The sequence below is a fragment of the Vibrio sp. SCSIO 43137 genome, assembly GCF_028201475.1.
In the GTDB taxonomy this organism is placed as follows: domain Bacteria; phylum Pseudomonadota; class Gammaproteobacteria; order Enterobacterales; family Vibrionaceae; genus Vibrio.
Genome location: NZ_CP116383.1, coordinates 807,401 through 865,071, shown reverse-complemented (window position 1 = coordinate 865,071; position 57,671 = coordinate 807,401). Strand labels below are relative to the sequence as shown.

Genomic DNA, 57,671 nt, shown 5'->3' with positions numbered 1-57,671 from the left:
TCAACAATCGCTACAGATTCCTGTGCGCCGCCTACTGAACGAACATCGATAGTATCTACAGAAACTTCTTTCGCCGCACCCATGCCCAGTTCACCAGCCAGGCTGCCACCAAAGGTTACATCGCCCTGTACGCTGTTGTTTCCGGCAAATACTTGTAGCTTGCCATCCTGGTCTACTGAAGCACTTACTACGTCTTGCTGACCGTTAATGTAAGTTGCCAGCTCTTCGATGTCATCTCCGGCTTTCGCGTTGATAGTGAACTCTTGTGCTTCACCAAACTGGTCTGTCAGGCCGATAGTCAGCTGAGAATCTTGTGCCACTTCCCAGTCTTTACCTTTACCGTTTTCTGCTTTGTAGCTAGAGCCGCCCATCAGAGCATTGTCTGAACGCATGTCTTTTAGCTCAAGCATTACCGCTTCACCGTTGTCCGCACCAATCTGGAAAGATTTTGTTCCGTGGGTACCGTTCAGTAGCTTGTTACCACCAAAAGAAGTGGTTTCTGCGATACGGTTCAGCTCATCGTTCAATGAACCAATCTCTTCCTGAATCGCTACACGCTCTTCTTTTGAGTTTGAGCCGTTTGCTGACTGTAGTGACAAGTCACGCATACGTTGCAGGATGTTAGTGGTCTCTTTCATCGCACCTTCTGCGGTTTGAGCGATTGAGATACCATCGTTAGCATTTCGTACTGCTACATCAAGACCACGACTTTGTACATTCAAACGGTTCGAGATTTGCAGACCCGCTGCGTCGTCTTTTGCACTGTTAATTTTGAAACCTGATGACAGACGTTCCATTGAACCGTTCAGGTCGCTTGCTGCGCTATTCAGATGGCGCTGAGCCGTCATTGCCGCTACGTTAGTATTTACATTAACTGCCATGGTGATTTCTCCAATTGATTTTCCGGTTGTGCGGTTTCCGACGTCTCGGAAAACCAAGTAGTTTTGCTAAGTTACTTTTATTAACGGCTAAACAGAGAAATTCTTTAGAAAAAAATAGGGTAACTTGATAAAAAAACGACTTTGGAAGGTAAAGTGTGAATAACGGTAGAAAATAGAAACTTTCTCAAAAAAAACACTCAAGTTATAGAAGCGATGGCCGATAGTGCTATCTTATCTGCGCTCTGTTAATTTGCCAGCAGAGTCAGGGCAAGGTTCGGCGCCTGTTTTGCCTGAGCCAGCACCGAAGTACTCACCTGTTGTAAAATCTGCTGACGAATCAGTTTGGTGGTTTCTTTGGCAAAGTCTGTATCCTTGATGCGGCTGTTAGAACCGGCCAGATTCTCATGAATATTTTCAAGGTTATTCACCGCATGTCCGAATCGGTTCTGGTAAGCACCCAGCTCTGATCTATGGCTGTCTACAAACTGCAAGGCGCTATCGATGACAGCAACTGCTCTCTGGGAACCACCCGCAGTCGTCAGGTCAAGATTATGAACCGTCTCAAACACAGGCCCCCCCATCTGCAGCTCACTCGCCAGATTGCCTTTAAACTCAATCAGGCCTCCGGCCTTATCACCCGCCATAAAGATCTGTAACTGACCATCTTCGTTTACTGATGCTGAAACTTGATCGGTCTGGCCGTTAATATAAGTGGCCAGCTCCTCTATATCATCACCGGCTTTGGCCTTAATACGGATGCTCTCCTGCTGACCTTTATCATTGGTAAAGTCCATCATCAACATATCCTGACCTTGCTTAACCTGCCAGGTACTGTCGGCTTTACCATTGGCGGTATAGCTGAAACCGCCCATATCAAGAGTATCGGAGCGCATATTTTTCAGTGATACCTGAACCGCTTCTCCTGCTGAGGCACCAATCTGAAAAGTTGCTTTAGCAAAGTTTCCGTTAAGCAGTTTTTTGCCGCCAAAAGAGGTGGTTTCTGCTATGCGGTTCAGCTCATCATCTAAAGCGCTAACCTCTTCCTGAATCGCAACACGTTCCGCTTTACTATTGGATCCGTTTGCAGACTGAAGGGAAAGGTCACGCATGCGCTGAAGGATATTGGTGGTCTCTTTCATGGCGCCTTCAGCTGTCTGCATAATCGAAATACCGTCGTTAGCATTTCGTACAGCAACATCAAGGCCACGCATCTGAGACTCAAGACGATTAGAGATCTGCAAACCAGCAGCATCATCTTTGGCACTGTTAATACGGTTTCCTGAAGACAAACGCTCAAGGGACTGGTTCAACTGATGCGTTGCCAGCCCTAAGTTACGTTGTGCGATCAATGCGGAAACATTGGTATTTACAGTGACAGCCATAAACCTGCTTATTGAATAAATAATACTCTACAAGCTGATATCGACTGCCACCGCTAAAGCTTTAGCAATATTTTATGCCCAAATTAAAGGGTCATTGCCTCAAGCATTTCAGATGAGGGAGCGAAGAAATAAGCCCCTGTAACGGCTTTAGTAAAGCGAAGCAAATGATCTGTCTGACCATCAATCTCACCATACATACTTTTAAGCATGGTATCGATATTGTGCAGGGTATTGCAGTAAGCCAGAAACAGTAAGCCATGTTCACCACTTACCGAGCCGTATGGCAGACTATGGCGGACAATTTTCAGCCCTTTGCCTTCTTCTTTAATATCTACACGACCGACATGAGACTGCTGAGGCACATCATCAAGTTCAATTGAATCGGGCTTGGTACGTCCAATTACTTGTTCCTGCTGCTCAATGGCCAGCTCATTCCAGGCAGGAAGGTTATGGATAAAGCGTTGCGCTAATACATAACTGCCACCAGCGAACTCACCTTCACTAATCACAGCAACCTCTTTGCGCTGCTCTCCCTCCGGGTTCTCTGTGCCGTCGATAAAGTCGGTCATATCACGGGAGTCCAGATAACGGTATCCGTAGGTTTCATCCACGACTTCTACAAACTCTGAAATCTCTGACATGAGTTTACGTAGCAGATAGAAGTGCAGATCATGCCGGTTAGAGTGGCAATGAACTAAAGCATCGACATCTGTCGCAGGAGCGTACGCATCACCTTTACCTAATGGCTGAAACGGAATCAGTTCTGCCGGCATTGGCTGATTGGTCTGACTCCAGAAGCCATGGCTAAAAGCGACAGATAAGCCAAGTTCTGCACCTGATTGCTGCTGGTTAAGTTCCTGAACCAGTTCAGGAAGCGCTTTTAGTTGCTTCAACACCGCTGCATGAGCAGAATTTATTTTTAACTGTACATAAAGAGCAAATGGTCCCGCTTCCGGAACAATTGCGGATTGAACATTAGACATAACTCATTCTCCTTTTTATTGCTCAAGTGTAGCCATTTGCTTATACAGATGCTTGATAAGCATCATTAAAGTGATAACTGTCCGGGGTAAAATCAGTTCAGCAGCGGAGAGCGAAAGCAATCTGCTACCCTGCGGCTGCGATAAAAATAGACAAACATCCAGCCAAGTAATACAAGAGTAACGGCATGAGCAAGGCTAAACTTACCGCCTTCAAGTACTATCTGGTAAACCTCAAGTCCAAGCTGAAGAGAAATCAGGCTCAGGGTTACCCGCCTGCCGTGACGCATTATCTGACAGATACGTTTTCGTTCCGCGTTTCTCAGCCCCATCAGCCAGATAAGAACAATGGCTGGTAGCCCCACAACCAAACCAGTATAAAACAGAGAATGAACTGGATAGATAATCTCTAACAGCCGGCTTCCGTCATTACGGCTGGCACCGGCAACAATAAAGACAATCCATGCCCTTGCCAGAAACAACCACCCCAGCCACAGCCATCTGGGTGCACTCAAAAAACCATGTTTATCGTATTCATATATCGAATAGCGCACTAAAAAAACCTACCCACAACAAGCTATGTTAAGCTACTGCCACTTCATCACCAGAAAGCTATGAAAATGAAAGCAAATAAAAGCCAAGTGTCACAAGAAACACAGACTGAAGCAATGAAAATCGCCAAGGCAACCCAGAAGCCGGGCCAGACAAAAGAACAAACCAAGTTAATCGCTCAGGGCATTGAGAAAGGTATTGCTCAATATAAGAAGCAGCAGAAAGAGAAGAGCCGTCAGGCAGATAAAGCAAAAAAGAGAGCGCAAAAAGAGAAGTTACGCCAGTCAGCAGAAAACGATACAGCCCAGCCGGCGACAGAAGAAAATTCCACGGCAACAAACAAAAACAGCAACAGCGCACTACCGTGGATGTTGCTGATTGTTAGCTGGATTGGTTTTATCGCCTATATTAAGACGCTATAAACTTACTGCTCAACTAGCCTTGAAAGCCAAGAGTGGAAGCAATTTCCTGCTTTCGCTCTATAACCCACTGGCTGTCAAATGGTCCCCAGTCGGAAAGATGATAATAACCGTCGTTATGACGCCGGCCATCCTGCACAAACATTAACTCGATACCGATTCCCGGAAGTGCTTTTAGCACATCCTGAATGGTTCTGCGCGGCCAACCGGTTTCTTCTATAAGCTTAGGAACATTGGGTCTTTCAAGATGTTCGACCAAGAGTGCCAGATACAGACGCCTGGCAAATACAGGGCTTAACTCCATGACACCTCCCATACAACTTTGTGTCGAAACACATTATTTCCTTTTTGCCCTGATTAATTTTGAGATTGATCAATAACATGATAATTTTTCCGTTCAGGTATAAATTTTGTGCTACAACAACAGCTTTTGTCTGAAAGCTTGCATGCTGGTACGATTAATCCCCAAGTAACCCTCTCCATTAAAAGGACTGACAATGAGCATTACCATGTACGGTATTCCCAACTGCGATACCATCAAAAAGGCAAAAAAGTGGCTGGAAGAGAACAATCAACCGTTCGTTTTCCATGACTATCGTAAACAGGGTATCGACTCAGAGCTTATCTCAACCTTCTGCGAGCAACTAGGCTGGGAGCAGGTGCTGAACAAACGTGGTACCACATACCGCCAGTTGACTCAGCAACAGAAAGATAATCTAGACAAAGAGAGTGCAATTGCACTACTGGAAGAGTTCCCGGCAATGATAAAGCGGCCTATTCTTCTGGTTGATGAGCAACTTCATATTGGCTTTAAAGCCGAACAGTATCAGAACATTTTTAATTAAAAGGAACATCAAGGATGAGCGATAGTCCGGTATTGGCTTTAGCAAAAGATCTTATTAGCCGCCAATCGGTAACCCCTGAAGATGCAGGGTGTCAGGAAGTAATGATTGAACGCCTGAAAGCACTGGGATTTGAAATCGAAGTTATGGTTTTCGAAGACACCACGAACTTCTGGGCAAGACGGGGAACCGAAGCGCCTCTGTTTGCCTTTGCCGGTCATACGGATGTTGTTCCGGCAGGCCCTCTGGAGCAGTGGCATACCCCGCCGTTTGAGCCGACAATCATTGATGACCATTTACATGGACGCGGCGCTGCCGATATGAAAGGTTCACTGGCCTGTATGGTGGTGGCAGTGGAACGCTTTATTGCGCAAAACCCGGATCATAAGGGTTCCATCGGTTTCCTTATCACTTCCGATGAGGAAGGCCCTTTTATTAACGGTACTGTAAGAGTTGTAGAGACTCTGATGGCCCGCGATGAAAATATCGATATGTGTATTGTCGGCGAGCCTTCCAGTACTCATTTCACTGGTGATGTCATTAAAAATGGCCGCAGAGGCTCTATTACCGGAGACATTACCTTTAAAGGAACGCAGGGCCATGTGGCCTACCCTCATCTCGCGAGTAACCCAATCCATCTTGCCCTGCCGGCTCTTGCGGAGTTAGCGACGACTAAGTGGGATGACGGCAATGCCTTTTTCCCGCCAACCAGCTTCCAGATCCCTAACTTGCATGCAGGTACCGGTGCATCAAACGTAATCCCGGGTGAGTTTAATGTTCAGTTTAATATGAGATTCAGTACCGAACTGTGTAACGATGAAATTGTCCGCCGTGTTCACTCAACTCTTGACTCTTACGGGCTGGATTATGAACTGAAGTGGACCTTTAATGGCGACCCGTTCCTGACGGATCATGGTGATCTATTAGACGCTGTAGTCGCTTCTGTGGAAGAGATTAATCATAAGAAGCCTGAGCTTCTGACCACTGGCGGCACCTCCGACGGCCGGTTTATTGCCCGTATGAACGGACAGGTTATCGAGCTGGGGCCGGTCAATGCCACTATTCACAAGGTTAATGAGTGTGTCAGTATTCCTGATTTGGAAAAACTGACTGACATGTACCAGAAAACGCTGGAAAAATTGCTGAGTAAATAGAGATGACGCCTGAGCAGCTAACCGGAAAAGCAGATACACACCTTACTGAACTGGAAACCCCTTTCCAGTTATTACAGGTGCATCATAAGGTAAAACAAGACCTGCTAAAGCTGATCCAGGCTGCTCAGACTGCTGGTTTTACACTGGAAGTGGCCAGTGGTTACAGAGACTATTTTCGTCAGAAACGGATCTGGGATAATAAGTTTAATGGTCAGGCTAAATTACTCGATAGTGAGTCTAACCCACTAGATATAAAACAGCTGACTGATAAAGAGAAGCTGTTTGCTATTCTACGCTGGTCTGCACTTCCGGGAGCAAGCAGGCACCATTGGGGAACAGACTTCGATCTGTATGCCAGTAACCTGCTAGCTGAAGACCAGTCTCTGCAACTGGAACCATGGGAGTATCAAACTGGTCATCAGGCTCCTTTCAGTAAATGGCTCTGTCAGAATGCAAAGCAGTTTGGTTTCTTTTTCCCTTATGGTCAGGATCTGGGTGGAGTATCCGTTGAGCCGTGGCATATCAGTCATATTAACGTCAGCAAAAAATGTATGGATCAGTTAAACAAAGCGGCTATACAAAAAGCGATAGAGACAGATCCTATATCAGGGATCGATCTGGTATCTGCAAATCTTGAGACTATCTATACTCAATATATAACCAATATTAATGTGGAGGAATTATGGAGTTTTTAACTAACCCATGGGTGATCTGCATTATTGTTGTCAGTGTGGTGATCGGCAATATTGCAGCGCTTAAATATACTGCCAATATGAAGTTTGGTCAGAATAAACCGGCACAAGATCTCGACAAACTTAATCAACTGGATAAAGAGAGCCACCCAGAAAAAAAGGATGCTGATTAGCATCCTTTTTTTCTACCTGATGGCAACAACTGACTATTCGCTATCTTTCTTGATAATAGCTTCAATCACCGGCACCAGCTTTTGCAGTAACTCTTCAGAAACAGGCTTACCAGAATAAGCTGTAATGTTGATAGAAGTACGGTTACCTAAATCACCTAACAAGATGTCATAGTCCAGACCTTCAATCTCAACGGGCTCAATGCCAATAGATTGCCAGAACTCATCATCAGGCGCACCGTACTTGGTTTTTATCAGACCCTGAGACTGGCTACGCTCTTCGATGTTAAAGCCCATCTGCGGCAGAATTCTGGTCATTCTCTGCCAGAACACCCGGTAAGGGGCTCGGGCTACAATGATCGGCAGGCCGCTTCTGTCTTTACCCATAGAGACTGGAATTTGTTTAACCAGCTTCTCAGCTTTGAGCTGAGCCTCTTCTCTCAGTTTTTGATCATAACTTGAGGTAATCAAGTTGGTCATAAAGATATTGTAGCGCTCTCTGTTGGTACGGCTGACAGGAAGAGCACGTCCGTTCTCACGCCAGTCAATCAGGGAGACTTTAAAGCCATAGCGGTTATTGGCTTCAAACTTCTCAATGGCATAGCGGCTTTCGATTACGTTCTCTTCGTCATCAGATACCCACTTGATCCAGTCAGTACCAATATAGTCAGAACCGTTCTCTACCAGCTTGATGCCTCTATCCTGAATCATCTGCTGAACCGTAGCCCACACCTTATCCTGCTCCTCTTTGCGAAGCAGCCACATAGTGACTTCGCTATCTTTCTCTTCAACACGGGCCCCCGGGATCAGCTCCAGGATCTGCTGAGGGGGACGAATATCAACAGCGTTTCCGATCGGGCCGTTATAAGATCCGGCAGGGATACTATAGTTAGGGTAAGTCACCTCTTTGGCATCCGGCAGCATCTGCCAGCTTTCAAAGGAAGGGGTGTCCAGATAGTCAAAATCATCTCTCGCCTGACGTCTTTCCGCCGGGCTACTTGAGCATGCACTTAAAACAACAACAGCCAGTGAGCTGATCACTAGCTGAGAAGAAAACTTCATCGGTACTCCTAATAAGGTGCGGGTTATTTCACCCGCACCACTAAATACTTTATATAAGGCCAGCCTGAGTTAATGCTTCCGTAACTAACGGTTTAGCATCTTCAGAGAGCTCAACCAGAGGCAGGCGCAGATCACCTTCTGCAATCAAACCCATTTTATGAGCGGCCCATTTTACTGGAATAGGACTGGATTCAACAAACAGGTTTTTATGTAATAGTGTTAAGCGGTTATCAATTTCAGCAGCCTCTTCAAACTTACCTTGTTTAGCCAGTCTGAAAAGATCAGCCATCTCTTTGGCAGCGACATTATTACTCACTGAAATGACACCTGCTCCGCCTAAACGGACAAATTCAAGGCCTGTTGCATCATCACCACTTAGTAAGACGAAATCTTCGCCACAAAGTTCACGATGAATTGCAACTCTTTCTAAATCGCCGGTAGCATCTTTCAGAGCAACGATTTTTTCCAGCTTAGAAAGACGAGCTACGGTTTCCGGCAGCAGATCCACTGCTGTTCTGCCCGGCACGTTATAGAGAATAACCGGGACTTCACTTACTTCGGCAATGGCTTTGTAATGCTGATACAAACCTTCCTGAGTCGGCTTGTTGTAATATGGAGTAACGCTGAGTACACCATCGATACCTGAATCATTCAGAAGACGGCTGAAAGTAACAGCTTCATGAGTTGCATTTGCGCCCGTACCGGCAATCACCCAAAGACGACCCGCGGCATACTCAACCACTTTGTTTACTACCTTAACATGCTCTTCAACGGTTAGCGTTGCTGACTCACCGGTTGTACCAACGGCAACAATACCATCAGTGCCAGACTCTACATGAAACTCCACCAGTTTTTTTAAGCTGTCAAAATCTACTTCGCCATCACTGGTAAATGGTGTTAACAACGCTACAATACTTCCCGAAAACATGTCTTTCTCCCTCGATAAATGCTTTTTGCATAGTAATGCATGAAACTGAGAAAAGACAAGGGATTAAACCAGTGATCTTGATACTAAATCGAGATTAATTGATATCTAACCAGTTTGGTTACATTAACCGTCTCTCAGGCTCTGTGGCGATCTTGTCAGCTCAACTGTGCTAATATCTGAAAATAAACATAAAATGAGTAAGTCGCCATGTCTCAACATCTAGTGATCACCGCAGTCGGATCAGACCGCCCGGGAATCAGCAATCAGGTCATTCATCTGGTCACCTCAGCAGACTGCAATATTGTGGATAGCCGTATTGCCCTGTTTGGCAACGAGTTTACCCTGATAATGCTGATATCAGGCAGTCAGAACGGAATTACCAGAGTTGAAACCACTTTGCCCCTTCTCGCTCAGGAGCATGGACTGATAACCATGATGAAAAGGACTCAGCCTCATACTGAGCCGGATCACAGCTATAGGGTTGAAGTCTTTATTGAATCCGATGATAAGCAGGGTCTGACAGAGCAGTTTACTCAGTTTTTTGCCGACAGAAATATCGGCCTATCTTCTCTTAGCGCTCAAACCATAGATAAAGATAAAATCCAGCGCGATTGCGATCAGTTCCATCTGTCAATGCGGGCAAGTGTTGATGAAGAGTACAATCTGATGCAACTTCAGGAAGAGTTCAACGCCCTCTGCAGCAAGCTCACTGTTCAGGGTTCATTAAACTTTATAAAAGACAGCCACTAAAGGAAAAACAATAATGAATACACTAACGGCCGGAACTCCGGCACCTGACGTTTCACTTTTGGATCAGGACGGTAATCCGGTAAAGATTTCAGACTTTAAAGGCAAAAAAGTCCTTTTCTATTTCTATCCCAAAGCCATGACTCCCGGCTGCACCGTTCAGGCTCAGGGACTAAGAGACATTAAAGCTGAACTTGATGCACACAATGTTGTGGTTCTGGGCGCCAGTATCGATCCGGTTAAGCGTCTGGGTAAGTTTATTGAAAGAGATGAACTCAACTTTACCCTTTTATCTGACGAAGACCACAGTGCGGCGGATCAATTTGGTGTCTGGGGTGAAAAGAAATTTATCCTTGGCTAATTTTTATGACAAAAAACCTTGATTAATTTCTATGATGGACTAGTTTTTAACTAAACTATCAGTATCAAGGAAATGCGCTTTATCAGCTCTAATTTATGATGACTTTCGTCTGCTTGAAATTGAAGTAGACACTCTAGCTAAACTAAAGTTCTCAACACAACTTGACAAAGACTCCGGTGAAACAATGCTGGTCCCACGCCTTGAGTCTTCAAACACTTCAAGCAGCTTAAAAAGAACAAAGATAATAGTAGACCCCAATGGCTCTATTGTTTATCCGCACTCTCTATATCTTGTATCTAAATTACGAGGAGAAGGAAAAGTGAAGGATACAAGCAGTATAGCTAAAGCTTTATTGCTCTTCGCCCGCTTCTTAAGCTCTACTCACACTCACCAACAAGACAAAGACGGAAATGAGATTCCTGCCGAGTTCCTTACTTATAAAACCCTATCGAAATATGAAGAAGAAAGCGCAGTGTGGCGTTTTGCTGAGTTTTTGAAGCAGAACTGCCGACACAGCCAGAGCAACGGAGAGGAAGCATGGTCGTCAAGCACGGTGAAAACATATATAGGTGCAGTTCTAGGTTTTTATAAGTGGATGCAAGAGAATTGCTACCTGAAAAACGATAGAAACAATGTCGTTACCCACTACACCGATGCCAAAGTATTAGACCCTTATCAAGATGCAGATAAGCATGACATGCTTACGCATCTAATATCAAAACAAAAACGACACTACACAACATCGAATGTAATGGGAATGTTTCCACGGTCTGACTCAACTCCCACCTATAAAAAGCTGAAGCCTATGACTACGGAAGACCTCTCGATATATCTACAGCACATTGAGCAACTTCCACGACCACTTTCCTTAATGTTCAAACTTTCTATAGAGACAGGTATTAGAATCCAAGAGGTTACGCACTTTCCTGTTAAACAAGTTGGAGAGGTAGATTTAAGTGAGCTAGACGTTGTTCCCATTTACCTGGTTCATACGAAAGGATCTAAACCTCGCACAATTGAGGTTCCTTTGTATTTATATGAAGAGCTTGAACAATATAAGTACAGTAAAGTTAGAAAAGCTAACGCAGAAAAAAGGGAAACTAATAACTCTTGCAAAGCAAGCCATGAATATTTATTTCTATCAAACAGAGGTAAGCCATACAGTGAAAACACCTTGGAGAAGCATTTTGCTGCAATCCGAAAAGCTATACAAAAGGTTACTCCTTCATGGTACTACCGTATTCATGATTGTCGCTCAACATATGCAACAAATTGGCTTTGGACAGAGTAAAGAATGGCTCGTTATTCCCAAGAAAGAAGAGAAGCAGTACTGAAGAAGTTGTTACCTCCGTACTCCCGGTCAGTGGCAGAAGTGGCGCTCGAAGAAGGAATTCATGAAGCAACCCTGTACAATTGGCGAAAACAACTCAGAGAATCAGGAACCGTTGTGCCAAACAGTAATACTTCTTCCGAGCAGTGGTCAGCTCAAACTAAATTGGCCGTTGTGGCAGAAACTTATTCCATGACAGAGAACGAACTAAGCCAGTACTGTCGTGAGAAAGGACTTTATCCCGAGCAGATTAAAGAGTGGCGCGGTGAGTGTATGCAAGGCTTCATGTCCAGTAAGGAACGAGAAGCCCAAGCGAAGAAACAAGCCAAAGAAGATAAAAGAGAAATCAAAGAGTTAAAGAAAGAACTCCGCCATAAAGAAAAAGCCTTAGCTGAAACTGCCGCCTTGCTGGTGCTGAGAAAAAAGCTGAGAGCCTTTTACGGGGAAGAACCAGAGGACGATTAACCTCGACCTATGAAAGGCAAAGCCTGATCACACTTATACACGAGGCTCGCCAAAGCGGCTGTAGGTTGGAAAACGCATGTCACGAAGTTGAGATAGATCTCCGAACTTACCGCCGCTGGTATCAAGATGGAGAGGTTCAGGAAGATCAACGGCCGATAGCTCCGCGACCAGTGCCAGTTAACAAGCTCACAGAGCTAGAGCGACAAACCATCATCGATGTGAGCAACAACGCAGAGTACGCAAGTCTGCCACCGACTCAGATTGTACCAACGTTACTGGACAAAGGTGACTATATAGCTTCAGAGTCGAGCTTCTATCGCGTACTGAAAGCAGCAGGACAACTTAACCGCAGAGGACGCCAGCGTAGTCGACAAAAGGTATCTAGGCCAACGAGCTACACCGCAACAGCTCCTAATCAGGTTTTTACTTGGGATATTACCTATCTCCCGTCAGGTGTCCGCGGGCAATATTATTATCTGTATGTGATAGAAGACATCTACAGCAGAAAAATCGTAGGTTACGAGGTGCATGAACGTGAATGCGGAGAGCTGGCTTCGCAGTTATTACAACGTACGCTGATGCGTGAACAGTGCTTCAACCAGCCTCTGGTTCTGCACTCAGATAACGGTGGACCGATGAAGTCGTTTACGTTAAAAGCGAAAATGGAAGAGCTGGGGATCACACCTTCTTATAGCCGTCCAAGAGTCAGTGATGATAATCCTTATGTGGAATCGCTGTTCCGTACGCTTAAGTATGTGCCAAGCTGGCCGTCTGGCGGTTTTAATAGTCTTGAAGCAAGCCGTGTGTGGGTAGAGACCTTCGCTAACTGGTACAACACGGAACATAAGCACAGCCGATTAAACTATGTGATAGTGTAACCCTCCCCAAAATACTGGCCGCTAGCAATTAGAGCTTTTCCGTTTACACTGAAAGAAACGGAGAACGCATGATGAAAAGATCGCGCTACACAGAGACACAAATCGTCAAGATATTGAAGGAAGTGGAAGCTGGCCGAAAGGTCAACGAAGTTTGTCGTGAATACGGTATTTCTGATGCCACTTACTATAACTGGAAATCCAAGTACGGCGGTATGGAAGCCTCTGATATCAAACGCCTGAAAGAGCTTGAAGATGAAAACAGAAGGCTTAAACAGATGTTTGCCGACCTTAGTCTGGAGCACCGTATCGTCAAAGATATTTTGGAAAAAAAGCTATAAAGCCAGCGGTCAAACGCGAACTGGTCGAGTATGTTCGCAAGCAGTTTCAGGTCAGTTTAAAAATGGCCTGCCGCGCAGTTGGCATCAGTGATTCCGTGTATCGATACAAGCCTGACCCACACAGAGATGACGAAGTCATAGCGAAGCTTCAGGAAGCCGTAGAACGTTATCCTGCGTATGGCTTCGGCAAGTTGTTTAAAGTTCTCAGACGATGGGGGTATCCATGGAATCACAAGCGAGTTTACCGCATTTACTGCTCACTCAAGCTGAACATGAGACGTAAAGGAAAAAAGCGGCTACCTAAACGAGAACCGGCGCCATTGGTGTGTCCGGAGTGGATAAACAGTTGCTGGTCTATCGACTTCATGAGTGACGCTTTGGCCTGTGGCAGACGATTTCGCACCTTTAATGTTGTGGATGACTTTAATCGTGAAGTACTCGCCATCGAAGTGGATTTAAACCTGCCAGCTCCTAGGGTTGTACGTGTGCTTGAGCGCATCATCGCTTGGCGGGGCGTGCCTGCAAAACTGAGAATGGACAATGGGCCAGAATTTATCTCAACCACGCTAGCTGGCTGGGCTGATGAACACGATATCGAGCTTGAGTTTATACGGCCTGGAAAGCCCACTGAAAACTCCTATATCGAACGTTTTAACCGCACTTATCGAACAGAGATACTGAATATGTACCTGTTCAAAACGCTCAGCGAAGTTCGGGAGCTGACAGAAAACTGGATGAGAGAATACAACGAAGAACGCCCCCATGACTCACTAAATGATCTGACACCATGGGAGTATTTAGCAAGACACGAAAGCAGGAAAAACTCTAACGTGCCGTGCCATTAAAACAGGGAAGGTTACAACCCCATCGGAGCGTCACAACGGTAAAGATATGGAAATCTTGAAGCATCGTGAAAGAGTGTTGATGGAACACCGAAGGCAAAAGCCAGAACGCTGGTCACGGAATATCAGGAACTGTGAACCGATCGGAGAAGTTCATCTGAACCCAGAAAAAGAAGTTGCTTGAAAACTAAGCAAATAGTGACAACTATCTTGAAAAACGCCGAATCATTTGAAGTAGGAGAAACCTTTAGTTTCTCAGGGCATCAACTTCGCCGTTCATTTGCATATTATCTTATTGGTTACGAGCTACTCTCATTCCCGCAGCTAAAACAACAGTTCAGTCATGTATCTATTGCCATGACGCGACATTACGGAAAGAATGCCAGTAAGTTCCAGAAATTAAGGCAGAAAAGGCAAAACCTTTGTCACTCATTAGACAAAGAAAGAACTAATCAAAAAGCACAGATTTTTCTAAGGATTTATGAAAAACTTGCAAATAAAGAGCGAGTAGCAGGAGGGAAAGGGAAAGAGTTTGCAAAGCGCCAACTTACACTAAGTGACAACATATTATTCTCAGACAAAGTGAATAACGACATGCTCACTTTAGATTACTGGAAGCAGCTAATTGCTGCTGGTAAAAGACATATACATGCTGTTGCTCCGGGGGGTTATTGTACCTCAACGGCATGCAGCTTACGTACCCAGGTGAACCTAATTGAATGTGTCGACTGTAAGAATGATTACATAGTCGATGCAGTATTTGCTGAAGCCAAGCGAAAAGAGGCAGAAATTAATATGTATTATGATATCGAACATAACGAACTGACTCCACAAACAGCATCGGAATCATATATCACAATAACTGCAGCAGAACGAATTATGAATGACTTGGGCATCAAATTTGAACCAGTAAAGTTCCCCAAAGAAGTGCAAAGCTTACTCATTCCACACATTGGAATAACAACATGAAAACTACAACTCGAAAAGCATTGCTCGCCGCGTTAAAACGATTAGTTGCTAGTAAACCTAATAATCGTGATCTAAAAATAAAAGTACAAAATGGAAAGCTAAAAATTAATAAATCGAATGTTGAAAAAGAAGCAGGGCTGTCTGTCGGAGTACTAAGAAACCACCCAGACATTGTAGAGCTTATAAATAAAAAGTCATTAGAGCTACGTGTTAATAATAGTGACTCAGCTACCTCAACAGTCCACCTACTTGAAGAAGAAAACGCTTACCTTAAAAATGAAAAAGCAAGTCTCATTCGAAAGAAAAAAGAGTACTTAGATCGCTAAAAAAAACATGAGGAGGCACTTGCAGTGCAAGCAGCTAACCATATAAAAATAGTTCAAGAGTTAATGGAAATGATTCCAGAGTCTGAACGAGAAAAAGCTATGGACTCCATTATAACTACTAGACCTGACAATGTGGTTCGCGGTAAATTTAAATAAAGCTCCCTAAAAAGGAGTTTGCCACATAAAATGAAGCTACAGTCAATGTTGACCACTTCAGTTAAGTCAAAAATGAAAAAAAGGAAATGCCGATGTCAATCGAAATCGGAAAAATAGTACCGGATTTCACCCTCAACGACCAAGATGGTGCACCAGTTACTCTCTCTAAGTTACAAGGAAAAAAAATTCTACTCTACTTCTACCCAAGGGCTTCAACACCAGGTTGTACATTGCAAGCACAAGGTTTAAGAGATATAAAGCTAGACTTAGATGCTCATAATGTCGTGACTTTAGGTATCAGCCCAGATACTTCAAAAAAATTAGAAAACTTCACCAATAAGCAATCGTTGAACTTCACTTTATTAGCTGACGAAAAGCATGAAGTTTGCGAAAAGTATGGCGTATGGCAACTGAAAAAGTTCATGGGTCGCGAAAATATGGGCGTAGTTAGAACAACTTTTCTAATTGATGAGTCAGGTCACCTTCAACATATATTTGACAAGTTTAAGACTAAAGACCACCACCAAGTCGTTCTAGACTATCTAAACAATATTAACTCATAGATTATTTCTCAAATTAAAACTACTAACCGATAGTTTAAATGTATGGTTAGTAGTTTCTTGAGCACAAAATGCGTATTCCGGCAATTCCGGACACCGGCTCCGTTTTAACCGGACACCACTTATCCCTAGCTTTTCTCTAGCCCTATTTTTACCCTACCTGTCCGGATTGCGCTAGTTTTCTCATTGATTCCCCTCCTAGTTCTATGCGGTGGCTGTTGTGGATTAACCTATCCAGTAAAGCATCTGCAACCGAGGCATTTCCTATTGTAACCTTCCCTGTTTTAATGGCACGGCACGTTAGAGTTTTTCCTGCTTTCGTGTCTTGCTAAATACTCCCATGGTGTCAGATCATTTAGTGAGTCATGGGGGCGTTCTTCGTTGTATTCTCTCATCCAGTTTTCTGTCAGCTCCCGAACTTCGCTGAGCGTTTTGAACAGGTACATATTCAGTATCTCTGTTCGATAAGTGCGGTTAAAACGTTCGATATAGGAGTTTTCAGTGGGCTTTCCAGGCCGTATAAACTCAAGCTCGATATCGTGTTCATCAGCCCAGCCAGCTAGCGTGGTTGAGATAAATTCTGGCCCATTGTCCATTCTCAGTTTTGCAGGCACGCCCCGCCAAGCGATGATGCGCTCAAGCACACGTACAACCCTAGGAGCTGGCAGGTTTAAATCCACTTCGATGGCGAGTACTTCACGATTAAAGTCATCCACAACATTAAAGGTGCGAAATCGTCTGCCACAGGCCAAAGCGTCACTCATGAAGTCGATAGACCAGCAACTGTTTATCCACTCCGGACACACCAATGGCGCCGGTTCTCGTTTAGGTAGCCGCTTTTTTCCTTTACGTCTCATGTTCAGCTTGAGTGAGCAGTAAATGCGGTAAACTCGCTTGTGATTCCATGGATACCCCCATCGTCTGAGAACTTTAAACAACTTGCCGAAGCCATACGCAGGATAACGTTCTACGGCTTCCTGAAGCTTCGCTATGACTTCGTCATCTCTGTGTGGGTCAGGCTTGTATCGATACACGGAATCACTGATGCCAACTGCGCGGCAGGCCATTTTTAAACTGACCTGAAACTGCTTGCGAACATACTCGACCAGTTCGCGTTTGACCGCTGGCTTTATAGCTTTTTTTCCAAAATATCTTTGACGATACGGTGCTCCAGACTAAGGTCGGCAAACATCTGTTTAAGCCTTCTGTTTTCATCTTCAAGCTCTTTCAGGCGTTTGATATCAGAGGCTTCCATACCGCCGTACTTGGATTTCCAGTTATAGTAAGTGGCATCAGAAATACCGTATTCACGACAAACTTCGTTGACCTTTCGGCCAGCTTCCACTTCCTTCAATATCTTGACGATTTGTGTCTCAGTGTAGCGCGATCTTTTCATCATGCGTTCTCCGTTTCTTTCAGTGTAAACGGAAAAGCTCTAATTGCTAGCGGCCAGTATTTTGGGGAGGGTTACACTACCATAGATAAAAAAGCTCAACATCAAGGCAAGCTTTTCAATAAAAATTAATACCTTAAGTAGAAACAACACTAATCTTTCAACTTAGAGGCAATTATAACACGTTTTTTTACTCAAAATAGGTAAACAAGGAATAAGTTAATTACTAAGTACAATACCAGAAAGCAACCACACCAACTCACTGAAAAGTTATCATTTTTCAAAGCAACTTAAGTAACACTTAGGCTTTATTAGAGACAGTAAAAAATAACCTATCCAAGTCACTTTATGTGCTACTTTTTCATACCGCTTTATTCTACCAAGGAATACATATATTATATTATTCTCTATCAAATAACGTCACTCAGATATTAGTGGATTAAAATATGAACAGTGGTTTAAGAAAAAACTGGCGAAGCCATGGCGTAGCTCCAGACTACCGGTTTTCTCTTGCAAACGAGCGAACTTATCTAGCTTGGATTAGAACAGCAATAGCTCTATTGGCAGGAGCAATTGCTATAGATCAACTAACTCCTGATCTCGCTGATCCGTTGATACGAAAAGTATTGTCAACTTCTCTCTGCTCATTCTCTGGAATACTCGCTTTGTTTGCCTATAGGCGTTGGGCTACAAATGAACAAGCAATGAGGCACAATAATGAATTACCTTATACAGACTTTCTTAAAATAATAAGTGCCATAGTGATTGTTCTTACTGTTACCATAATTCTGACTATCTTTCTATGATTAATAAAGAGCCTGGGTTACAAGTAGAAAGAACATCACTATCGTGGTTAAGGACATACCTCGTACTACTTGGTAGTGGAATATTAGCTTTAAAGCTATATAAGCAAAGTCAAAGCGTATTTGTTGGGCTTATTGGTATGACTTTAGTCAGCTATGCACTATTTCTGTCTTATTATACCCAGAAAAGATTCAATCAGTTTTTCTTAAATAAGAGTATTGTGAACAATAAAGACATTCTAATCAAAAAAGTATTATCTATCATAATCATGGCTACCTCAATAGGATATGAAATATACTCCCTAACAAAGTTTAGTCTCTAGCAGTAGTATATGGAGCTATACTAGCTCAGCCATTAGCTCCATAAATTCATATAAAACCATGCACATTCGTATTTAAGTGAAAGCACGTAGACTGTAAAACTAAAGACTATAGTTTAATGTAATCTTTTTGAGTACTATCTACTTATTTTCTTAGGGGGGATTACCCTTATTTCGATTTCTTCCGGAACCTCCATGAATTAAACATAAGTTAATTAGAAAAAACACTTTATTCTTTGTGCTCATAAAGAAGTAAAAAAGCTCTGTAAAGTACTAGTGCATAACTAAGCTAATCTTTTGATAAGGAGGTACAATTCTTAATCTCAATAAAATTAGTGTTTATATAAATAGCTAGTTGTGTGGTTCCTATTTTTCATTAGTCAGCGCAATACATCCATAGGCTGCCACTACCTAAAAGTAGAATAGTTGCATTCTCATAGAGCTAAATACATCCACGTTGAGCACATCAAAAAGTTATTTTGTTACTATCATAAGAAGAGAGATAGATATTATGAACACCGTAATCGCATATATATTTTTATCATCTAGTTTCTTTATTACTCGCATTGCTACAGGAACGCCTATAAATGCGCCTAATGACATCAAGAAAGCTGTAGTTATATCACTTTGCCCACTTCTGCTATAAATTAAAGCGGTTAGGCTGGAAAGAACTAATGCCATAACTAAAGAAGAACCTACCGACTTCTTAATGCTTACTCCAAGAAGTGTGTTAAAAGCAGGCAGTAACATCACACCTCCTCCAATTCCTGTTGATCCTAAAACAGTACCGCAGGTAATACCTGCAGATAAAGCCATCTTATTCGAATGTGGTCGGACAGAAGAGATTCCAATCGCAACTTTGTATTTTCTATAGATAGAGTATAAAGAAAGCAGCATGATAGTTATAATTGCTAATTCGATTGTCTGGCTAACAAATTGTTCAGTTACCGGGTTTTTATACAGCTCTATAATCACTTCAGTAGTAATGAATGTCGCAGGTACAGCACCTAATAACATCCATCTAAGTGCTCTCCACTCTACATTCCCAGCAATTATATGAGACAACCCTGCATTTGCTTTGACTATAGAAGAAATGATGCTAGCCGTTCCAACTGCCATCACTACCGGCATACCAAAAACAACTTGAAGTATTGGGATGATTAGCACTCCACCGCCCACACCAGTCAAGCCAAGGCATAAACCTATAAAAAAGCCCAGTATAACTTTAATAAGACAATCAAAACTAAATAATGTCAATAATATATCCATAAGATACTAACCACCATCTCCAGTAAGTAACCTTTAATTTATCATTAAAAAACTTTATAATATTAGCCATAAAAAATAACAAGTATAGGTTGTTGCGTTTTATAGATAGTCTATTCAATAATTAGAAATAGATTTATGTCTGTCGACATAAGTAATCATATTTATTAATTTTTCGGTAAAGATATATGAACTCTGAATTTTCAAAGTTATTAGGTGACAACATTTATATTCGCAAAGAAACAGTAGAAAAAAATCAGGTTATCTATCAAGCAAATGATCGAGCGTCTGGTTTCTATTTTCTTGAGCTTGGGATGGTTGGTTTGTATAAGGTCACGGAAAAAGGTAAAGAGCACCTTATCCGTGTCTATGGTGCTGGGGAATATTTTGGATATCGCTCTTTGTTCAGCAATGAGCATTACCACTTAACGACTAGAAGCCTTCAACCAAGTACTTTTCAACATATCCATGCTTCAGGGCTAAATGCCATCTATCAACATGCACCAGATTTAGTACAACTACTTGTTACTTCAGTTTGCCGTGAGTTAGGAGAAGCAGAGAATCGCTTATCTAATATTGCAGCATTTGATGCTAAAATCCGGGTACTTGATTCGATAGTTGAACTGTTTGGTAGGTTTGAAGATTATCCTTGGACAAGTCGAGAGATAGCAGAGTATTCAGGAACAGAAACCCAAACAGTAATCAGACTCTGTAAACAGTTGAAATACAAAAATTTACTTAACCCAAATATCAGAGGAGTAAAGCCAGTTGATCTTCGGTTATTGAAAAATTATCGTGCTGATCTTGTTAAAAATTGAATAGATTTCACTTGTTCTTTCCACAACACTGTTTATATTTCTTTCCACTCCCACATGGGCAAAAAACGTTCCTTCCCACCTTAGCAATAATCTGTTTGTTGTCACTTGCTTTAACCATCCGTATTACTTCTGATACATGATGACCAGACTTAACTAAGTCTCTCATCGCAGCCATATAGGGGGCAGTATGCTCGAAATAATGCAGATAGCCTTTACAAAGATAATTTTGGAATGGGAAACCTTTATCGGAAACAATGAATCTATGTTTCGGACACCCTCCATGGCACGCAAATCGAAACTTACATTTCTGGCAGTCGGCAGTCAAACGTTCCTTCTTGTCCTTCCCAAATTTCACAGCCTTGTCACTGTTGTTCATTTCATTCACACTCTGTTGGTGAATATTCCCTAATTTGAATTCGGGATAAACAAAATGATCGCAGCAATAAAGGTCACCGTTCGCCTCTAACGCGAAAGCATTTCCACACGTTGGAGAAAAAATACAAATACCAGCCGGTTGATTACACCAACTTGACAACGTGCTATCGAATGTTTGAACAAAAACCTTACCTACATCCTTCCTTACCCATTCATCGAAAATCTGGTTCAGAAATTCACCATACTGCCAAGAGGGCACAGACCACTTAGTTACTTTTGAGTCTTTGTCAAATTCTGGAGGAACAAGGGTAAGCTCTCCATCATTGATATCTACTGCTTGCTGCTCCACTAAAGGAATAAACTGCATGTAAGAAGAGCCTATAGATTTAAGAAAACGGTAAACCTCTATCGGCTTAAAGGCATTAAAGTTGTTGACCACCGTAAGTGTATTGAAGGGAACACCATGTTTTTTAAGGTACCCTATCCCACGCATAACTTTATGGTGACTTACTTTACCGGAGCGTGTAACGCGATATTTGTCATGTAATTCCTCGGGCCCGTCAATAGAAATACCTATGAGAAAATCATGGCGCTTAAACAATTCACACCATTCATCGTTAATAAGTATGCCGTTAGTTTGAAATGCATGGTGAATCCGCTTACCATTACTGTACTTTTTAGCAAGTACAGCGGCTTTTTCGAAAAACTCTACCCCCATAAGAGTTGGTTCACCTCCCTGCCATGCAATATCTACATCATGCCCACTTTGTGCCTCTATCTGCTGACGGATGAACATTTCCATAGTTTCATCACTCATCCTCCAGTTTTCATTACGTTCCGGATATAACTTCTCTTTTTCAAGGTAAAAACAATACTCACAATCTAAATTACAAATCGAGCCAGAAGGTTTCGCCATTACATGGCAATTAGTGGATGTGGTGTTAGACGAAGTATTCATACATTAAATCTTAGTAAGTAGATTCCCTGCTCATATTAGTAACATTATAGGCTGTTGATTGTATAAAGTCCTATTTAAGCAACTTTAATACAACACTACTCACCAACTCGAGGATAACTAAATATGAAAAAAAGCAAGCTGCCCCCGCAACTTGCAAACGTGGTGCCAAATAATAGGCCATTATAAAACTTACCTACTATAATATCTCCCCATCTCCCTATTTATTTTTTGTTGGCATGCTTCATAGAGTCGATCGCAACTGCAAATACAATTATTGAACCCTTAATAATATATTGCCAGTAAGGGCTTACGCCTATATATGTCATTCCATAGTTTATAACTGTAAATATTAAAACACCAGTCACAACACCAGCAATACTTCCTACACCGCCAGCAAAAGAAACACCACCAACTACACAAGCGGCGATTGCATCCAGTTCATATAGGAAACCTAGGTTGTTGGTCGCACTACCTATACGGCCTGCTTCTAACATACCACCAAAAGCGTAGAAAACACCTGACAATGCATATACTTTCAATAGAGTAAGAGGGACGTTAACGCCTGATACCTTTGCTGCCTCTGGGTTGCCACCTACAGCAAAAATGTTTTTACCAAACACTGTTTTATTCCAGAGAACCCACATAAAGCCAATGGCCACTATCGCGTAAAAAGTAATATATGAGAACCTAAAATCGCCTAGTCGAATGAACCCTTGCGTAAACTCTGAAAAACCCTCATCAAAACCTGCGATTGGTGAAGCACCTACACTGTCATAATAAAGAGAATTTATGCCATATACGATTATCATTGAGCCCAAAGTAGCTATAAATGGTGTTACCTTTAAGTAAGCTACAATGATACCATTCATCAAGCCGATGAGCGCACCAACTACACAAACGATAATTACAACACCAATTATTGGCATTTCTATAAGGTCTGGAAAGACCTTATTAACATTATCCATAGCTTGCAATAAAGTAGCAGATATAACTGCCGCTAATCCTACCTGTCTACCTGCAGATAAGTCTGTACCTTGGGTAACTATTAGTCCAGCCACTCCAAGAGCAATAATTACACGCACAGATGATTGTGTGAGAATATTACTAAAATTTCTTAAGCTTAAAAAAGAAGGCTCTTGAATAATAATAACTGCTAGCAGAATCAACAATACTGCGTAAATTGCACCTTCTTTCAGGTACTTCATTGCAAAGTTCTTTAACGTATCCATAATTAATTCCTTAGAGGTAGCGAGAGGCCAACTCTAATATTTCATTCTGAGAAGTATTTTTGGTTTCAACAATGCCCGCTGCGCGACCATTACTCATTACTAGAATACGATCTGTAATACCAAGAAGTTCAGGCATCTCAGAAGAGATAATAATTATACCTTTATTCTTGTTTGCCAGATCTAAGATCAGTTGATAAATTTCAAATTTAGCACCAACATCTATTCCTCGAGTTGGCTCATCTAACATTAGTATTTCTGGCTGTGTTAACAGCCATCTACCAATAATAACTTTTTGCTGATTTCCACCTGATAGCGAACCAATTGAAGTTTCGTGAGAAGGTGTTTTGACTCGCATGGAATCAATAACCCACTGAGTATCCCCTTTCATTTTCTTACTACTGAGTAAGCCTGATTTAGTTTTATACTCCTCAACATTGGCTACTAGTGAGTTAAACGTAATATCTAAATCACTATATATGCCGGTAGCTCGCCTTTCTTCAGTAACCAGTGCAAAACCATTGCCTATAGCTTCATGAGCGTCTCTATTTTTCATGGTTCTCCCATGAAGTAAGAGTTCCCCTTCGCTTTTTTCACGTATACCGAAAATCGTTTCCACAATATCTGTGCGCCGTGAGCCTACTAATCCTGCTATACCAAGGATTTCCCCTTCCCTGAGTTCGAAAGATATATCTTGAATAGAAGGTTGGTTTAGAGCGGTTAAGTTTTTAACTTCTAGAATTTTCTCTTTTGGAGCATTAGTTTTTTCCGGAAAGCGTTGTGTTAGCTCCCGACCAACCATCATGGCAATTATATCATCCATCTCTAGGCCCTCTAATGGCCTAGTATCTACCCATACACCATCACGTAGAATGGTAATCTCATCGCAAATCGCAAAAATTTCTTCCATTTTGTGAGATATGTATACTACACCACAACCTCGATCTTTCAGTTTGTTGATGATAGTAAATAAGTGATTAACTTCTTTTTCAGTTAAAGAAGAAGTTGGTTCATCCATAATTACTATTTTGGCTTCGTAAGAAAAAGCTTTTGCGATTTCAACCATTTGCATTTGAGATACTGAGAGGGTTGACACTTTGACCCTAGGGTCAATATCAATGTCTAGTTCTTCGAAAATTGCTTTTGTATCTACGAACATTTTATCATGATCGACAAACATCCCTTTTTTGGGATATCGGCCTAGCCAAATATTGTCCATCACGGTACATTGAAGAACTTGGTTAAGTTCCTGATGAACCATCGAAACACCAGACTCTAACGCTTCTTTAGATGACCCAAAGCTTACATCCTTGCCTAGGAATACGATATCACCTTCATTCTTTTCATAAATTCCAAACAGACACTTTAACAAAGTCGACTTGCCAGCCCCATTCTCTCCCATTAATGCATGAATGGAGTGTGGCCTTACTCTTAAGTTAACTTTATCTAGTGCTTTAACGCCTGGGAACTCTTTACTTATCTCTGTCATTTCTAACAGAAACTCATGTGCTTGCTCAGCCATAAAATCACTTCGTTTTAAGGTTACATATGATGCGAAATAATCTCTTTTAGTGAGAGGTCTCTAAAGCAAGATGAGCCTCTCACTATAGTTTGTTATTATTGCAGCTTTACTCGAGTGTCGATTTATCTACACCTACATAAGGAACACGTACTACTTTATTATCAAGTTCCCAAGAAGTTCCCTCTGTAGCCCCCTTACCATTGGCAAGGTTACGCGTTAATTCAAATGTTGCTTTAGCTTGTGATTGTGCATCATTAAGAACTGTACCAGCCATTTGCCCAGACTTTACTAAAGCTAGCGCCTCATCCAAAGCATCAACGCCGTAGACAGGAAGTTTGACACCTGCACCTTTTAGAGCTTCTACAGCTCCCATGGCCATGCCATCATTGTTAGCTATCACAACTTCAATTTTGCTACCATTTGGTCCTGATAACCAAGCGTCAACTTTATCCTTTGCCATAGCCGTATCCCACATGCCTGTATCCATGTGAAGTTCTTCAGTTTCAATACCTTGCTCATTAATAGTTTTTACAGAATATGTAGTTCGAGCTTCAGCATCTGGGTGTCCGGGTTCTCCTTTAAGCATTACATACTGAAGTTTCCCATCACCGTTTAAGTCCCATGCAGGATTGGCTTTCCATTGCTCGGAAATCAACTCTCCCTGAATAATTCCAGACTCCCTAGAAACAGTTCCAACGAAATAAGCTTTTTCGTAACTTGCTAGAGCCTCTTTGCTAGGTTCTTTGTTATAGAACACTACTGGAACATCATCCATCTTTGCTTTCTTAATAATGGTTGGTGCTGATGCTGGATCGACTAGGTTTATCGCTAAGGCTTTTACACCCCTTGCGAGCATTACGTCGACTTGATCATTCTGAATAGACTGGTTGTTCTGAGAGTCATTCATTAGCACTCTTGTCTCAGGATCAGCTTCAGCCACATTTTCTATAGCCTGTCTAACCACAGACATAAAGTTATCGTCATACTTATAGACTGTTACACCTACAGTTGTCGCTGCCGCAACGTGACCGCCAAAGCAAATTCCGGCGATAAGGGTTGATAATAGTTTTATCTTTTTCATCCAGAGGTTCCTAGTTTTACGTTAAGTTCGCTTGAAGTTTGTGTAAACGTTTACCATAGAAATATATCACTCAACTCATCACAAATAATGTGACCAAGATTATAATACCGAACATTACATGGACAATAATACTGCAAAATACATCCAATAATGACACCAATAACACTATAAATGGCTGTTATTTATAGTTTAATGCGGCCTAGAGAAGCCAATAAAAACATAACAAATAAACTGCAAGTAAGATCATCATTAAAACTAATTATGTTAACATTAAGTCTTAGAGGCACTAAATGGTAGGTCGGCATGTAAACGTATACACTGCAGTGTGCTCGATTTTATTATGGGAGAGAACATATAGTTACCAAACCAACCAAGAATGGCTTGTAATATATATCAATTACTTACCATCACAAACCACCCAAAAAAAGCTTGTGTAATTTGAGTATTGAGGGGAATCTTGCTTATACTCTTTTGCAAGATTTAATGGTTCAAAGGTTATCGTTGGTTCTTTACTTAGTGACATATTGATAGACTAAGTACACGATTGATAGAGATCCCCTTCGTTGAACCACTACAGTTTCTTAGACAATGTAGAAAGTACTGCTATAAGTGTATACTCTGTAAACTGCCTAAAAGAAGGAGTTAAAGTGGAAACTGACCCAACAAAACCTGGTTACATATTTGGTAATGACCTGATGTCTGGACGTACATACAGCGAGATAAATAACGAGACAGACTTTGTGGTAGACAGGCCTAATGGTATGAAAGGTTTCACGCTAAACATAACTACAAAAGGTAGTGGACTGCTTGTTAGCAATGAACAGACTTTTACGGTCGAAGAAAATGATATTTTATTGATACCACCAAATGTTCCACACTACTACTATCGAAACCCATTGGCACAAACGTGGGAGAGGCGTTGGGTGTACTTCAGACCACGTTCCCACTGGGAAGAGTGGCTTCATTCTTGGGACAGTATGATCGGACAAGTATACAAAACGCGAATATCAAACCAACAGTATATAAGTACCATTAATAATAAATTTCGCAAGATAGAAAAAAATATAAAAAGCGATCTACCTTTTAGTACAGAAATAGCATATACGATCTTAGAAAGCTTAATACTTCAGTGCAATACATTACAACCTAGCATCTATGGTAAAAGATATGATGAAAGAGTACTGCTAGTAATTGATATACTTTCACGAGATCTTAACGAAGATTATTCGATAGAAACCCTCTCTAATAAAGTGGGTCTATCCGAGTCAAGACTAATGAGCCTGTTTAAGCAACAAGTAGGCATGAGTATATTAAAGTGGAGGGACATGCAACGTATATCTTGTGCAAAAAACATGCTAGTAAATACAGGAGATTCGATTTCAAACATATCGAAACTCGTTGGATACAGTGATCCACTATATTTTTCTAGGATTTTTAAGAAAAATGCTGGTTTAAGTCCCAACCAATTTAAGAAAAAATTTGGCTAAATTGTTACTTTTTCCTTGAAAAAAATAACAATGTTAGTGTCAGTTAAATCAAGTTCGAAATAATACCTACTACCACTATATGAAAGAGGCTCGTTACCCTTCACTAGGAGTCAGAGCCTTCAATTTCTATTTAGATATTACGTCATACGAGATTTAGACATTTTCTCTACTCTATTCTGCCTTAAGCGAGAGTATGCAAACCAAACTAATAGTGAAGCAAAAATAAGAATTAGTGAAAGAGAGGCTGGTCTACTAAAGAAAATAAGCCAGTCTCCTTGAGCCATAGTAACTGTTCGTCGTAAATTCATCTCTGTAAGGTTGCCCAAAACCAACCCCAATAAAATAGGTATCGGAGAAAAGTTAAACTTCGCTAGGATATATGCAACAACACCAAAGAAGATTGATATATAAATATCATACATTGTATTATTTATGGAAAAAGTCCCAGCAAAGCAAAAGATAACGATTAGAGGGGTCAACAGTGAAAAGTCCACTTTTGTTATTTTTGCAAAAAACGGTAGCAAAATCCTACCTTGAAGAATCATGAATATGTTGATAACAACTAAACCAATCATTACAGCATATACTTCTACACCATGCTCTTGAAATAGGTTGGGGCCTGGAGTTAGTCCATTAATCATTAGTGTACCTAGCAATATCGCAACTGCAGCATCGCCTGGAATACCTAAGGTTAGTAATGGTATCAAGGTTGCCCCTGTAACTGCATTATTTGAAGACTCCGCAGCTGCTATACCTTCCGTGGAACCTTGACCAAAATCTTCTTTGTTGTTCGAGTTTCTTCTCGCCGTATCATAGCTAAGAAATGAAGCCATGGATGCCCCGGTTCCGGGTATACAACCTATAATAGTGCCAATGACAGAACTTCTAAGTAGTGTTACGTATGATGAGATAAACTCTTTAAATGACAAGGTATCCCCGTCATGTTTACCTAGGCTTACTGACTTAATTGAACCTTTTTTGGTAGGCTTACTTGCATTTAAAATTGTTTCTGATATAGCGAACAGTCCGATAAGAACAATAACTAAGTTCAGCCCCCCATAAAGGTTAAAGTCATCAAAAGTGAATCTAAATACTCCACTTATGCTGTCCATTCCCACTGTAGATAATAGTAAGCCCAGACAGCCAGCCATAACCCCTTTGATTAAATTACCACTACTTACACCAGAGATTATGAGAAGTCCAAACATACATAAAATAAAATACTCAGGAGGGCCAAAATTCAAGGCTATCTTTGCTACTAGTGGCGCTGCAAATAACAAGACTAGTGCACTAAAAATACCTCCGAAGCCTGAAGAGTATAGGGCTGTTAGTAACGCTTTATTTGGTTTTCCTGATACTGCTAAAGGATATCCATCTAGCATGGTTGCGGCCGCATGAGGCGTTCCTGGAGTTCTGATAAGGATGGCTGAAATAGAACCGCCATAACTACCTGAACAGTAAATTCCTAAAAGAAACATGAATGAAGAGATAGCATCTAAAGTATATGTAAATGGCATGAAGAGAACCAAACACAACATCACGGTTAAACCCGGTATTGAGCCAAAAACCAAACCGAGTAATAATCCAATATTTAAATATACAAAGCTAGATAGTGTAAAAAAGGCTATAAAGCCATCAAAAAATAAATTATCCATGAGAAGCACCTAGGGTAACTGCACCAATAGTAAGGTCTTAAACACATAACTAACTACAACGCAACAAGTAATCAAGAAAGCATAATAGCTAGTTTTTTTGACCTTAAAAAATAAAAGCGAAAAGCAACTAAACAGTACGGATGAAATCAAAAAACCAAATATTGGTATGGCTAGTGCGAATAAAATTATAAAGCTAATGTACAAAATGGATTTTGCTTCTTTTTTATAGTTTAAGTTTACTTTTTGATGTGAATCCTTATTTCTTATTTGCCTTACTAGTTCTGTCGCTAGCAGCAGCAAACTGCTAGCTAGCATCAAAAATGTTACCCAACGTGGAAATGACTGTGCATTAATACCTTCATTATTTGTAGCTAGGATTTGGTCTGGTATTACGTATAATATAAATATAGATAGGCCGATAAAAATCATACTACCTATGATGTTGTTCGTAATTTTCATTGCACTCACCTCATGCATGTGTTATTTGGCTATCTCCCAAAAGCGATCTACTTTTTCAATCGTTGTTTCGACGTGTTCTCTCAAAGCGTCTCCATCTACCGGATCTATGTTCACTCCAAGATTGTCAGCTACTTTTTTAAATTCTGGATTTTCTAGAATGTTTAAAAAATGTGACCTGATCGCTTCAACCAACTTAGGGTCTGTCCCATTACGGGTCAGCATCATCATTCTATTTACAATCCAAGTATCGTACCCAAATTGTGTAACAGGAGGTAGATCGTAAACATCAGTTTTAAGGGGCTTTTCATCAAAGACTAAAATTGCCTGCAGTTCCTTCGCCTTTACATACTCCTTTGCAAGTGAACCGTGGGTTACAGACAATATCACATCTCCTGAAATGGTCGCATTCATTGCTTCATTGGCACCATTGAACCCTACGGCTTCATAGTTAATTCCCATCTCAGATAGTAACGCAGAAATAATCAGGAACTCGGTACCGTTAAGGCCATTAACACCAAAAAGAATTTTGTTGTTTGCACCATAACGCTTTAAATCTTCAAAGTTAGTGATCCCAGATTCTGGATTTGCGACAAGTACGAAAGAGGAAGTATAGATATTCATAATAGGTGTAAAATCTTCCCACTTATACGCGACCTTATTGGTTTTGGGGCTAATAGAAAAGTTTCCTTCACTCCCATAGATGATTTTAGTTGTGTTTGGTTTCTCTCGAAGATATTCAGTTAAGGCAACAACGCCACCGGCACCTAATCTGTTTGTAGGTATAATAGGTTGTCCAAATTCATCGGTACCAAACTGAGCCATTGCTCTATTAACCTGATCTGCCAAACCACCTACCGCCCACGGAACTACCGTCGTAATCGGTTTTTTTGGCCATTGTTCTGTACTTGCCATTGTTGAAAATGCGAGTAAAGACAGCGAGATGATAGCTGTCATTCTTGTAATTAGCTCTTTCATTTTTACCTCTCTTTAGCAGTTGTATTATCCATACTTAATATCTACCTCCATATAAATAGTATCAGCCAACTTAAATCCAAGTGATGACCAAAGACTCATTTTTGGTAGCCATAAGGACTACAATTGAGATCTACGTCTAATTAGTTTGCTTTTTAGTCATAAGTAGTCATACAAGTGACTAAAATCAACAATAGAAATATGATAGCTTTGTCCATGTGTTTTGTTATGTGATAATTGCCTACTAAGCAAATTAAACTGGAGAGAAAAATGCAAAAGAAGAAAAATGTGCTGATCTTTTTTACTGACCAACAAAGAGCTGACACCCTAGGTGTGCATGGCAACCCGTTAGACCTTACCCCTAACATTGATTACGACGCTATGAATGGAACTCATTGCGAGAATGCATTTACTCCTCAGCCGGTTTGCCTTCCTGCGAGGGCATGCTTACAAACCGGAAAGTATTCTTCAGAAATTAATTGCAATACAAACGATGACGTACTGCCTCACGAAGAAATGACGTTAGCGCACTATTTCAATGATGCTGGGTATAACACAGCATACTTTGGAAAGTGGCATTTAAATGCATGTAATGTAGAGCCGTTTTCTGAGCCTCAAGGTGGGTATCAAACATGGTGCGCAGCAAACATACTAGAGTTCATCTCAGATGCATACCAAACTGTACTATTCGATGAAAAAGGAAACGAGGTACGCTTACCTGGCTATAGAGTTGATGCAACAGTCGATCGTGCTATTAAATATATTGACGAAAACAAAGATTCTCCATTTTTCATGATGGTATCTTTGTTGGAGCCACATATGCAAAACACAAGAGATGATTACCCTGCCCCAGTAGACTATGAGTCAAGATATATTGATGCATGGACTCCGCCAGATCTGAGGGCGCTAGGAGGAACATCAGCTCAACATTTGCCAGGGTACTACGGCATGGTAAAAAGAATAGACGAAGCTTATGGGCGTATTAAAGATGTATTGAGAAGTCTCAATATCCTAGAGGATACTATTGTCTTGTTCACAAGTGATCATGGGTGTCATTTTAAAACTCGCAACGGAGAATATAAAAGATCATGTCATGACGCATCACTAAAAATACCTATGGTTTGGTCAGGCGCTCAATTCAATGGAGGCGGCCGCTTACCAAATAATATAAGCCTAGTCGACATAGCTCCAACGTTGTTAGACGCATGTGATATCCCTGTGCCAGAATATATGAGTGGCCAATCTATTTTGCCTCTAGTAAACAGGACATCACGTGAGTTTAGAGAGTATGCATACGCTGAAATTAGTGAATCGCATGTAGGGCGCTGTATTAGAACCTCTCGGTGGAAATATAGTATGAGACAAGTGGACAACAATCAATTTGTAGATGACTTCCTTTATGATTTAAAAGCAGATCCATGGGAGCTAAACAATTTAATAGGGTTTCAAAGCCACCAATACGTCACACAAGTATTAAGGCAGAAGTTGGTCAAGCAGATGGTAGATATTGGTCAAATGGAACCTTCAGTTATTGATGCCGAAAAAGTAGACTCGAAACAGCATACCATTACAGAGAAGGAAGCTTGGCTCTAGAAAACAGGTAGGTTGTGCGATATGAACAGAGTGAGCACGTTTTTCTGGAAAACCGGAACCTCTCTCACTCTCGTTCAAGTAACGATATTGCTGATGAACTAAGAACTTTATTCGTTATGCTTACCCTAAAAGTTCGAAGTTCACAGTCAGCATTGAGCTATTTTTTAACGGGAAGTATGGTTTCCATAGGAAACTCCTCAAGATTGTTTTATTAGCGTTATGATCAACGGAATAACTTGAGAGCTGTCAGCCTGTGCCTGTACTATCAGGTGTCTATAGGAAAGCCATAGGAGTATTGTTGTAAACCTATATATGCTAATAGGCATTAAGCGAAACCTCTGTCCAAAACATTGGCTAACTCGCTACTTTAAATCGGTAACCTTGGCTATATTACTTGCTCTAGCAAGGTGACAATTAACGATAAGGGCTTTAAAGATACAACCTTGAACATATGAAACTATATGACCACAAATAATATTGTGGTGGCACAATTTTGTAGAACCTAATAAACAAATTCGGATGGTAGATTTATGAAAAAGAATTGGGGGTTTACGCTTATTGAACTGGTAATTGTCATTGTTATTTTAGGAACTGTATCCATTCTCATTGCACCTCGATTTATTAGCTTACAAGAAAACGCTAAAAACAAATTACTGCTCACTGTTAAAAGCCAAATCGAATCTCAAATAGCTCTTACTTATGCAAAGCTAGTAGTTGTTGGGCTAGAAGGGAGAAATCAAGATAGAACCGATCCAGCTACTGGAGGTGGTTATTACGGTGACGAACCTGATTATAACCCTTTTAAAAGTATATGTGGAAAAGATTGTTACTTTATCTTTGGTACTCCTTCAGCATCTGCAACAACAATATCTTCAATAATGGATGGTATTGGTACAGGTGAAGATGTTGTGTTCTCTGGCTATCATCAAAATAACTGGGAGGACGAGGGCGTCACTGGGGACTGATATTGTAGGAACACTTTCGCTAAAGGAAAATGTAATAACAGATTCAAACCCCAGCAAGAACAAGTTAAAATCGGATAATTGCTATATTTGGTATTCAGGAGCTAGAGAAGATAGTAGAAGCTATAAAAATCGGCATTGTTCCGTGCAGCTAAACCTTATTTATTGAACCTCATCCGATAATATTACACCTACATTAAAGAAACCTTTATGCATATTACAAAAAAGAAAAAGCAATAAACAAAAGCAACATGAAGAAATTCAAGTTCAGCATTAGATCATTACCATGCTTAATTAGTCACTTCTTCACACTAAATTATTTTTACTACCTAACCATCTCACAACATTATTTTTCACGAGAAATCTATATGCCTACATTTAATATTGACTCTACCTATGGAGTAATTGTACTTAAAGGACTCGAGCCAGTTTATGTCGATGATAATTATGCAAAACTATTTGGTTATAATTCAGCTACAGATTTAATGTTAAACATTGACTCTATTTTGGATCTCATAGCTCCTCAGTACCATCAGTCTGCTAAAGATAATTTTTACTTGTTAACAAACGGCATACAGCCTCCTCGTGGCAGAACATATAAGAATATTGATCGAAATGGCCTTCCCTTTACAGTTTTTGCAATAGATCATTTGATAGAGTGGGAAGGTGAGCCAGCGATTCAAGTAACTGTTTTGGATTTATCTATCGTTGAAAAAGCGCATGAACAATTAGAAGAAAACAATCGAAAATATGAAAGCCTGTTTACAACTTCAGGGCAAGGTATCGCTATTTATAGAAATTTTAAACCTGTAATGGTTAACCAATCATGGGTAGATTTAATGCATGCGCCATCTATAGATTACGTACTTAACAATGTAAACATGATGGATTTTATTCACGAAAATGAGCATGAAGATATGCAAAAATTATACGTAGACATAATAAAAGGTAACGTTTTGAAAGCAAGTAGGGTGGTAAAAAACATATGCTTTGATGGCAAAGAACGTTATTTCAATGTCTACTACAATAGAATAGACTGGGATTCTAAAGCTGCTATTCAAGCAGTTAGAGAAGACATAACTAAAAGAGTACAGTTAGAAAAGGAACTGAGACGCACATCAATAACCGACTCTCTAACTAACGTATTTAATCGGCACAAGTTAGATAAAGTGTTAGTAGATGAAAGAAACCGATTTAATAGGTACGCTCATGATTTTTCAGTAATTCTAATCGATCTAGACCATTTCAAATATATTAATGACACATGGGGTCACTTAGCCGGCGACCATACACTAATCACAGTTGCTAAAGCATTACAAAAAATGGTGAGAGAAGTAGATGTAGTTGGACGCTGGGGGGGCGAAGAGTTTCTTATTATTTGTCCTAACACCGACTCGCCGGGCGCAGGTTACCTAGCTGAAAAATTTAGGGCTATTATCGAAAATTTGGATGTTAGTGAAAGTTATTCATTAACAGCAAGTATTGGTGTTGCGACAAGTCAGGTTGGAGAGACAAATAATCAACTATTAAAAAGAGCAGATACAGCTTTATATGCTGCTAAAAATAAAGGTAGAAATTGTGTTGTAATTGATTAAAATTCCAACTGAACACAATTAGTTTCATATCTATTAGATAAGAGTACTCAATTATTCAGCTTTCAAATAGGTTAAAAACATACTTCTAGCTTCATATTGAAGACTGTCATAATTTCTGTGTAATTGTCTACTATGATATTTGATACATAGACGTTCTTTCGGTAATCCCCCCGAAAACTAACAGCATGCAGAAGTAGAATTTTCTCGTATAGTTAATACAGGAGATTCAACATGAAAAAATCACGTTACACGGACAGTCAGATCTTATCGATATTGAAACAAGCTGAAGCTGGGACACCCGTTCAAGAGCTCTGTCGGGAGCATGGCATGAACAATGCCACTTTCTATAAGTGGCGTTCTAAATACGGTGGTATGGATGCCTCACTCATGGCTCGCATGAAAGAGCTAGAAGATGAGAATCGACGGCTGAAGAAAATGTATGCTGAATAACGCCTAAAAGCAGAAGTCATTTCTGAAGCCATGGCAAAAAAGTGGTAAAGCCCTGTGAGCGTCGTTTGATGGCTCAGCATTCGGTGGCGAATCAACATATCAGCATTCGACAAGCTTGCAGTTGGTTTCAGGTCAGCGAGACGTGTTATCGCTATCAGTCAAAGTTGCAACCAGAGAACGCCAAAATTGCAGAGCTATTGATCGAGTTGTGCAATAGCGAAGACTGTGCCGACTGGGGGTTTGGCTTGTGCTTTTATCACTTACGCAATGTGAAAGGTTATCGATGGAATCATAAACGTGTTTATCGCATTTATTGTGAGCTTGCGCTGAACTTACGCATTAAACCTAAGCGTCGGTTAAACCGGAATACCCCAGAGCCACTGAAAGAACCACTCAAACCTAACCAAGTATGGTCTGTTGATTTCATGCACGATCAGCTATCAAACGGTCGAAAATACCGCTTATTTAACGTCATTGACGATTATAAGCGAGAGGGGCTTACAGTTGAGCCTGCTTTTTCATTGCCAGCTGAGCGTGTTACTCGAATACTTGAGCAGTTGATCGAACAACGTGGTAAACCTATTGCGATTCGTTGTGATAATGGACCGGAACTGATTAGCCATACGTTTGTTGATTGGGCAGCTGAACACAATGTAGAGCTTGAGTTTATACGACCAGGAAAGCCCACTGAATACTCCTATGTTGAGCGTTTTAACCGAACTTATCGAACAGAAATACTGGATATGTATCTGTTCAAAACACTCAGTGAAGTTCGGGAGCTGACAGAAAACTGGATGAGAGAATACAACGAAGAACGCCCCCATGACTCACTGAATGATCTGACGCCATGGGAGTATTTAGCAAGACACGAAAGCAGGAAAAACTCTAACGTGCCGTGCCACTAAAACAGGGAAGGTTACAGTGTCTTAATTGACTTAGCGGCTTTACGAGCAAATGCTTCTAGAGCTTTCATATCCATATTACCTATCCCTAGCCTTTAAGGCTTAAGTCTAGACAATTAAACAGAATTTAGAGCACTCTCTCTGAATTAGTACACTTAAAAGTTAAACTTTGACAAACCAAACTTAATACGCGAGCTGGCATTGTCAACTTGCAAGCTAAGCTCACCAACAAATGACGTATCTTTATTAACTGAGGTTGCAATACTATTAATGATTTCCATTCTATTACTTAACGCAGTGACTACAGAGTTTTGCTCCTCCATAGCAATGGCCACTCGTTCATTCATTTTGTGAATTTTTGTAATATCATTCATTATACCGTCTAATGACAATGTTGCATTTCTTGACTCTTTCACGGTATTTTCCAATGCGATATGTGTTTCGTCCATTTGTATACTAGCTTCTTCAGATTTCAACTGTAGTTCTTTAACTATCTGCTCAATCTCTTTAGTTGAATCTTGAGTCCTTATCGCTAATGCCCTAACTTCATCTGCAACAACTGCAAACCCTCGACCATGCTCTCCTGCTCTTGCAGCCTCTATGGCAGCGTTTAATGCGAGCAAATTTGTTTGATCTGCTATTTCTACGATAACTTCCATTATATTATTGATGTAACTGCTTTTGCTTTTAAGCTCTGAAATAGTTTCAGAAGTGATATATATAACTTTTTCTAGATCATTGATGTTACTTATTGCATTTCTAATATTAATGTTGCCATTATTTGCTAAATCACTACAATTTTTAGTTTTGTCTACTGTTCGTGTTGCGTGGTTCGATATTTCGTAGGTATTAGATGTCATCTCGTTCAACGCTGAGGTAACTTCATCTATATCATTTAGTTGTTTATGTGTTGAGATCGTATTGCCATCGGCTCTTAACTTCGTTTGCTCAGCGTAACCAATGAGCTCTTCAGTAGATTCATTTATTTCGCTTACTAGGTGTTGCAAGTTTGATGCAAAATTGTTGAAGCCACGAGCTAACCTTCCCACTTCATCATTGCTATCTATGGCTAACCGACTGGTCAAGTTTCCTCCTCCCTGAGCTATTTCTGACATAGCATCAGCTACAATTTGGATTGGAGTAATAACTAATTTTTTTAGAATAGCTGAGTTAACTATCTGTAAGGATACAAGCAAAGTAAGTCCAACTAAAACCAACATATACTTTAACATAGAAAGTAAACTGTCATTTGCATCTAGTCTATAGTTTACTTCTAAATAACCCACCTTTCTGCCATCTTCCCAAGATATATCTAATTTATGTTTCACTAAGTATTTTAAATCAATTTTCCCTAGATTTTCTGGGCTTTCTCCGATTAACTTTCCTCTATGATCAAATGCTTTTAATGAATATATGTATGGAAACTCAATGAATGAGGTAATGATATTATTTGTAAGTGAGGAGTCATATGAAAAAACTGGTTCACTGAGAACAACTGATAAAGTGTGGTTTGAATCCCTTATTTGCTTTGCAAGTGAGTCATCAAGGTACTTGTTAGCAAAAAAATAACTAACTGAAAGAACCACCGATAATACTAGCACTGACACTGCAGATAATAAAAAAGTTGATTTTTTTTTGATAGAAACCATGTTAAACCTCCAGGTCTTTAAATGGTGTGCCTGATGATGTTTATGTTAAAACTGATATTGTAGATAATCTATGTTATAGTTTACTTACATCGAGCCAATACTGCTTTTTATTGTAAGGTGTCTTAGGTGACATTAATTTATTTTCTAACCTTATAATTTTTCTATTTTTGACATTTGACCTAATTAGTGCATCTTTAATCATTGGGTGATTAAAGTAAAGCTCATCAAAACTTCCATCATTAATTGCCATTTCAAAGCCATTATATATTTTATTGTATAGTTCTGAGTTACTATTATTCACATAAAAATACATTGCAAAAGGATAGATTATTAATATATTTTGATCTACAGTCAAATTTAGATTTGAATGCCTTTTTACTTCAGTCCATGGCTCATGTAATGCTCTGGGAAAGTAATCAAAACGTTCACCTTCGAGCATTAAAAACAAATTTTCATATTTAGTAGTAGTTATAGTGGGAATTTTTGCGTTTAAAAGCACCTTAGTGTCTCCCCAGAACTCACCTTGACCAGCCGTAAACCTTCGAAGCTCATCTAAGTTGCTTATTTTAGAGAACACTTGCTTATCAACATTCCGAATGATGAACACCCTGTGACCCAAAAGTCCCTTTAATACCGGAATTCTGATCGTTGATAACGCTTTTTCAATATCTGGTGATGCACCTGCCCACATGACATCAACATTGTTGGCTTCTACTTCGCTAACTAAGCGAGCATCATTATAGAACTCACTGCTTTGTTGAAATTTAATGCTAGAATCCGTTTTACTCAAAGCGAGCTTTAGAATTGAAAATATTAGTTCTTCTTTTTCTCCGTGAACACGTTTGATATTTATTGTTTCAGCACTAGTGCTTAAGCAGAATGATAGTAATGACAAACATAAGAGCGTGTTAAGAAATCTCATTTGTAGTAATAATCCTTATTGTGAAAGCATTTAAATATAAACCCTACCCTTACTTCATTTAAATCCAGATGTTAAATAAAAATTTCTAGGTTGTTTTATCTAAATTAGTAATAACACCTTGTATAAATCAATAAAAACTAATAAAGAGCACCAGTACTGCACTGGCGCTCATAAATAATATCGATGTTCTATATATTTTTAAGCACCATTACCAAAATATAATGTAGAGTGCTACCGTGAGAATACAAACTACAATACCCCAATTACGCGCACCAACAGAAGGTGTCATATCTAAGGTCGTATTTGACTCGAATTCGACCCGCTCTGCTTTAAACACCATTCCATATAAACTTAAGATCACTAATACAGCGATAAGACAGTAGGACATGCTATAAAGGAAGTGTAATTCTGCATGAGCTGATTGCAGGTATGCGTATATAATTGCGTTGGCAACTATACCAATAACACCAGCCCATTTCCCTGAAGTACGATTAACTAAACCATATATAAATACTGCAAGAATACCCGTTGAAACATACCCTTGGAAAGACTGAATAAATCCGAATATGCTCTTAAACTCGGCTAGCATTGGTGCTACAACACAACCAATTACAACAAACACACCGATACATACTCGACCAAAGGTCACATACTCAAACTGTGTTGCATTTGAACGAATGTATCGTTGATATACATCCATTGTAAACAGTGTAGACGCAGCGTTTAACACTGCTGCAAGTGAGGAGATGATTGCCCCCATGAGTGCTGCAATTACAAAACCAAGTATACCTTTGTCTTTAGGTATAAGTTTTGTAATTAATAGACCCATTGCAGAGTCGTACTTATATGGATTTATTGCTTCATTTACAGTTGCACCTAGACCAACTCGAGATAAGACTGAGCTATTGTAATGTTCGATTTCTTGAGCTTTTTCTGGGTGTGCTAAGGCATATTTAGGGTCAAGTGTGAAAATTACATTAGTATCTTGTGTTTGTGATGCTCTCTCATAGTTTGCGAATACACTTCCACCGGCATCAATGTTGGCACTTTCTTCCATTTCAGCAGAAAACAAATTAAATGCAATAATTCCCGGAATTACAATGATAAATGGTATTATAAGCTTAAGACCAGCTGCTAAAACGAGCCCTTTTTGGCCATCTCCCAAAGAAGCGGAACCAAGTATACGTTGCGTTATATATTGATTTAATCCCCAGTAGTAAAAATTTGGAATCCAGATACCTAACAACAGTACAGGCCAAGGCATAGCGGGTGTATCCATATGCATCGAGCTTTCATTCAGAACTGAAAACTTTTCAATTGAACTGTAATCTGAAACCAAAGAGACAGAAGCTCCATTAGAGCTAACCAACGACGTCATTTCTGTTGCCCCCAAAGCGTCAAAAGCAAAGTAAGTGATAACACCACCGCCAATGATCAATGCTGACCCTTGAAGAAGATCCGCCCAAGCACAAGCTTTCAGACCTCCAAACGCAACATAAAGGGCAGCCATACCTCCTAGAATCCAACAGGCAACTGGTAAAGACACAACATACCCAAATTCAGCAAATAACTTAGTCATGGTTATTGCGCCGGCATAAATGACGCCAACCAAACTAACACCTACTAGAATAAGTGTCATTGAGAGAGTCATCGCAAGTCGAGCCCAGTGATTGTAACGAATTTCTAAGAACTCAGGGATAGTCGTTATCCCAGTGCGTAAGAAATAAGGTAGAAGTACGAATGCCACAACTACTAATGTTATTGCTGCTATCCATTCCCAGCTAGCTACAGAAAGCCCTTCAAGGCCAGCTCCTTGACCGGACATACCCACAAACTGTTCTGCTGAAATGTTCGCAGCAATCAGTGAAAAACCAATTAGCCACCAACTAAGTCCTCGTCCAGCGAGAAAATAATCAGCAGCGCCATGATCACTATGTGTTTGCTCATCTTTACTTTTTATCATGCCGACGCCAATTACGCTCAGCATGAAAATAATCGCCACAGCAATATCAATTGCTCCCATGATTTACTTCACCTCGTGTTAGGGTTTAAAAATTAGTTCAATGGAGTGCTTACTTATCAACACTCAGAAGGGGTAGCAAAATACTTTACTGCAAATATATAAACTGCACGTTGAAATAATCAGTTATTTACAGCATATAGTGTAAACGTTACCACGGCGAGCGAATATGCCTTCAGTATTCCATGCTTTCCAGTAAATCGCCAAAATTAGTGATCCAAATCACCATGGGCAAGCTTTTTATGTGAGCAATGACACATACCAGCCCCTTCAAAGTACATTCTCATGAGCTTATTTTGCTTAAACCAAACTTTTCTTAGTGATATTTTATTTATCACCAAACAGAAAGTGTAAACGTTTACAGTAATATAAGTTGTTATAACACTAGAATAAGTTTGAGTGTCAAAGTCTGAACAAAGGTTAGACAAATATCTTCAGAAATACGGTTTGCGCTACTTTTCGAACCACTAGCTTAGCAAGTAACCACCTTCCATTCGATAAAGTCGACATTGATTCTTTTAGCTTGAACTAAGGAGCTATTACCTCTCATGGCTCGTAGAACTACTCTCGTAAGCTTGCTGCTTTTCAGCTAGCACTAAGTGCCTACGATAGCTTTTTAGTAAAAAAAGCCTAATTTCATATGGACTATAATACTGCAAAGATCACACTTGCGATGCTGTGCTTTAATAGTTTTTGATATTTTTGATGTTTATCGCAGTATTACTTTCTAGCTTTAATACTATGTTCACGTCCAGATCTCGTGAGTACTGGGTTATAATTTGATACAGTTCTAACAACATTTAATATCATGGACAATACAACTATAAGGAAGAGTGAAATGAAAAAATTAATCGAAAGAGTGATAGCTATCATCTCGCTGTCTTTACTCGCATTTTCAACAATGGCAAGTACAGAACAATGGCCAAAAAAACCGATTACGACGGTAGTTCCGTGGGCGGTAGGTGGTTTGGCAGATCAGGTTAATAGAGCAATGGCTCAGTTTGGTACCGATGAATTTGGACAACCTATTATACCTACAAACAGATTAGGTGCCGGTGGCGTTGTTGCCTTAACTGAATATCTTCGAGAGAAACCAAACACAACTAAAATCATCTATGGGAGTGAAGGAAACTTTTCTATTAGCCCCAAAACCAATAAGGTCGCGTATAAGTGGGAAGATTTTACACCTATTATGAATATCTATACTTCCTCTTTCGTACTTGTCGCAAATCCAGAATCTGGGATCACTAACTTTGAAGATTTAAAGCGTTATGGTGCAAACAACAAAATTCTTTTTGGTGTTAATGGCCTTAACGGTACCGAGTTCCTGATTATTTCTGCGTTACTATCTGAGATGGGAATTAACTATGAAGCCGTAGGGTTCAATGGTGCCAATGAAGCAATGAATGCGACCATTTCAGGAGATGTGATATTGTCTGTAACCCACGGTTCACTTGCAAAGGAGTATGTAAAGGCGAAGGAACTGCAGGCAATTTTAGTCTTTGATGAAAAGCCCCTTAAAACTGATGTTTACGATCTACCTCCTGTTACACAATTTGGGTACGATACTTGGATTGTAAATAGAATGATGATGCTGACCCGTAATGGGACAGACCCTAAGTTGGTTGAAGCGATCAGGTCACATTTTTTAAACATTCTAGAAAATCCAGAATTTAAAAAAGTAGCTGACAATCTTGGAGTGAACATAGATCCGGTAGATGGAGACGCTTTGAGAGAACACGTCGAAACAACGATTGAAAAAGTGGATCGCTTTTGGGAGATAGCCAAGAAGTAAATGTTTAAAGAGGCTTATAAATAATAGTAACCTCAAATTGATTATAGTCACCATTTTCTCCTTCAGCTATAGAAGCTTAACAGTCTGGAGTAGCCAGGTCGATTAGACCTGGCTCTTATGAACTTGGCTGGAATTGGTTCTACTTACTTGTACAAGCTCAGGCAGAGTGAGTAGCTCACCTTAAAATGGTTATTAACAAATACCTATATTTTACTATCATAATTTCAGGTAAATCTATGAAGTAAATTATATCTATGTGATACTTAGATATAATTTTAATTACGTAGATCCTATGTGTAAGACTACTCAATAAATATCATTTAAAACCTACCTCTCTGGCATCTGTATGATTGGGAATTAAATGATCATACTTTCCAGATGAAATGATCACCTTTAGTTCTTTATTAAAATTATCAATGATAAGCTTGCTATCCTTTTTTGATCTCCGTATAGCACAGTGTAATGAATAATCAGAAAAAACTAACTTTGAAAGAAGTAATTCATCATTACTTCCTACTATCGAAGGGGTTACTTTCATCAAGTAATTAAAACGTTCAATATTAATTAGCATCAAATCAATTCTATTTGTGTAGAGCTGTAATAATCCCCTCTCTTCATCTGCAACATCATCTACATCTATACTTGGCATGTAACGCTTTAAGTCTTCCAGTGGGGCAGTTCCTCTTAGTCCCCCAACTGTCTTACCGTGTAAGTCTTGTAAAGACTGATAGCTACTACGTTGTCTTGATGGAAAAACAAAAACTTCTTTTGTATGGAGAATAGTATCTGAGAATACAAAGTCTAATTCTCTAGCGTCAGTATGGTAAACCCCCAGCAGTCCATCATACTTCCCTAATCGCGTGAGCTCCAACGCTCTTTTCCATGGTAAAAAAACAACCGTTACATCATAGCCAGCTCGTTTAAAAGCCTCTTTTGTTGTTGCGTATATATAGCCCTTTTGAGGTAAATTTTGACCATAAAATGGAGGCCATTCTACAGTAGCGAGTGTCAAAGGCTGCGCACACCAAGCACACCGTGTTACCAAAAACAACATAGTTATTATTAAGGTGGATCTACGAAGTTGCATATAGTCGCTCTGAAAATTAAAAATTCGCTAGTTGAAGTATAGAACTTTAATGTAAATTCTTCTTAGAAAATTTCTTTCCAAGGAATATTGTTACTTTTATAAATTAGAACTCCTTAACATTTTGAAAAGTTGCTAAATTATATATTAGCTAAACAGTACGAGTATTACTAATAATAAATTATAATTAATTACTTATGCGGTTAATTCCGTTTCTGGTTTTATAAAGGACAAGTAAAAATGAAACAAATTGGATTTAAGAAGCTACTTGTTTTATCAGTAATGTTACTGGTGAGTCTATCGGTAAGCACTTCAAGTTTGATTCTCTATCTAAAAGAAAAGCAAGCGCTTACAGAGTCTATTACCGATGAAAGCCAAGGTTATGTTGCAGCTAAGGCGGCGATAGTTGAAACCATGATTAATGAAAAAGTGCTAGGGATTAATAAACTAGCCAGTCAGTTTCGCAATAAACAAGTTTTAGGTAGCGAAAATCAAATCATAGAGCAAACGAAGTTCTTGGCGAATGCTATGAATCTCAACAGTGCAGTATTAGCATTTGAGTCTGGGGATGCATACTGGAATCAAAGTGCAGACGACTGGCCCGCACATAAGTTCAAAGGTGACGTTACAACAAGAGGCTGGTATCGAGACGGTAGGAACGCTAACGATGTTACCGTAACAGAACCCTACTTTGGCTCAGGGGGGACTTACTGGTTAACTATCATTGAAAAGATAAAAGGTGGAACAATATCTGTAGATATGAAACTTGAGTTTCTTAATGAATTAGTAAACGGTTCCAATGACATTCCAGGAGCAATAGCTATTATATTGAACCAAGATACTACATTTTTAGCATCTTCATATAGTGCTATAAATGTTGGAGAAAAAGGGACATCAGTCCCATGGTTTAAAGATGCAGCACTAGAAGCCATAAATAAAGAGAGCTCTATAATCAATTACTCTTTCAATGGCCAAGAGAAAATACTTTTTTCCCATCGAATAGGAGCTGGAGATAAAAACTGGTATTTCGCTATTGGGATAGACAAATCTGTTGCGTTTGCAAAGCTTGAAGAGTCAAGAAATAGTGCCATTACCGTTGTTGTTTTATCAACAATCATTAGTGCCTTTATAGCGTTTTTGGTAATAAATATTTTGTATAAACCAGTTCTGGCTCTCAAAGATACTATCACAGGTTTGTCGCAAGGAGATGGTGATTTAACACAACGCCTAAAAGTAACTACCACCGACGAACTTGGGCAGATATCTAAAGGAGTAAATCAGTTCATAGAGAACTTACAAAGTATGATGTTAGAAATTCAAGCTGCGACAACCACTTTACAGACGAATATAGGAATGATGCGCGAACAATCGATACAAAATAGTTCCATTTTGCAAGGACATGTTTCGGAGACAGAGCAGATTGTAACAGCAATCGAAGAAATGAATGCGACAGCTAGCTCTATGGCGACAGATGCAGCGAATACAGCTAGTCTAACTAATCAAGCGAATGAAACTAGTAAAGAATCGCGTAAAATAGTGGAGCAATCACAACAAACAGTATCAGCATTGATTTCAGATGTGGAATTATCGTCAGTTAATGTTCAAAAAATGAATAATGAGACACAAAGCATTAACACCATATTAGGTGTAATTAGTGAAATTGCTGAACAAACTAACTTACTTGCTTTGAATGCAGCGATCGAAGCCGCTCGAGCGGGTGATCAAGGCAGAGGTTTTGCCGTAGTAGCAGATGAAGTGCGCAACCTAGCTAGCAGAACAAAAGATAGCACTGAAGAGGTAGAAAATGCTTTGAACAACTTGCTTGATGGCTCTCAAGCTGTTGTAAGTTCAATGGAAAATACAAAATCTCGATGTCAAGAAACTGCTGAAGGTGCGAGTGAAGTTGCAATTAGCTTGGACACAATGACAAACTATGTTGATGATATAAATGATTTGAGCTCACAGATAGCCACAGCAGCAGAAGAGCAAAGTAGCGTAACTCAAGAGTTAAGTCGAAATATGACGGCCATTAATGAAATAGTGGGAGAGCTAGAGAATAATGGCCGCCAAGCTTTAGTTAATGCAGAGGATGTTTCTACTGTTAATAATCAGCTAGTCAATATAGTGTCACGATTTAAGCTTTAGTTAAGCTGTATGATTCATAGGCATCCTTTAAATTATACTGGATGTCTATGGGCAAAAAATCAGTAAAAGCTTGATGTAGGCTCCATTTCTTATCCAACGTATTTAGGGTCCTAACTCCCTGTATAGAAAGCCCAGAAGCAACTTATGATTTATGGAAGTAAGTTGTGCCCGCACAAGCTTTGCTCGTCTCATTTTGATAGCCAAGTTGGATACACCTAGAAAACAGATAAAATCAAGTCTTATACGACTATAGATGCTAGTGTGGAGTAAATAAGCTGGATTATCTTCTAAATGAAGATAATCAAAACTACACCTGAAAGTAGCTAACACCAATAAGCAGAGTTACAAAGTTATCTGACCAAACTCCTTTTCCTGAAGCAATAACGCAGCACTACCTACTCTAAAAAGAGACTTTTCAAATGTAAAGTTACAAGTTCGCTCTTCTGTTAAAAAACCTAAACCACTTTATGAATCTCACAGTAATTGCAATTGTAAATAGAATGGCTCTTACTCTAAGGACTTGATACTCTCACTCATAAGTTTGGTTTCTTATAAAGTTATGACTCCTTGTTTAATTAACACTAATTGCTAAAAAAATATGATTGAATTACAAAAAAATCAATTTCAGCATAAAAATAACGAAATTCATTTATAAAACAAAGCACTGTACGTAATAATCAAATATTAATCATAAAAACTTACCAAGGTTAAGAAGGTATGGGTAAAATCTACGACGGACTGCATAGAATTTCGTTTTTGATCGACGAAAACGGCGTTATCGAGCATGTTTTCAATAAGTTTAAAACCAAAACTCACCATGAAGTGGTTCTGGACTACCTGCAACAAGCCAAATAGCTTAAAGCCGGACAGTAAATAGAAAAAGCCCTCAAGCGGAACACCGTTTGAGGGCTTTTTACTGTTCATTTGTAACTTGGTTCTATCAGGCTTCAGCAACTTCCTGATAGCGAATAGCGTTCCATACGGCTTTCACCAGTGTTGCCAACGGGATAGCGAAGAATACGCCCCAGAACCCCCACAGTCCGCCAAATACCAGTACCGCACTGATAATAGCCACAGGGTGAAGGTTTACTGCTTCAGAGAACAAGATAGGGACCAACACATTTCCGTCTAATGCCTGAATCACACCATAAGCCGCAAGAAGCCAATAAAACTGAGGCTCTAATCCCCACTGGAACAGACCAACAATAGCAACAGGAACCGTTACCGCAGCCGCACCGATATATGGGATTAGTACAGAAAGACCTACCGCCACACCCAGCAATACCGAATATCGCAAATCGAGTATCACAAAGGTGATATAACTTACCCCGCCGACAATAAGAATCTCCATCACCTTGCCGCGGATATAATTGGAGATCTGCTGGTTCATCTCTTTCCACACTCTTGTCGCCAGCTTACGGTTGCTCGGTAACATAGAGGTTAATGTGTCCAGCATCTCCTGCTTATCTTTCAGCAAGAAAAACACCAACAGAGGAACCAAAATCAGATATACCGCCAATGTAGCAATACTCACCAGAGACGCCAGCGAACCTTTTACCATGGTTTCACCCAGACCAATGACTTTCGTCTTGGTATTACTGACAACAGATTCAACGATCTGCAAGTTGGCCAGCTCCGGATACTTGTCAGGAATGGTATTAAGGAACTCCTGCAAACCCGAGTACATCACCGGAATATCATTGATAAGATTCCCTACCTGATCCCAGATGGTCGGCACCAGACCGAAAAACGCCAGAATCATTAAACCGACAAACAGAATCAACACACAAGCAACAGAAAGTGCTCTGGGTAAACCAAACTTTACCAGTTGAGCAACCGGCCACTCAAGCAGATAGGCAAGTACAATAGCGACCAGCAGAGGCGCCAGCAGACCGCCAAAAAAGTAAATAATGACAAAGCCAAACAGCAGTATGGCGACCAGACTCACCGCATTGGGATCTGAAAAACGTCGTTTATACCAGCGGCTAACCATTTCTAACATCGGGACAGGTACTCTCTTTCGTTATGGTGACTGTATAATATTGCTGGTTATTCTGACTTTGCACATTGAAGCCCTGCTTATCGAAATAACGAAGCATATCCTGCATTGAGCTTTTATCTGCGATATAAATCTCAAGGGAGCTCTGTTTCATCTGCTGACTTGCACGCTTTGCCAGCAGCAGTGCCATTGGACAACCTTCTTTACGTAAATCAAGTATATAAGAGCTCACTTTACACTTCTCAGATTGTGAATGGAGAGGTATTGTATACTCAAACGCTTCTGACTCCTATACAACTTCAAAGGCTGAATCCATGATATCGATTTCAACCTGAGTATAAGGAGTTGTAACATAAACTGACTCAGTTTTACCAATTTCATAACATTCAATTGCGAACTTTATGGCAATATAGAAAATATGATTGATAAATTGAATGGCTACAATGCCGATAAGTCAGAAACCTTAACCGATTTTGGCGGTCATAGCTGTACCACATCAGGAGTAAACAACAGATAATGATTAAAAAAACAGCCTCTCTTGTTGCGCTAATGGTCAGTGCGGCAATGACTGTCCCCTCAGCAGCAAGTAACAACCTTGAGCTGCCGGACATTGGCACCGCCGCCGCAGGTACTTTGACTATTGCGCAAGAGCAAATCTACGGCGACGCCTATATGCGCATGCTCAGATCCGGCAAACCGATTATCAGTGATCCACTTCTGAATGAGTATGTCACCAGCTTAGGCCACCGTCTGGTCGCCAATGCCAGTGACGTTAAAACGCCATTTAATTTCTTCCTGATTCAGGACAGGGAAATTAACGCCTTTGCTTTTTTTGGCGGTTATATCGCCCTGCATTCGGGGTTGTTTCTGCATGCCAACAGTGAAAGTGAACTGGCATCGGTTATGTCCCATGAAATCGCCCACGTCACTCAGCGCCACCTTGCCAGAGGTATGGAAGAAGAGGCTAGACGTTCCCCTGCCACTATTGCTGCACTTGCCGGCTCTTTGTTACTGGCCGTCGCCGCACCTCAGGCTGGTATTGCCGCAGTGACAGCAACAACCGCAGGAGCAATGCAGAGCAGCATTAACTACACCAGAAGTAACGAAAGAGAAGCGGATCGTATCGGTATTGTTACTCTGGCTAAGTCAGGGTTTGAAGTAAACGCTATGCCGCGCTTCTTCGGTCGTCTTGCTGAGCAATACCGCTATACCAGTACGCCTCCGGCTATGCTTCTTACTCACCCGTTACCTCAGGAACGAATCTCTGATTCCCGCAACAGGGCACAAAGCTATCCGGAAAAAACACTTAAACCGTCGATAAACTACCATCTGGCCAAAGCCAGAATAGTGGCCAGATATGCGGGAATTGACGCTGAAGCCGCTATGGACTGGTTTGATCGCAGGCTGAAGAAAAAGTCTGAACAACTCAATCCAACCTATCAGTATGGTAAAGCTCTGGTTTATCTGGATAACAGAGAGCTAGATAAAGCAGAAAGCCTACTGCTCGAATTGCAGAAACAAGACCCACTAAACACCTTCTATCTTGATGCACTGTCTGATCTCTATATCTATAAAGAGCAACCGCAGCAGGCAGCAAAGCTGCTTAATAACGCACTGGAGAAAAAGCCTAATAACCCAGTTATTACGGTTAACTACGCCAACGCGTTAATCGAAGCCGATCAGTTTAAGCAAGCTCTCTCTGTACTTCAGAGATACACCCACCAGCATCCGGACGATGTGGTTGGCTGGCAACTTATGGCTGATGCGAACGGTAAAATGAGTAACAGTGCAGAAAACTTAGCGGCTAACGGGGAGATTTTTGCACTCAGGGCAAACTGGAATAAAGCTCTGCAAAACTTTACTCAGGCAAGTCAGCTAGCCGGACTGGGAAGTCTGGAACAAGCGAGATACGACGCCCGTATTGATCAATTGATGGTACAGCGTGATCGTTTCTTAGCACTACAATAAACATTCAGCAAAGACTGAAATAAAGGAGAAAACCATGGAAGTCGTGATTTATCACAACCCAAGATGCTCAAAAAGCCGACAAACCCTCCAGTTGCTTGAGGAAAAAGGCATTGAACCGGAAATCGTCAAATATCTGGAACAGACACCTAGTGTAGAACAGCTAAAAACCCTCTACTCTCAACTGGAGTTATCAGCTGTGCGCGATATGATGAGAACCAAGGAAGCCATATATAAGGAACTGGGTCTTGCAGACAAAGACCTGAGTGACGAAGAGCTATTTAAGGCCATGGCTGAAAATCCAAAGCTGATTGAGAGACCAATTGTGGTTGCCAATGGCAAAGCAAAACACGGTCGGCCACCTGAGCAGGTTCTGCAGCTGCTGTAAAGGAAGACATATGGACGCTATTAATAGTGCTAAAACCAAACAGTATCGTTATCTTGCTCTGATTGGCTACCTTTCCCTGATCAGTTGGGTGCTGATGTGGCAGGTGTTTATTTCACCACATCCGCATATCAATCCTTATACAGCAGCAATTGCCTGGTGTATTCCGTTACTTTTCCCTTTACGGGGCATTCTGTCAGGGAAAGCTTACACCCATGCCTGGGCAAACTTTGTTCTGATGCTCTATTTTCTGCATTCATTGACCATACTTTATGTCGATCAAGGTGAGCGCTGGCTTGCAGCCATAGAACTGCTGATTACCTCGGCCACCTTTGTTGCCAGTGTTTTATACGCACGCAATAAAGGCCGCGAGCTTGGGTTAAAGCTTCCGAAACTGTCTGAAATAGAAAAGCAGGAAAAAGCCAAATACTCCAAACAAAAATAGATTCAGCAGAAATAGAAAAGAGCCGCGATTGCGGCTCTTTTTTTCAATACGTCTATCATCTTAATTCAGATATCAGTCTACCCACTCAAATACCAGAGGTCTGCTTATATTTGACAGCTCCTCACTTTCGAGGGCTGTTTCAGTAGAAACACCGGTTACCGGAGCCGCCGTGTAGCCTGAGCTGATATCATTGCTGCTATTGATTAACGGCTGAATCACACTTCCCTGCTCCGTCACCAGCTCACCGGACTGAACCACATCGGTATTTACATCAGGAGTAGAGATCACTGACGGGGCCTCTTCGTAGCCGAGACTAAACTTTCTCAGTGAGTCGTTTTGAATCACCTCGGCTTCAAACTCCTCCCGTGAACTAAGAAGGTTAATTTTAAACGTCACATCACTGCCCACCAGATACTGAACATTCAGGCTGGCGACTGAATTTTGCTCCTTCAACATCTTCTCAAGAGCAAAAAAGCGATTGGCAGAGGTGATGTTAAGAAACTGCACCGAAAGCGTACCCGTCAGCTCACCAGAGTTTCTTACCGCACTTTTTGTTGCGTAGTAATTGCTGATCTCATCAATAACACTTTCCAGCGCCACATGGGTCTCGCCACTGGCGCTGCCAGTGAGCGGGTCACGGTTAGAGGCAAACATAAGCTCCGGTTTTTCATCATATAATGTCCAGCGGATAGAACTTCTGTTTACGGCTCTCTGAATACGGATCACCAGAACGGCATCACCCGGGTATCTGAGGCTGGCAGAGCTTATTGGAGAAACAAATCCCCCCCAAAGCTCAGGCGCGGTAATACCAGTCACATCATCAATATCACCAACGGGAATAGTTACAGGTAATCCTCTCAAATCAGCAAAGTACTTAAGCTGATTCATTGAGCTGCTACCGGACTGCTCCCATAAGATCTCGCGTCCGTAGCGGGACTCTTCCACAATCCACACCACGAGATTAGCGCGGTTTTCTGACCAGTAAGGCAAATTTGCCTGCATTAATAGTGACTGAATCTGAGGCGGGTTGAACACCATCTTCAGGCTACGCAAACCGAACTGATCGCCGTAACTGATCTGAGAAAGGTACTGACCACTTTTTCGCAGGGCTTTTACCACAACTGGGTTTGATGCTGCGTTTTTATCACCCGATGCTCTGACAACAACCTGCTGTAAACCGGCAGACTTAGCCGTATTTTCCGCCTGAGTATCCGTTTCATCCAGAACGATTTCAGCATCAAAAAGATCCACTTTTACTTCCGAATAAGACGGAAAAGCGAGCAGACCGATTAAGAGAATAGCGAGATGGCGCATACAAACCCTGATTTAATAGTGATATTAACTAACGATGATAAGCAACTCTGGCAGCAGGAGCAAGGCGAACTCAGTCACTTAGCCCACAAATTAGCAGGCATACGTCTGTTATCATCAACAACATTCTTCCGGCCATAATACTAAAGTAATAAACCTGTCATTAATTACAGAAATATACGTGATCTTGATCACTACATTTTTAGCAAAATGTTAAGGCAATCGATTACACAGATGATAGAATCCTGCGAATTTTGTTTAGCGTACAGGAAGAAAAAAATGACCAACATACTTCAGGGTACCCAGATGCTGTTTGTCGCGTTTGGTGCTCTTGTTCTGGTTCCTTTGTTAACCGGACTTGATCCCAATGTGGCCCTCTTTGGTGCCGGTCTCGGAACCCTCCTCTTTCAACTTATCACCCGCCGTTCAGTCCCCATTTTCCTCGCCTCCTCTTTTGCTTTTATTGCTCCTATCCTTTTCGGTGTTCAGACATGGGGAATCCCTGCCACTATGGGTGGCCTAATGGCTGCAGGTTTGGTCTATGTGCTACTTGGCGGTCTGATAAAGGCAAAAGGTGTTGAAGTGATTCATAAGCTGCTGCCACCTGTTGTGGTTGGCCCTGTCATTATGGTTATCGGTCTCGGACTAGCACCAGTCGCTGTAAATATGGCTTTGGGTAAAACGGGCGACGGCGCTGTTCAGTTGGTAGATGCCGACTACGCTCTGTGGATATCCAGCCTGTCACTTATCGCAACCATTGCGATCAGTGTATTCGCAAAAGGCTTCCTGAAACTGCTGCCTATTTTCGGCGGTATTATGACCGGCTATATTCTCAGCCTGCTGTTTGGTGTGGTTGACTTCTCACCTGTTGCCAATGCTGCATGGCTGGCGATGCCGAACTTTACTGCACCTGAGTTTAACATCAACGCTATCCTGTTTATGATTCCCGTAGCCATTGCTCCTGCTGTTGAGCACGTCGGCGATATGCTTGCTATCTCCAGCGTGACCGGTAAAGACTACATTAAGAAGCCGGGACTACACCGCACAATCACAGGTGACGGGGTAGCCACTATGGCAGCTTCTATGCTTGGTGCTCCGCCAAATACTACTTACAGTGAAGTAACCGGCGCTGTTATGCTGACCAAAGCCTATAACCCTGCCATTATGACATGGGCAGCGGTCTCTGCCATTGTACTTGCTCTGGTAGGTAAACTTGGTGCTATTCTGCAAACCATTCCGGTTCCGGTAATGGGCGGCATTATGATTCTGCTGTTCGGTTCAATTGCCACCGTTGGTCTGAATACTCTGATCAAAAATAACGTTGACCTGCATAAATCACGTAATCTGGCGATTGTTGCGGTAACTCTGGTATTTGGTATCGGCGGAATGGCCTTTGGTGTAGGTGAGTTCAGCCTGCAAGGTGTCAGCCTGTGCGGTATTGTCGCTATTGTTCTTAACCTTATCCTCCCACATGACCTTGGTGAGACTCAGGTTGTCGACAACGCTCAGATGGAAGAAGAGCAAGCTTCTTAAGCTCACTATATTCAATACCGCTGCCTTAGGTGGCGGTTATCAATATTGAGATAGAACTAAAAAAGGCTGATGTATCACTACATCAGCCTTCTGTTTTTTATACGAAATATTACTTAGTTCCGAAGATCTTATCGCCTGCGTCACCCAGACCCGGAACGATATAACCTTTATCATTCAGCTTCTCATCGATAGCGGCAGTATAAAGCTCAACATCCGGATGCGCTTTTTCCAGAGCTTCAATACCTTCTGGTGCTGCAACCAATACCAACACTTTTATTGCCTGACAGCCTTTATCTTTAAGCAGATCAATAGTGGCTATCATAGAACCACCCGTCGCCAGCATTGGGTCAACAACCAGAGCGATACGCTCATCAATGTTAGAGGCCAGCTTATTAAAGTAAGGGATAGGTTCTAGTGTCTCTTCATCGCGGTAGATACCGACCACACTGATTCTTGCACTAGGTACATGCTCCAGAACACCATCCATCATGCCCAGACCGGCACGAAGAATAGGCACTACTGTCACTTTTTTGCCTTTAATCTGATCCACTTCTACTGGACCATTCCAACCTTCAATTGTCACCTTTTCAGTTTCAAAGTCTGAGGTTGCTTCGTAAGTTAACAGGCTACCGACCTCGGTCGCTAACTCACGAAAACGCTTAGTGCTGATGTCTCCCTCACGCATTAAACCAACCTTGTGTTTAACTAATGGGTGCATTACTTCAACAACTTTCATTTTCATCTCCGGCAATATTTAAACAAACCTTGTGATTATACGGTTTTTTGCCGTTTTTGCCGAGAAAATCTTGCAGATATTTTTTGTTGCGCAAACGTTTAACTTATTGCGGTATCTCGGTTAGAATAACGCCAGTTTTCACCTCTTAATGACATGAAAAGGATATCCTGTGAGTGGCAATAACTCTTCTTTAAGCTATAAAGATGCCGGTGTCGACATTGATGCCGGGAATGCGTTAGTTGATCGTATTAAAGGCGTAGTAAAGCGCACTCGCCGCCCGGAAGTGATGGGCGGAATCGGAGGCTTTGGTGCTCTGTGCGAGTTACCGACAAAATATAAGGAACCTCTGCTGGTTTCCGGCACTGATGGCGTCGGAACGAAACTACGTCTTGCCCTGGATATGAAGAAACATGACACCATAGGTATAGATCTGGTTGCCATGTGTGTAAACGACCTGATTGTACAGGGTGCTGAGCCGCTGTTCTTCCTAGATTACTACGCAACAGGAAAGCTGGATGTAGACACAGCAGCAGATGTGGTTTCTGGTATTGGTGAAGGTTGTGTACAAGCCGGATGTGCCCTTATCGGCGGCGAAACCGCAGAAATGCCGGGCATGTACGAAGGTGAAGATTATGACGTTGCCGGTTTCTGTGTCGGTGTTGTTGAGAAGCAGGACGTTATTGACGGAAGCAAAGTCGCTTCTGGTGATGCCCTTATTGCCGTCGCTTCAAGTGGCCCGCACTCAAATGGCTACTCACTGATCCGTAAAATTCTTGAAGTATCAAACGCTGATCTTAGTGAAAAGCTGAACGGCCGCACTATCGGCGAACATCTGCTTGAACCAACCCGCATCTATATAAACTCAGCATTAAAGCTTATTGCGGAACATGATGTCCACGCCATCTCCCACATCACAGGTGGTGGTTTCTGGGAAAATATTCCACGAGTGTTGCCGGAGGGCACAAAGGCAGTGATTAACGGTAATAGCTGGCAGTGGCCGGATATCTTCTACTGGCTACAAAGCAAGGGCAATGTAGAGAGCTATGAAATGTACCGCACTTTTAACTGTGGTGTCGGTCTGGTTATTGCCCTGCCGCAGGATCAGGCTGATAAAGCAGTAGAGCTACTTAAGGCTGAAGGCGAATACGCCTGGGTAATCGGCGAAGTAGCCAATGCTGCTGAAGGTGAACAACAAGTAGAGATCATCTAAATGGCTAAAAGTATCGTTGTGCTTATCTCCGGTAACGGCAGTAATCTGCAGGCAATCATAGATAACTTCTGTACTGCTGAATCAGAGTATCGCCTTAGTGCCGTCTTCTCTAATAAGCAGGCTGCTTACGGTTTGCAAAGAGCAAAAGATGCCGGAATTGACGCTCACTTTGTCGATCCGGCGGCCTTTGATTCAAGAGAATCCTTCGATAACACTTTGATGGAGAGCATCAATAAGTATCAGCCGGATCTGCTGGTACTGGCCGGTTATATGCGCATATTGAGCAGTGAGTTCGTTAACCACTATCAGGGCCGCATGCTTAACGTACATCCATCCCTGCTGCCCAAGTATCCGGGGCTGCATACTCACCAGAGAGCCATTGACGCCGGAGATCAAGAGCACGGCACCAGCGTTCACTTCGTTACCGAAGAGCTGGATGGCGGGCCGGTGATCCTACAGGCTAAAGTTCCGGTATTTGCTGATGACACGGCAGATTCCCTTAATCAGAGAATCCAGTCTCAGGAACACAGGATCTATCCTCTGGTTATCAAATGGTTTCTGGATGGAAGACTCAAGATGGAGAATGGCCGGGCCGTTCTGGACGGGGATGTTCTCCCTGAACAGGGCTATGCCAGCGAGTGAAACACAAAGGGCTGAACACTGTTCAGCCTTTTTTTGTTAATCATTTAATACCTACTCAAGAGGCTGAGTAGGAGCCTGATTACCCGGTTTAGCTTCCGCATAAGGCACATTCACCAAACTCTCTTTATTACAGTCGATCACATCACCAAAGTGGAACAGATTAAACTCCCCCGGCTTCATCCTGTGCCACTCCTCATTCTCAGTCAGAGGCTGAGTCGCTACCACTGACACGATATCATTTGGTGTCGTCTCTTCCTGAAAGTTAACGGTAATATCTTCGTCAATCAGACTCGCCTTGCCAAACGGTGCTTTGCGGGTGATCCAGTAAAGATGATTGGTACAGAAGGTCATCACATACTCACCATCACTGAGCAACATGTTAAATACCCCCAACTGCTTCAACTCTTCACAGCACTCAGCAACGTAGCGAAACATACCACACAAATCCTGAGGTGGTTCCGGATACTGCTGTTCCATTTTGTTTAACAACCAGCAGAAAGCCAGTTCGCTATCGGTTTTTCCTACTGGTCGATGGCGTCCGGTCTCCAGCTTGTCATAATCACTTAACTGACCGTTGTGAGCGAAAGTCCAGTAGCGTCCCCATAACTCACGGGTAAAAGGGTGGGTATTCTCAAGGTTTACCTCACCACGGTTTGCCTGACGAATATGGCTCACTATTGCCCGACTTTTGATCGGATAGCCCTGAACCAGCTCTGCAATTTTTGAATTACAACTTGGATTTGGATCTTTAAATGTCCGGAAGCCTTTGCCTTCATAAAAGGTGATACCCCAACCATCCGTATGTGGTCCTGTTTTGCCTCCGCGCTGCATAAGCCCGGAAAAACTAAAACAGATATCGGTCGGAACATTGGCACTCATACCGAGCAATTCACACATGTCTGACTCTTTACCTCTTATTCCGCCATCTCTTTTTCGATCAACTGAATGACGATATGGATGATCTTAATATGGATTTCCTGAATACGATCTGCATAACCAAAATGAGGAACACGGATCTCAATATCGGCCAGCCCGGCCATCTTGCCCCCGTCTTTGCCGGTCAGGGCGATGGTTTTCATGCCTTTCGCTTTGGCTGCATCAATGGCTTTTAAGATGTTACCTGAGTTACCAGAGGTAGAAAGCCCCCACAGCACATCACCCTTGGCGCCAACCGCTTCTACGTAACGGGAAAAAACATGGTCATAGCCAAAATCATTACTGACACAAGAGAGGTGACTAGGATCAGAAATGGCAATTCCCGGATAGCCCGGACGGTTTTCCCGGTAGCGCCCTGTCAGCTCCTCGGCAAAGTGCATGGCATCACAGTGAGAGCCACCGTTGCCGCAAGAGAGAACTTTACCCCCTTGTTTAAAGGAGTCAGCAATAAGTTTGGCTGCTGCCTCAATCTGGGCGATATTGGCATCATCACTTAGAAATTTATTAAGAACTTCTGCGGCTTCATTAAGCTCTGAGCGAATTAGATCCTGATACATTTTTATCTCTCTTATAATCCTGTAAGAATGCTTACTTTTAAGCAACCTTTTATAGTTCAAACATAACTATATATTTAATGCATAAATAGCATTGAATCTGACATCAGACAATAAAAAAGGGCAATAATGCCCTTATTTATTAAACTATTTAGGTGGTGGTGATAATTGCATCTCCGGAAGTGATACTTTTCTGGTTCTCAGCTTACGGATAATAAACCAGGCTATTAATCCTATAACTATCACGACAAGGTTACCCACCAGTATGGTCAGCATACCTTTCATACGGGCTTCTTCTCTATCCCGCTGAATTCTCTCCTGCTCAAGCTGACGCCTTTTCTCTTCCTGAATACGCTGATACTCCTTGGTAGACTCTTCGACATCCAGTTTCTGCATCACACTAAATGCGTGCTCTTCTACCACAAAAACCAGCTCTCTCTGTGCCGCACCTTCTGTCGCATAAACATTA

General features: G+C 41.2%; 53 protein-coding genes and 6 pseudogenes (2 of these 59 running past the window's edge). 31 read left to right on the top strand and 28 right to left on the bottom strand.

Annotation, left to right across the window (positions count from 1 at the left end; translation table 11 throughout):
- From PK654_RS04180 to PK654_RS04165, 4 genes are all read right to left on the bottom strand, one after another.
- Positions 1–881: the 5' portion of a flagellin gene (locus PK654_RS04180; RefSeq protein ID WP_271697831.1), read on the bottom strand. Its footprint begins 250 nt before the window's first position; 881 of the gene's 1,131 nt are visible here — the first part of the coding sequence; its start codon is at positions 879–881; its stop codon lies beyond the left edge, outside the window.
- Between the two features lie 245 nt (positions 882–1,126).
- Entirely contained in the window at positions 1,127–2,263 is a 1,137-nt protein-coding gene (locus PK654_RS04175) for a flagellin (protein WP_271697830.1), read from the bottom strand.
- Positions 2,264–2,346: 83 nt separating this feature from the next.
- Positions 2,347–3,246 carry a Dyp-type peroxidase gene (locus PK654_RS04170; RefSeq protein ID WP_271697829.1) on the bottom strand — a complete coding sequence of 300 codons (900 nt, stop codon included), beginning with the start codon at positions 3,244–3,246 and terminating at the stop codon, positions 2,347–2,349.
- A 92-nt stretch (positions 3,247–3,338) separates the two neighbouring features.
- Entirely contained in the window at positions 3,339–3,797 is a 459-nt protein-coding gene (locus tag PK654_RS04165; protein WP_271697828.1) for a DUF2919 domain-containing protein, read from the bottom strand.
- Between the two features lie 66 nt (positions 3,798–3,863).
- On the opposite strand from PK654_RS04165, the gene PK654_RS04160 reads away from it, so the two are divergent.
- The gene (locus PK654_RS04160; protein ID WP_271697827.1) at positions 3,864–4,217 is read left to right on the top strand and encodes a DUF2956 domain-containing protein; all 354 of its coding nucleotides are present in this window, start codon (positions 3,864–3,866) and stop codon (positions 4,215–4,217) included.
- 13 nt (positions 4,218–4,230) lie between these two features.
- Here PK654_RS04160 and PK654_RS04155 read toward each other — a convergent pair whose 3' ends face one another.
- Positions 4,231–4,518 (bottom strand): winged helix-turn-helix domain-containing protein, encoded by a 288-nt coding sequence (locus PK654_RS04155; protein ID WP_271697826.1) that lies wholly within the window; start codon positions 4,516–4,518, stop codon positions 4,231–4,233.
- Between the two features lie 193 nt (positions 4,519–4,711).
- On the opposite strand from PK654_RS04155, the gene PK654_RS04150 reads away from it, so the two are divergent.
- From PK654_RS04150 to PK654_RS04135, 4 genes are read left to right on the top strand one after another with little or no spacing between them, the layout of a single operon-like run.
- Entirely contained in the window at positions 4,712–5,059 is a 348-nt protein-coding gene (locus PK654_RS04150; protein WP_271697825.1) for an ArsC family reductase, read from the top strand.
- A gap of 14 nt (positions 5,060–5,073) precedes the next feature.
- A complete protein-coding gene (gene dapE, locus PK654_RS04145) occupies positions 5,074–6,210 on the top strand; it encodes a succinyl-diaminopimelate desuccinylase (protein ID WP_271697824.1) in 1,137 nt (378 codons plus the stop codon).
- A gap of 2 nt (positions 6,211–6,212) precedes the next feature.
- A complete protein-coding gene (locus PK654_RS04140) occupies positions 6,213–6,905 on the top strand; it encodes a M15 family metallopeptidase (protein ID WP_271697823.1) in 693 nt (230 codons plus the stop codon).
- Positions 6,890–7,075 carry a DUF2897 family protein gene (locus PK654_RS04135; RefSeq protein WP_271698783.1) on the top strand — a complete coding sequence of 62 codons (186 nt, stop codon included), beginning with the start codon at positions 6,890–6,892 and terminating at the stop codon, positions 7,073–7,075. The genes PK654_RS04140 and PK654_RS04135 overlap by 16 nt, the downstream gene beginning before the upstream one ends.
- 33 nt (positions 7,076–7,108) lie before the next feature.
- Here PK654_RS04135 and bamC read toward each other — a convergent pair whose 3' ends face one another.
- The gene (gene bamC, locus PK654_RS04130; RefSeq protein ID WP_271697822.1) at positions 7,109–8,134 is read right to left on the bottom strand and encodes an outer membrane protein assembly factor BamC; all 1,026 of its coding nucleotides are present in this window, start codon (positions 8,132–8,134) and stop codon (positions 7,109–7,111) included.
- A gap of 49 nt (positions 8,135–8,183) precedes the next feature.
- The gene (dapA, locus tag PK654_RS04125) at positions 8,184–9,062 is read right to left on the bottom strand and encodes a 4-hydroxy-tetrahydrodipicolinate synthase (protein ID WP_271697821.1); all 879 of its coding nucleotides are present in this window, start codon (positions 9,060–9,062) and stop codon (positions 8,184–8,186) included.
- Between the two features lie 207 nt (positions 9,063–9,269).
- Between dapA and PK654_RS04120 the strand changes: the two genes are divergently transcribed.
- The 9 genes and pseudogenes from PK654_RS04120 (at position 9,270) to bcp (PK654_RS04085) (ending at position 16,037) form a co-directional block, all read left to right on the top strand.
- Positions 9,270–9,812 carry a glycine cleavage system protein R gene (locus tag PK654_RS04120; RefSeq protein ID WP_271697820.1) on the top strand — a complete coding sequence of 181 codons (543 nt, stop codon included), beginning with the start codon at positions 9,270–9,272 and terminating at the stop codon, positions 9,810–9,812.
- Between the two features lie 13 nt (positions 9,813–9,825).
- A pseudogene (gene bcp, locus PK654_RS04115) lies at positions 9,826–10,161 on the top strand (thioredoxin-dependent thiol peroxidase); the annotation flags it as partial.
- 193 nt (positions 10,162–10,354) lie between these two features.
- Entirely contained in the window at positions 10,355–11,461 is a 1,107-nt protein-coding gene (locus tag PK654_RS04110) for a tyrosine-type recombinase/integrase (RefSeq protein ID WP_271697819.1), read from the top strand.
- A gap of 3 nt (positions 11,462–11,464) precedes the next feature.
- Positions 11,465–12,834, top strand: a pseudogene (locus PK654_RS04105) (IS3 family transposase); the annotation flags it as partial.
- 80 nt (positions 12,835–12,914) lie between these two features.
- Positions 12,915–14,026, top strand: a protein-coding gene (locus PK654_RS04100) for an IS3 family transposase (RefSeq protein ID WP_333909662.1) whose coding sequence is annotated in 2 segments (ribosomal slippage) — positions 12,915–13,167 and positions 13,167–14,026 — 1,113 coding nt in all. Because the reading frame shifts where the segments join, the coding sequence is not laid out codon by codon here.
- Between the two features lie 222 nt (positions 14,027–14,248).
- Positions 14,249–14,992, top strand: a pseudogene (locus PK654_RS04095) (site-specific integrase); the annotation flags it as partial.
- Positions 14,989–15,318: a hypothetical protein gene (locus PK654_RS04090; protein ID WP_333909657.1), complete on the top strand. Its 330-nt coding sequence runs from the start codon at positions 14,989–14,991 to the stop codon at positions 15,316–15,318. The pseudogene PK654_RS04095 and the gene PK654_RS04090, both read left to right, overlap by 4 nt.
- Positions 15,319–15,342: 24 nt before the next feature.
- Entirely contained in the window at positions 15,343–15,474 is a 132-nt protein-coding gene (locus tag PK654_RS22965; protein WP_333909656.1) for a hypothetical protein, read from the top strand.
- A gap of 92 nt (positions 15,475–15,566) precedes the next feature.
- Complete coding sequence (gene bcp, locus PK654_RS04085) at positions 15,567–16,037, top strand: thioredoxin-dependent thiol peroxidase (RefSeq protein ID WP_271697818.1); 471 nt, start codon at positions 15,567–15,569, stop codon at positions 16,035–16,037.
- Between the two features lie 148 nt (positions 16,038–16,185).
- On the opposite strand, the pseudogene PK654_RS04080 reads toward bcp (PK654_RS04085), so the two are convergent.
- Both PK654_RS04080 and PK654_RS04075 read right to left on the bottom strand, forming a co-directional pair.
- Positions 16,186–16,302 (bottom strand): annotated as a pseudogene (locus PK654_RS04080) (ATP-binding protein); the annotation flags it as partial.
- 16 nt (positions 16,303–16,318) lie between these two features.
- A protein-coding gene (locus PK654_RS04075; protein WP_333909662.1) for an IS3 family transposase occupies positions 16,319–17,430 on the bottom strand; the annotation gives its coding sequence in 2 pieces (ribosomal slippage) (positions 16,319–17,178 and positions 17,178–17,430; 1,113 coding nt in all).
- A 443-nt stretch (positions 17,431–17,873) separates the two neighbouring features.
- On the opposite strand from PK654_RS04075, the gene PK654_RS04070 reads away from it, so the two are divergent.
- Together PK654_RS04070 and PK654_RS22990 are read left to right on the top strand one after the other, a co-directional pair.
- Positions 17,874–18,233 (top strand): YidH family protein, encoded by a 360-nt coding sequence (locus PK654_RS04070; protein WP_271697817.1) that lies wholly within the window; start codon positions 17,874–17,876, stop codon positions 18,231–18,233.
- Positions 18,230–18,553, top strand: a complete 324-nt coding sequence (locus tag PK654_RS22990) for a DUF202 domain-containing protein (RefSeq protein ID WP_443088723.1) — start codon at positions 18,230–18,232, stop codon at positions 18,551–18,553. Before PK654_RS04070 ends, PK654_RS22990 begins: the two co-directional genes overlap by 4 nt.
- A 471-nt stretch (positions 18,554–19,024) precedes the next feature.
- Here PK654_RS22990 and PK654_RS04065 read toward each other — a convergent pair whose 3' ends face one another.
- Positions 19,025–19,819 carry a sulfite exporter TauE/SafE family protein gene (locus tag PK654_RS04065; RefSeq protein WP_271697816.1) on the bottom strand — a complete coding sequence of 265 codons (795 nt, stop codon included), beginning with the start codon at positions 19,817–19,819 and terminating at the stop codon, positions 19,025–19,027.
- A gap of 185 nt (positions 19,820–20,004) precedes the next feature.
- On the opposite strand from PK654_RS04065, the gene PK654_RS04060 reads away from it, so the two are divergent.
- Positions 20,005–20,634 carry a Crp/Fnr family transcriptional regulator gene (locus tag PK654_RS04060; RefSeq protein ID WP_271697815.1) on the top strand — a complete coding sequence of 210 codons (630 nt, stop codon included), beginning with the start codon at positions 20,005–20,007 and terminating at the stop codon, positions 20,632–20,634.
- Positions 20,635–20,641: 7 nt separating this feature from the next.
- Here PK654_RS04060 and PK654_RS04055 read toward each other — a convergent pair whose 3' ends face one another.
- The 4 genes from PK654_RS04055 to mglB all read right to left on the bottom strand — a co-directional run bounded on the left by PK654_RS04055 (position 20,642) and on the right by mglB (position 25,796).
- Positions 20,642–21,967 (bottom strand): anaerobic sulfatase maturase, encoded by a 1,326-nt coding sequence (locus PK654_RS04055; RefSeq protein WP_271697814.1) that lies wholly within the window; start codon positions 21,965–21,967, stop codon positions 20,642–20,644.
- Positions 21,968–22,188: 221 nt separating this feature from the next.
- Complete coding sequence (mglC, locus tag PK654_RS04050) at positions 22,189–23,196, bottom strand: galactose/methyl galactoside ABC transporter permease MglC (protein WP_271697813.1); 1,008 nt, start codon at positions 23,194–23,196, stop codon at positions 22,189–22,191.
- A gap of 10 nt (positions 23,197–23,206) precedes the next feature.
- Complete coding sequence (gene mglA / locus PK654_RS04045; RefSeq protein WP_271697812.1) at positions 23,207–24,715, bottom strand: galactose/methyl galactoside ABC transporter ATP-binding protein MglA; 1,509 nt, start codon at positions 24,713–24,715, stop codon at positions 23,207–23,209.
- A 106-nt stretch (positions 24,716–24,821) separates the two neighbouring features.
- Complete coding sequence (gene mglB / locus PK654_RS04040) at positions 24,822–25,796, bottom strand: galactose/glucose ABC transporter substrate-binding protein MglB (protein WP_271697811.1); 975 nt, start codon at positions 25,794–25,796, stop codon at positions 24,822–24,824.
- A 647-nt stretch (positions 25,797–26,443) separates the two neighbouring features.
- On the opposite strand from mglB, the gene araC reads away from it, so the two are divergent.
- A complete protein-coding gene (araC, locus tag PK654_RS04035) occupies positions 26,444–27,283 on the top strand; it encodes an arabinose operon transcriptional regulator AraC (RefSeq protein WP_271697810.1) in 840 nt (279 codons plus the stop codon).
- Between the two features lie 137 nt (positions 27,284–27,420).
- Here araC and PK654_RS04030 read toward each other — a convergent pair whose 3' ends face one another.
- From PK654_RS04030 to PK654_RS04020, 3 genes are read right to left on the bottom strand one after another with little or no spacing between them, the layout of a single operon-like run.
- Entirely contained in the window at positions 27,421–28,938 is a 1,518-nt protein-coding gene (locus tag PK654_RS04030; protein WP_271697809.1) for a tripartite tricarboxylate transporter permease, read from the bottom strand.
- A gap of 9 nt (positions 28,939–28,947) precedes the next feature.
- Positions 28,948–29,397 carry a tripartite tricarboxylate transporter TctB family protein gene (locus tag PK654_RS04025; protein ID WP_271697808.1) on the bottom strand — a complete coding sequence of 150 codons (450 nt, stop codon included), beginning with the start codon at positions 29,395–29,397 and terminating at the stop codon, positions 28,948–28,950.
- A gap of 21 nt (positions 29,398–29,418) precedes the next feature.
- A complete protein-coding gene (locus PK654_RS04020; RefSeq protein ID WP_271697807.1) occupies positions 29,419–30,372 on the bottom strand; it encodes a tripartite tricarboxylate transporter substrate binding protein in 954 nt (317 codons plus the stop codon).
- Positions 30,373–30,639: 267 nt separating this feature from the next.
- Between PK654_RS04020 and PK654_RS04015 the strand changes: the two genes are divergently transcribed.
- The 4 genes and pseudogenes from PK654_RS04015 to PK654_RS04000 all read left to right on the top strand — a co-directional run bounded on the left by PK654_RS04015 (position 30,640) and on the right by PK654_RS04000 (position 35,874).
- Positions 30,640–31,962, top strand: a complete 1,323-nt coding sequence (locus tag PK654_RS04015; protein ID WP_271697806.1) for a sulfatase-like hydrolase/transferase — start codon at positions 30,640–30,642, stop codon at positions 31,960–31,962.
- Positions 31,963–32,492: 530 nt separating this feature from the next.
- Complete coding sequence (locus PK654_RS04010; protein WP_271697805.1) at positions 32,493–32,927, top strand: type II secretion system protein; 435 nt, start codon at positions 32,493–32,495, stop codon at positions 32,925–32,927.
- Positions 32,928–33,292: 365 nt separating this feature from the next.
- A complete protein-coding gene (locus PK654_RS04005) occupies positions 33,293–34,519 on the top strand; it encodes a sensor domain-containing diguanylate cyclase (RefSeq protein WP_271697804.1) in 1,227 nt (408 codons plus the stop codon).
- Between the two features lie 231 nt (positions 34,520–34,750).
- Positions 34,751–35,874 (top strand): annotated as a pseudogene (locus tag PK654_RS04000) (IS3 family transposase).
- Positions 35,875–36,026: 152 nt separating this feature from the next.
- On the opposite strand, the gene PK654_RS03995 reads toward PK654_RS04000, so the two are convergent.
- From PK654_RS03995 to PK654_RS03985, 3 genes are all read right to left on the bottom strand, one after another.
- Positions 36,027–37,520, bottom strand: coding sequence for a methyl-accepting chemotaxis protein (locus PK654_RS03995; protein ID WP_271697803.1), 1,494 nt, complete (start codon positions 37,518–37,520; stop codon positions 36,027–36,029).
- Between the two features lie 73 nt (positions 37,521–37,593).
- Positions 37,594–38,442: a diguanylate cyclase gene (locus tag PK654_RS03990; protein WP_271697802.1), complete on the bottom strand. Its 849-nt coding sequence runs from the start codon at positions 38,440–38,442 to the stop codon at positions 37,594–37,596.
- A 208-nt stretch (positions 38,443–38,650) separates the two neighbouring features.
- Entirely contained in the window at positions 38,651–40,465 is a 1,815-nt protein-coding gene (locus PK654_RS03985) for a sodium:solute symporter family transporter (RefSeq protein ID WP_271697801.1), read from the bottom strand.
- An 835-nt stretch (positions 40,466–41,300) separates the two neighbouring features.
- Between PK654_RS03985 and PK654_RS03980 the strand changes: the two genes are divergently transcribed.
- Positions 41,301–42,257, top strand: coding sequence for a tripartite tricarboxylate transporter substrate binding protein (locus tag PK654_RS03980; protein WP_271697800.1), 957 nt, complete (start codon positions 41,301–41,303; stop codon positions 42,255–42,257).
- 316 nt (positions 42,258–42,573) lie between these two features.
- Here PK654_RS03980 and PK654_RS03975 read toward each other — a convergent pair whose 3' ends face one another.
- Entirely contained in the window at positions 42,574–43,344 is a 771-nt protein-coding gene (locus PK654_RS03975) for a substrate-binding periplasmic protein (RefSeq protein WP_271697799.1), read from the bottom strand.
- A 237-nt stretch (positions 43,345–43,581) separates the two neighbouring features.
- Between PK654_RS03975 and PK654_RS03970 the strand changes: the two genes are divergently transcribed.
- The gene (locus PK654_RS03970; protein ID WP_271697798.1) at positions 43,582–45,486 is read left to right on the top strand and encodes a methyl-accepting chemotaxis protein; all 1,905 of its coding nucleotides are present in this window, start codon (positions 43,582–43,584) and stop codon (positions 45,484–45,486) included.
- A gap of 717 nt (positions 45,487–46,203) precedes the next feature.
- Positions 46,204–46,341: pseudogene (locus PK654_RS03965) on the top strand (thioredoxin-dependent thiol peroxidase); the annotation flags it as partial.
- An 85-nt stretch (positions 46,342–46,426) separates the two neighbouring features.
- Here PK654_RS03965 and PK654_RS03960 read toward each other — a convergent pair.
- Both PK654_RS03960 and PK654_RS03955 read right to left on the bottom strand, forming a co-directional pair.
- A complete protein-coding gene (locus PK654_RS03960; RefSeq protein WP_271697797.1) occupies positions 46,427–47,488 on the bottom strand; it encodes an AI-2E family transporter in 1,062 nt (353 codons plus the stop codon).
- Positions 47,472–47,717 (bottom strand): sulfurtransferase TusA family protein, encoded by a 246-nt coding sequence (locus PK654_RS03955; protein ID WP_271697796.1) that lies wholly within the window; start codon positions 47,715–47,717, stop codon positions 47,472–47,474. The genes PK654_RS03960 and PK654_RS03955 overlap by 17 nt, the downstream gene beginning before the upstream one ends.
- Before the next feature lie 284 nt (positions 47,718–48,001).
- Here PK654_RS03955 and PK654_RS03950 point away from each other — a divergent pair, with 284 nt between their 5' ends.
- The 3 genes from PK654_RS03950 to PK654_RS03940 are packed head-to-tail and all read left to right on the top strand — an operon-like array spanning position 48,002 to position 50,280.
- Entirely contained in the window at positions 48,002–49,453 is a 1,452-nt protein-coding gene (locus tag PK654_RS03950; RefSeq protein ID WP_271697795.1) for a M48 family metalloprotease, read from the top strand.
- Positions 49,454–49,487: 34 nt separating this feature from the next.
- Complete coding sequence (gene arsC / locus PK654_RS03945; protein ID WP_271697794.1) at positions 49,488–49,838, top strand: arsenate reductase (glutaredoxin); 351 nt, start codon at positions 49,488–49,490, stop codon at positions 49,836–49,838.
- A 10-nt stretch (positions 49,839–49,848) separates the two neighbouring features.
- On the top strand, positions 49,849–50,280 hold the full coding sequence (locus PK654_RS03940) for a DUF2069 domain-containing protein (RefSeq protein ID WP_271697793.1): 432 nt from the start codon (positions 49,849–49,851) through the stop codon (positions 50,278–50,280).
- A 72-nt stretch (positions 50,281–50,352) separates the two neighbouring features.
- On the opposite strand, the gene PK654_RS03935 is transcribed toward PK654_RS03940, so the two are convergent.
- Positions 50,353–51,594, bottom strand: a complete 1,242-nt coding sequence (locus PK654_RS03935) for a DUF2066 domain-containing protein (protein ID WP_271697792.1) — start codon at positions 51,592–51,594, stop codon at positions 50,353–50,355.
- Positions 51,595–51,870: 276 nt separating this feature from the next.
- Here PK654_RS03935 and PK654_RS03930 point away from each other — a divergent pair, with 276 nt between their 5' ends.
- The gene (locus tag PK654_RS03930; protein ID WP_271697791.1) at positions 51,871–53,124 is read left to right on the top strand and encodes a uracil-xanthine permease family protein; all 1,254 of its coding nucleotides are present in this window, start codon (positions 51,871–51,873) and stop codon (positions 53,122–53,124) included.
- Between the two features lie 109 nt (positions 53,125–53,233).
- Here PK654_RS03930 and upp read toward each other — a convergent pair whose 3' ends face one another.
- Entirely contained in the window at positions 53,234–53,860 is a 627-nt protein-coding gene (upp, locus tag PK654_RS03925) for a uracil phosphoribosyltransferase (RefSeq protein WP_271697790.1), read from the bottom strand.
- A 169-nt stretch (positions 53,861–54,029) separates the two neighbouring features.
- Here upp and purM point away from each other — a divergent pair, with 169 nt between their 5' ends.
- Together purM and purN are read left to right on the top strand one after the other, a co-directional pair.
- Positions 54,030–55,070: a phosphoribosylformylglycinamidine cyclo-ligase gene (gene purM / locus PK654_RS03920; RefSeq protein WP_271697789.1), complete on the top strand. Its 1,041-nt coding sequence runs from the start codon at positions 54,030–54,032 to the stop codon at positions 55,068–55,070.
- A complete protein-coding gene (gene purN / locus PK654_RS03915) occupies positions 55,071–55,712 on the top strand; it encodes a phosphoribosylglycinamide formyltransferase (protein WP_271697788.1) in 642 nt (213 codons plus the stop codon).
- A gap of 51 nt (positions 55,713–55,763) precedes the next feature.
- Here purN and PK654_RS03910 read toward each other — a convergent pair whose 3' ends face one another.
- The 3 genes from PK654_RS03910 to PK654_RS03900 all read right to left on the bottom strand — a co-directional run.
- On the bottom strand, positions 55,764–56,609 hold the full coding sequence (locus tag PK654_RS03910) for a class II glutamine amidotransferase (protein WP_271697787.1): 846 nt from the start codon (positions 56,607–56,609) through the stop codon (positions 55,764–55,766).
- Between the two features lie 17 nt (positions 56,610–56,626).
- On the bottom strand, positions 56,627–57,205 hold the full coding sequence (lpcA, locus tag PK654_RS03905) for a D-sedoheptulose 7-phosphate isomerase (RefSeq protein WP_271697786.1): 579 nt from the start codon (positions 57,203–57,205) through the stop codon (positions 56,627–56,629).
- A gap of 144 nt (positions 57,206–57,349) precedes the next feature.
- Positions 57,350–57,671 carry the final stretch of a TIGR03503 family protein gene (locus PK654_RS03900; RefSeq protein ID WP_271697785.1) on the bottom strand. It continues 929 nt past the right edge of the window, so 322 of the gene's 1,251 nt are visible here — the last part of the coding sequence; its start codon lies beyond the right edge, outside the window; its stop codon occupies positions 57,350–57,352.

Coding starts and splice junctions, on each gene's coding strand:
- PK654_RS03970 (WP_271697798.1), top strand. CDS start 43,582: ATGAAACAAATTGGATTTAAGAAGCTACTTGTTTTATCAGTAATGTTA.
- arsC (WP_271697794.1), top strand. CDS start 49,488: ATGGAAGTCGTGATTTATCACAACCCAAGATGCTCAAAAAGCCGACAA.
- PK654_RS03975 (WP_271697799.1), bottom strand. CDS start 43,344: ATGCAACTTCGTAGATCCACCTTAATAATAACTATGTTGTTTTTGGTA.
- PK654_RS03935 (WP_271697792.1), bottom strand. CDS start 51,594: ATGCGCCATCTCGCTATTCTCTTAATCGGTCTGCTCGCTTTTCCGTCT.
- lpcA (WP_271697786.1), bottom strand. CDS start 57,205: ATGTATCAGGATCTAATTCGCTCAGAGCTTAATGAAGCCGCAGAAGTT.
- PK654_RS04070 (WP_271697817.1), top strand. CDS start 17,874: ATGAACAGTGGTTTAAGAAAAAACTGGCGAAGCCATGGCGTAGCTCCA.
- PK654_RS04055 (WP_271697814.1), bottom strand. CDS start 21,967: ATGAATACTTCGTCTAACACCACATCCACTAATTGCCATGTAATGGCG.
- PK654_RS03995 (WP_271697803.1), bottom strand. CDS start 37,520: ATGGTTTCTATCAAAAAAAAATCAACTTTTTTATTATCTGCAGTGTCA.
- PK654_RS03930 (WP_271697791.1), top strand. CDS start 51,871: ATGACCAACATACTTCAGGGTACCCAGATGCTGTTTGTCGCGTTTGGT.
- PK654_RS04065 (WP_271697816.1), bottom strand. CDS start 19,819: ATGGATATATTATTGACATTATTTAGTTTTGATTGTCTTATTAAAGTT.
- PK654_RS04090 (WP_333909657.1), top strand. CDS start 14,989: ATGAAAACTACAACTCGAAAAGCATTGCTCGCCGCGTTAAAACGATTA.
- PK654_RS04160 (WP_271697827.1), top strand. CDS start 3,864: ATGAAAGCAAATAAAAGCCAAGTGTCACAAGAAACACAGACTGAAGCA.
- purN (WP_271697788.1), top strand. CDS start 55,071: ATGGCTAAAAGTATCGTTGTGCTTATCTCCGGTAACGGCAGTAATCTG.
- PK654_RS03990 (WP_271697802.1), bottom strand. CDS start 38,442: ATGAGATTTCTTAACACGCTCTTATGTTTGTCATTACTATCATTCTGC.
- bcp (WP_271697818.1), top strand. CDS start 15,567: ATGTCAATCGAAATCGGAAAAATAGTACCGGATTTCACCCTCAACGAC.
- PK654_RS04155 (WP_271697826.1), bottom strand. CDS start 4,518: ATGGAGTTAAGCCCTGTATTTGCCAGGCGTCTGTATCTGGCACTCTTG.
- PK654_RS04120 (WP_271697820.1), top strand. CDS start 9,270: ATGTCTCAACATCTAGTGATCACCGCAGTCGGATCAGACCGCCCGGGA.
- PK654_RS04005 (WP_271697804.1), top strand. CDS start 33,293: ATGCCTACATTTAATATTGACTCTACCTATGGAGTAATTGTACTTAAA.
- upp (WP_271697790.1), bottom strand. CDS start 53,860: ATGAAAGTTGTTGAAGTAATGCACCCATTAGTTAAACACAAGGTTGGT.
- mglA (WP_271697812.1), bottom strand. CDS start 24,715: ATGGCTGAGCAAGCACATGAGTTTCTGTTAGAAATGACAGAGATAAGT.
- PK654_RS04150 (WP_271697825.1), top strand. CDS start 4,712: ATGAGCATTACCATGTACGGTATTCCCAACTGCGATACCATCAAAAAG.
- PK654_RS04170 (WP_271697829.1), bottom strand. CDS start 3,246: ATGTCTAATGTTCAATCCGCAATTGTTCCGGAAGCGGGACCATTTGCT.
- PK654_RS04020 (WP_271697807.1), bottom strand. CDS start 30,372: ATGAAAGAGCTAATTACAAGAATGACAGCTATCATCTCGCTGTCTTTA.
- dapA (WP_271697821.1), bottom strand. CDS start 9,062: ATGTTTTCGGGAAGTATTGTAGCGTTGTTAACACCATTTACCAGTGAT.
- PK654_RS04140 (WP_271697823.1), top strand. CDS start 6,213: ATGACGCCTGAGCAGCTAACCGGAAAAGCAGATACACACCTTACTGAA.
- PK654_RS04025 (WP_271697808.1), bottom strand. CDS start 29,397: ATGAAAATTACGAACAACATCATAGGTAGTATGATTTTTATCGGCCTA.
- PK654_RS22990 (WP_443088723.1), top strand. CDS start 18,230: ATGATTAATAAAGAGCCTGGGTTACAAGTAGAAAGAACATCACTATCG.
- mglC (WP_271697813.1), bottom strand. CDS start 23,196: ATGGATACGTTAAAGAACTTTGCAATGAAGTACCTGAAAGAAGGTGCA.
- PK654_RS04030 (WP_271697809.1), bottom strand. CDS start 28,938: ATGGATAATTTATTTTTTGATGGCTTTATAGCCTTTTTTACACTATCT.
- bamC (WP_271697822.1), bottom strand. CDS start 8,134: ATGAAGTTTTCTTCTCAGCTAGTGATCAGCTCACTGGCTGTTGTTGTT.
- PK654_RS03940 (WP_271697793.1), top strand. CDS start 49,849: ATGGACGCTATTAATAGTGCTAAAACCAAACAGTATCGTTATCTTGCT.
- PK654_RS04060 (WP_271697815.1), top strand. CDS start 20,005: ATGAACTCTGAATTTTCAAAGTTATTAGGTGACAACATTTATATTCGC.
- PK654_RS04110 (WP_271697819.1), top strand. CDS start 10,355: ATGCTGGTCCCACGCCTTGAGTCTTCAAACACTTCAAGCAGCTTAAAA.
- PK654_RS04175 (WP_271697830.1), bottom strand. CDS start 2,263: ATGGCTGTCACTGTAAATACCAATGTTTCCGCATTGATCGCACAACGT.
- PK654_RS03910 (WP_271697787.1), bottom strand. CDS start 56,609: ATGTGTGAATTGCTCGGTATGAGTGCCAATGTTCCGACCGATATCTGT.
- dapE (WP_271697824.1), top strand. CDS start 5,074: ATGAGCGATAGTCCGGTATTGGCTTTAGCAAAAGATCTTATTAGCCGC.
- PK654_RS04015 (WP_271697806.1), top strand. CDS start 30,640: ATGCAAAAGAAGAAAAATGTGCTGATCTTTTTTACTGACCAACAAAGA.
- PK654_RS04010 (WP_271697805.1), top strand. CDS start 32,493: ATGAAAAAGAATTGGGGGTTTACGCTTATTGAACTGGTAATTGTCATT.
- PK654_RS03985 (WP_271697801.1), bottom strand. CDS start 40,465: ATGGGAGCAATTGATATTGCTGTGGCGATTATTTTCATGCTGAGCGTA.
- PK654_RS03980 (WP_271697800.1), top strand. CDS start 41,301: ATGAAAAAATTAATCGAAAGAGTGATAGCTATCATCTCGCTGTCTTTA.
- mglB (WP_271697811.1), bottom strand. CDS start 25,796: ATGAAAAAGATAAAACTATTATCAACCCTTATCGCCGGAATTTGCTTT.
- PK654_RS03950 (WP_271697795.1), top strand. CDS start 48,002: ATGATTAAAAAAACAGCCTCTCTTGTTGCGCTAATGGTCAGTGCGGCA.
- PK654_RS03960 (WP_271697797.1), bottom strand. CDS start 47,488: ATGTTAGAAATGGTTAGCCGCTGGTATAAACGACGTTTTTCAGATCCC.